At 66.7% G+C, this 56,687-nt stretch carries 55 protein-coding genes and 1 tRNA gene (2 of these 56 cut by a window edge); 29 read left to right on the top strand and 27 right to left on the bottom strand.

Annotated elements, in window-relative coordinates; translation table 11 throughout:
- From AEB_RS04570 to AEB_RS04600, 7 genes are all read left to right on the top strand, one after another.
- Positions 1–1,788 carry the 3' portion of a chemotaxis protein CheA gene (locus AEB_RS04570; protein ID WP_119082129.1) on the top strand. Its footprint begins 297 nt before the window's first position, so only the last 1,788 of its 2,085 coding nucleotides appear in the window; its start codon lies off the left edge, out of view; the stop codon is at positions 1,786–1,788.
- Entirely contained in the window at positions 1,785–2,228 is a 444-nt protein-coding gene (locus AEB_RS04575) for a chemotaxis protein CheW (protein WP_119082130.1), read from the top strand. Before AEB_RS04570 ends, AEB_RS04575 begins: the two co-directional genes overlap by 4 nt.
- A 57-nt stretch (positions 2,229–2,285) precedes the next feature.
- Positions 2,286–2,651, top strand: a complete 366-nt coding sequence (locus tag AEB_RS04580; RefSeq protein ID WP_119082131.1) for a response regulator — start codon at positions 2,286–2,288, stop codon at positions 2,649–2,651.
- Between the two features lie 21 nt (positions 2,652–2,672).
- Positions 2,673–3,764, top strand: coding sequence for a chemotaxis-specific protein-glutamate methyltransferase CheB (gene cheB / locus AEB_RS04585; RefSeq protein ID WP_231958906.1), 1,092 nt, complete (start codon positions 2,673–2,675; stop codon positions 3,762–3,764).
- Positions 3,761–4,681, top strand: coding sequence for a CheR family methyltransferase (locus AEB_RS04590; protein ID WP_172593002.1), 921 nt, complete (start codon positions 3,761–3,763; stop codon positions 4,679–4,681). The genes cheB and AEB_RS04590 overlap by 4 nt, the downstream gene beginning before the upstream one ends.
- Before the next feature lie 95 nt (positions 4,682–4,776).
- Positions 4,777–6,267 carry a putative bifunctional diguanylate cyclase/phosphodiesterase gene (locus AEB_RS04595; protein ID WP_231958907.1) on the top strand — a complete coding sequence of 497 codons (1,491 nt, stop codon included), beginning with the start codon at positions 4,777–4,779 and terminating at the stop codon, positions 6,265–6,267.
- On the top strand, positions 6,251–7,666 hold the full coding sequence (locus AEB_RS04600) for a methyl-accepting chemotaxis protein (RefSeq protein WP_119082134.1): 1,416 nt from the start codon (positions 6,251–6,253) through the stop codon (positions 7,664–7,666). Before AEB_RS04595 ends, AEB_RS04600 begins: the two co-directional genes overlap by 17 nt.
- A 41-nt stretch (positions 7,667–7,707) precedes the next feature.
- On the opposite strand, the gene trxB is transcribed toward AEB_RS04600, so the two are convergent.
- From trxB to AEB_RS04620, 4 genes are all read right to left on the bottom strand, one after another.
- Positions 7,708–8,682, bottom strand: a complete 975-nt coding sequence (trxB, locus tag AEB_RS04605) for a thioredoxin-disulfide reductase (RefSeq protein WP_119082135.1) — start codon at positions 8,680–8,682, stop codon at positions 7,708–7,710.
- 61 nt (positions 8,683–8,743) lie between these two features.
- Entirely contained in the window at positions 8,744–10,345 is a 1,602-nt protein-coding gene (locus tag AEB_RS04610) for a GMC family oxidoreductase (protein ID WP_119082136.1), read from the bottom strand.
- A complete protein-coding gene (locus tag AEB_RS04615; RefSeq protein WP_119082137.1) occupies positions 10,342–10,722 on the bottom strand; it encodes a nuclear transport factor 2 family protein in 381 nt (126 codons plus the stop codon). Before AEB_RS04615 ends, AEB_RS04610 begins: the two co-directional genes overlap by 4 nt.
- Complete coding sequence (locus AEB_RS04620) at positions 10,719–12,344, bottom strand: GMC family oxidoreductase (RefSeq protein ID WP_197714472.1); 1,626 nt, start codon at positions 12,342–12,344, stop codon at positions 10,719–10,721. The genes AEB_RS04615 and AEB_RS04620 overlap by 4 nt, the downstream gene beginning before the upstream one ends.
- A gap of 184 nt (positions 12,345–12,528) precedes the next feature.
- Between AEB_RS04620 and AEB_RS04625 the strand changes: the two genes are divergently transcribed.
- Positions 12,529–13,962 carry an aldehyde dehydrogenase family protein gene (locus tag AEB_RS04625; RefSeq protein ID WP_119084454.1) on the top strand — a complete coding sequence of 478 codons (1,434 nt, stop codon included), beginning with the start codon at positions 12,529–12,531 and terminating at the stop codon, positions 13,960–13,962.
- Between the two features lie 63 nt (positions 13,963–14,025).
- On the opposite strand, the gene AEB_RS04630 is transcribed toward AEB_RS04625, so the two are convergent.
- Together AEB_RS04630 and AEB_RS04635 are read right to left on the bottom strand one after the other, a co-directional pair.
- On the bottom strand, positions 14,026–15,270 hold the full coding sequence (locus tag AEB_RS04630) for a YceI family protein (RefSeq protein WP_231958908.1): 1,245 nt from the start codon (positions 15,268–15,270) through the stop codon (positions 14,026–14,028).
- A gap of 125 nt (positions 15,271–15,395) precedes the next feature.
- A complete protein-coding gene (locus AEB_RS04635; RefSeq protein ID WP_119082140.1) occupies positions 15,396–16,253 on the bottom strand; it encodes a pirin family protein in 858 nt (285 codons plus the stop codon).
- A gap of 138 nt (positions 16,254–16,391) precedes the next feature.
- Between AEB_RS04635 and AEB_RS04640 the strand changes: the two genes are divergently transcribed.
- From AEB_RS04640 to AEB_RS04680, 9 genes are all read left to right on the top strand, one after another.
- Entirely contained in the window at positions 16,392–17,669 is a 1,278-nt protein-coding gene (locus AEB_RS04640; RefSeq protein ID WP_442858051.1) for a mechanosensitive ion channel family protein, read from the top strand.
- A gap of 106 nt (positions 17,670–17,775) precedes the next feature.
- Positions 17,776–20,274, top strand: coding sequence for a TonB-dependent receptor (locus AEB_RS04645; protein WP_119082141.1), 2,499 nt, complete (start codon positions 17,776–17,778; stop codon positions 20,272–20,274).
- A 48-nt stretch (positions 20,275–20,322) separates the two neighbouring features.
- A complete protein-coding gene (locus tag AEB_RS04650; RefSeq protein WP_119082142.1) occupies positions 20,323–21,438 on the top strand; it encodes an FAD-dependent oxidoreductase in 1,116 nt (371 codons plus the stop codon).
- 49 nt (positions 21,439–21,487) lie between these two features.
- Positions 21,488–22,390, top strand: a complete 903-nt coding sequence (locus AEB_RS04655) for a VOC family protein (protein WP_119084456.1) — start codon at positions 21,488–21,490, stop codon at positions 22,388–22,390.
- A 3-nt stretch (positions 22,391–22,393) separates the two neighbouring features.
- Positions 22,394–23,548 (top strand): alpha/beta hydrolase family protein, encoded by a 1,155-nt coding sequence (locus AEB_RS04660; protein WP_119082143.1) that lies wholly within the window; start codon positions 22,394–22,396, stop codon positions 23,546–23,548.
- Positions 23,545–24,237, top strand: coding sequence for a glutathione S-transferase family protein (locus tag AEB_RS04665; RefSeq protein ID WP_119082144.1), 693 nt, complete (start codon positions 23,545–23,547; stop codon positions 24,235–24,237). Before AEB_RS04660 ends, AEB_RS04665 begins: the two co-directional genes overlap by 4 nt.
- Positions 24,234–24,797, top strand: coding sequence for a cupin domain-containing protein (locus tag AEB_RS04670; RefSeq protein WP_119082145.1), 564 nt, complete (start codon positions 24,234–24,236; stop codon positions 24,795–24,797). The genes AEB_RS04665 and AEB_RS04670 overlap by 4 nt, the downstream gene beginning before the upstream one ends.
- On the top strand, positions 24,797–25,792 hold the full coding sequence (locus tag AEB_RS04675; protein ID WP_119082146.1) for a fumarylacetoacetate hydrolase family protein: 996 nt from the start codon (positions 24,797–24,799) through the stop codon (positions 25,790–25,792). The genes AEB_RS04670 and AEB_RS04675 overlap by 1 nt, the downstream gene beginning before the upstream one ends.
- Positions 25,793–25,823: 31 nt before the next feature.
- Positions 25,824–26,153 carry a hypothetical protein gene (locus tag AEB_RS04680; protein WP_145985264.1) on the top strand — a complete coding sequence of 110 codons (330 nt, stop codon included), beginning with the start codon at positions 25,824–25,826 and terminating at the stop codon, positions 26,151–26,153.
- Between the two features lie 116 nt (positions 26,154–26,269).
- Here AEB_RS04680 and AEB_RS04685 read toward each other — a convergent pair whose 3' ends face one another.
- The 4 genes from AEB_RS04685 to AEB_RS04700 form a co-directional block, all read right to left on the bottom strand.
- Positions 26,270–26,839: a DedA family protein gene (locus tag AEB_RS04685; protein WP_119084457.1), complete on the bottom strand. Its 570-nt coding sequence runs from the start codon at positions 26,837–26,839 to the stop codon at positions 26,270–26,272.
- Between the two features lie 58 nt (positions 26,840–26,897).
- Complete coding sequence (locus AEB_RS04690; protein WP_231958909.1) at positions 26,898–27,842, bottom strand: mechanosensitive ion channel family protein; 945 nt, start codon at positions 27,840–27,842, stop codon at positions 26,898–26,900.
- Positions 27,843–28,110: 268 nt separating this feature from the next.
- A tRNA-Leu gene (locus tag AEB_RS04695) sits at positions 28,111–28,197 on the bottom strand.
- Between the two features lie 122 nt (positions 28,198–28,319).
- Entirely contained in the window at positions 28,320–29,126 is an 807-nt protein-coding gene (locus AEB_RS04700) for a zinc-ribbon domain-containing protein (protein ID WP_119082148.1), read from the bottom strand.
- 147 nt (positions 29,127–29,273) lie between these two features.
- Between AEB_RS04700 and ftsE the strand changes: the two genes are divergently transcribed.
- From ftsE to AEB_RS04720, 4 genes are read left to right on the top strand one after another with little or no spacing between them, the layout of a single operon-like run.
- On the top strand, positions 29,274–30,008 hold the full coding sequence (gene ftsE, locus AEB_RS04705) for a cell division ATP-binding protein FtsE (protein ID WP_119082149.1): 735 nt from the start codon (positions 29,274–29,276) through the stop codon (positions 30,006–30,008).
- Positions 30,005–30,928 (top strand): cell division protein FtsX, encoded by a 924-nt coding sequence (locus AEB_RS04710; protein ID WP_231958910.1) that lies wholly within the window; start codon positions 30,005–30,007, stop codon positions 30,926–30,928. Before ftsE ends, AEB_RS04710 begins: the two co-directional genes overlap by 4 nt.
- Entirely contained in the window at positions 30,925–31,455 is a 531-nt protein-coding gene (locus tag AEB_RS04715) for a YdcF family protein (protein WP_119082150.1), read from the top strand. The genes AEB_RS04710 and AEB_RS04715 overlap by 4 nt, the downstream gene beginning before the upstream one ends.
- Before the next feature lie 3 nt (positions 31,456–31,458).
- Positions 31,459–32,154: a lysophospholipid acyltransferase family protein gene (locus AEB_RS04720; protein ID WP_119082151.1), complete on the top strand. Its 696-nt coding sequence runs from the start codon at positions 31,459–31,461 to the stop codon at positions 32,152–32,154.
- On the opposite strand, the gene AEB_RS04725 is transcribed toward AEB_RS04720, so the two are convergent.
- Positions 32,151–33,062, bottom strand: coding sequence for a prephenate/arogenate dehydrogenase family protein (locus AEB_RS04725; protein ID WP_119082152.1), 912 nt, complete (start codon positions 33,060–33,062; stop codon positions 32,151–32,153). The two genes, AEB_RS04720 and AEB_RS04725, sit on opposite strands and share 4 nt — an antisense overlap.
- Positions 33,063–33,067: 5 nt before the next feature.
- On the bottom strand, positions 33,068–34,195 hold the full coding sequence (hisC, locus tag AEB_RS04730; RefSeq protein WP_119082153.1) for a histidinol-phosphate transaminase: 1,128 nt from the start codon (positions 34,193–34,195) through the stop codon (positions 33,068–33,070).
- 56 nt (positions 34,196–34,251) lie between these two features.
- Between hisC and metX the strand changes: the two genes are divergently transcribed.
- Both metX and metW read left to right on the top strand, forming a co-directional pair.
- Entirely contained in the window at positions 34,252–35,355 is a 1,104-nt protein-coding gene (gene metX / locus AEB_RS04735; RefSeq protein WP_119082154.1) for a homoserine O-acetyltransferase MetX, read from the top strand.
- The gene (gene metW, locus AEB_RS04740) at positions 35,352–35,945 is read left to right on the top strand and encodes a methionine biosynthesis protein MetW (protein ID WP_119082155.1); all 594 of its coding nucleotides are present in this window, start codon (positions 35,352–35,354) and stop codon (positions 35,943–35,945) included. The genes metX and metW overlap by 4 nt, the downstream gene beginning before the upstream one ends.
- Before the next feature lie 296 nt (positions 35,946–36,241).
- Here metW and AEB_RS04745 read toward each other — a convergent pair whose 3' ends face one another.
- Positions 36,242–36,994 (bottom strand): EAL domain-containing protein, encoded by a 753-nt coding sequence (locus AEB_RS04745; RefSeq protein WP_172593173.1) that lies wholly within the window; start codon positions 36,992–36,994, stop codon positions 36,242–36,244.
- Between the two features lie 150 nt (positions 36,995–37,144).
- On the opposite strand from AEB_RS04745, the gene AEB_RS04750 reads away from it, so the two are divergent.
- Positions 37,145–37,456: a YdeI/OmpD-associated family protein gene (locus AEB_RS04750; protein ID WP_119082156.1), complete on the top strand. Its 312-nt coding sequence runs from the start codon at positions 37,145–37,147 to the stop codon at positions 37,454–37,456.
- 24 nt (positions 37,457–37,480) lie between these two features.
- Here the strand turns inward: AEB_RS04750 and fdhD are convergent, their stop codons facing one another.
- The 12 genes from fdhD to AEB_RS04810 all read right to left on the bottom strand — a co-directional run bounded on the left by fdhD (position 37,481) and on the right by AEB_RS04810 (position 48,934).
- Positions 37,481–38,416, bottom strand: a complete 936-nt coding sequence (gene fdhD, locus AEB_RS04755; RefSeq protein WP_119082157.1) for a formate dehydrogenase accessory sulfurtransferase FdhD — start codon at positions 38,414–38,416, stop codon at positions 37,481–37,483.
- Positions 38,417–38,418: 2 nt separating this feature from the next.
- Positions 38,419–38,694, bottom strand: coding sequence for a formate dehydrogenase subunit delta (locus AEB_RS04760; protein WP_172593003.1), 276 nt, complete (start codon positions 38,692–38,694; stop codon positions 38,419–38,421).
- Positions 38,694–41,546, bottom strand: a complete 2,853-nt coding sequence (gene fdhF, locus AEB_RS04765) for a formate dehydrogenase subunit alpha (protein ID WP_119082158.1) — start codon at positions 41,544–41,546, stop codon at positions 38,694–38,696. Before fdhF ends, AEB_RS04760 begins: the two co-directional genes overlap by 1 nt.
- The gene (mobA, locus tag AEB_RS04770) at positions 41,536–42,066 is read right to left on the bottom strand and encodes a molybdenum cofactor guanylyltransferase (protein WP_119082159.1); all 531 of its coding nucleotides are present in this window, start codon (positions 42,064–42,066) and stop codon (positions 41,536–41,538) included. The genes fdhF and mobA overlap by 11 nt, the downstream gene beginning before the upstream one ends.
- A gap of 115 nt (positions 42,067–42,181) precedes the next feature.
- Positions 42,182–43,732, bottom strand: coding sequence for an NADH-ubiquinone oxidoreductase-F iron-sulfur binding region domain-containing protein (locus AEB_RS04775; protein WP_119082160.1), 1,551 nt, complete (start codon positions 43,730–43,732; stop codon positions 42,182–42,184).
- Complete coding sequence (locus AEB_RS04780; protein ID WP_119082161.1) at positions 43,729–44,160, bottom strand: NAD(P)H-dependent oxidoreductase subunit E; 432 nt, start codon at positions 44,158–44,160, stop codon at positions 43,729–43,731. The genes AEB_RS04775 and AEB_RS04780 overlap by 4 nt, the downstream gene beginning before the upstream one ends.
- Entirely contained in the window at positions 44,157–44,990 is an 834-nt protein-coding gene (gene fghA / locus AEB_RS04785) for an S-formylglutathione hydrolase (protein WP_119082162.1), read from the bottom strand. Before fghA ends, AEB_RS04780 begins: the two co-directional genes overlap by 4 nt.
- 19 nt (positions 44,991–45,009) lie before the next feature.
- The gene (locus AEB_RS04790; RefSeq protein ID WP_119082163.1) at positions 45,010–45,387 is read right to left on the bottom strand and encodes a VOC family protein; all 378 of its coding nucleotides are present in this window, start codon (positions 45,385–45,387) and stop codon (positions 45,010–45,012) included.
- 127 nt (positions 45,388–45,514) lie between these two features.
- A complete protein-coding gene (locus tag AEB_RS04795) occupies positions 45,515–45,904 on the bottom strand; it encodes a VOC family protein (RefSeq protein WP_119082164.1) in 390 nt (129 codons plus the stop codon).
- Positions 45,905–45,953: 49 nt separating this feature from the next.
- Positions 45,954–47,066, bottom strand: a complete 1,113-nt coding sequence (locus AEB_RS04800; RefSeq protein WP_119082165.1) for an S-(hydroxymethyl)glutathione dehydrogenase/class III alcohol dehydrogenase — start codon at positions 47,064–47,066, stop codon at positions 45,954–45,956.
- A gap of 26 nt (positions 47,067–47,092) precedes the next feature.
- Positions 47,093–48,466: an MFS transporter gene (locus AEB_RS04805; RefSeq protein WP_172593004.1), complete on the bottom strand. Its 1,374-nt coding sequence runs from the start codon at positions 48,464–48,466 to the stop codon at positions 47,093–47,095.
- Positions 48,467–48,496: 30 nt separating this feature from the next.
- On the bottom strand, positions 48,497–48,934 hold the full coding sequence (locus AEB_RS04810; RefSeq protein WP_231958911.1) for a MarR family winged helix-turn-helix transcriptional regulator: 438 nt from the start codon (positions 48,932–48,934) through the stop codon (positions 48,497–48,499).
- Between the two features lie 95 nt (positions 48,935–49,029).
- Between AEB_RS04810 and AEB_RS04815 the strand changes: the two genes are divergently transcribed.
- The 3 genes from AEB_RS04815 to AEB_RS04825 all read left to right on the top strand — a co-directional run bounded on the left by AEB_RS04815 (position 49,030) and on the right by AEB_RS04825 (position 52,429).
- Positions 49,030–50,511 (top strand): carotenoid oxygenase family protein, encoded by a 1,482-nt coding sequence (locus AEB_RS04815; RefSeq protein ID WP_119082166.1) that lies wholly within the window; start codon positions 49,030–49,032, stop codon positions 50,509–50,511.
- Positions 50,512–50,580: 69 nt separating this feature from the next.
- Positions 50,581–51,606: a hypothetical protein gene (locus AEB_RS04820; RefSeq protein WP_119082167.1), complete on the top strand. Its 1,026-nt coding sequence runs from the start codon at positions 50,581–50,583 to the stop codon at positions 51,604–51,606.
- A gap of 40 nt (positions 51,607–51,646) precedes the next feature.
- A complete protein-coding gene (locus AEB_RS04825; RefSeq protein WP_119082168.1) occupies positions 51,647–52,429 on the top strand; it encodes an HAD-IIA family hydrolase in 783 nt (260 codons plus the stop codon).
- 34 nt (positions 52,430–52,463) lie between these two features.
- On the opposite strand, the gene AEB_RS04830 is transcribed toward AEB_RS04825, so the two are convergent.
- Positions 52,464–54,122, bottom strand: coding sequence for a GMC family oxidoreductase (locus AEB_RS04830; protein ID WP_119082169.1), 1,659 nt, complete (start codon positions 54,120–54,122; stop codon positions 52,464–52,466).
- 111 nt (positions 54,123–54,233) lie between these two features.
- Here AEB_RS04830 and AEB_RS04835 point away from each other — a divergent pair, with 111 nt between their 5' ends.
- Entirely contained in the window at positions 54,234–54,695 is a 462-nt protein-coding gene (locus AEB_RS04835) for a DUF3237 domain-containing protein (RefSeq protein ID WP_231958912.1), read from the top strand.
- Positions 54,696–54,858: 163 nt separating this feature from the next.
- Entirely contained in the window at positions 54,859–56,133 is a 1,275-nt protein-coding gene (locus tag AEB_RS04840) for an HD-GYP domain-containing protein (RefSeq protein ID WP_119082171.1), read from the top strand.
- A gap of 14 nt (positions 56,134–56,147) precedes the next feature.
- Here the strand turns inward: AEB_RS04840 and mdlC are convergent, their stop codons facing one another.
- Positions 56,148–56,687 carry the end of a benzoylformate decarboxylase gene (gene mdlC, locus AEB_RS04845; protein ID WP_119082172.1) on the bottom strand. It continues 999 nt past the right edge of the window, so 540 of the gene's 1,539 nt are visible here — the last part of the coding sequence; its start codon lies off the right edge, out of view; its stop codon occupies positions 56,148–56,150.

Consider the following 56,687-nt stretch of genomic DNA (forward strand, 5'->3'; position numbering starts at 1 on the left):
GAGATCGAGGCGCAGGGCCACCTCCCCGAAGGTGATGATGCCGATCTGATCGCGCTGCTGCGCGCGCCGGCGGAGGATGCCCCGGTGGAATTCCGCCGCCCGGCCGCCCCGCGGGCCGACGGCACGGCAGACCAGCGCACCGTGCGCCTGCCGGTCGATCTGATCGACCAGGTGATGAGCGGCGTTTCCGAAATGGTGCTGGTACGCAACGAACTGGCGCGGCGGATGCAGGCCCTCGGCGGGGAGAGCGGGCTGGACGCGCCCTTCGCCCGCCTCTCCAGCCTGCTCAACGAAGTGCGCGATGCGATCACCCGCACACGGATGCGGCGGATCGACGGGCTGTTCGCCACTTTCCCGCGGCTGGTGCGCGATCTCTCGGCCGATCTCGGCAAACAGGTGCTGGTGGATATCGAAAGCGGCGAGGTGGAGCTGGACCGCGAGATGATCGAGCTGATCCGCGATCCGCTGGTCCACCTCATCCGCAATGCGGTGGATCACGGGATCGAACCGCCCCAGGGCCGCCGCGCCGCCGGCAAGCACGAATGCGGCATCATCAGCATTTCCGCCCGGCAGACGGGCAATACGATCCGCATCGGCATCATGGATGACGGGCGCGGGATCGATGTGGATCGCCTTGCCGAAAAGGCGCTGGCCGCCGGCCTGCGCAGCGAGGCGGAGCTTGCGGCGATGGACCATGCCGAACGGGTGGAGCTGATCTTCGAACCCGGCCTGTCCACCGCCGATGCGGTAAGCGCGATTTCCGGCCGCGGCGTGGGCATGGATGTGGTCCGCGCCAATCTGGAGAAGTTCGGCGGCACGCTGGAAATCGAATCCACGCCGGGGGAAGGCAGCCGCTTCCTGATCAAGGTGCCGCTCACCCTCTCCATCCTGCCCAGCCTGACCGTGCGTGCCGGGGGGCAGACCTTCGCCCTCCCGCGATCCTGCGTGGAAGAGATCGTCAGCCCGATCGCCGGGGAGCTGGCCTTCTCGCAAGTGGGGGAGCGGCGCTATCTCGCCCATCGCGATCGGCAGCTGGCCTGCGTGAGCCTGGCCGATGCGCTGGGGATAGACGGCGGCGCCGCCGCGCCGGGCCAGTTCTACGCCATCGTGCGGCTGGGCTGGGGCGATCTCTATGCCCTCGCGGTGGATGCGGTGGTCGATCATCAGGAACTGGTGATCAAGCCGCTGGCCCCGGAGATCATGCAATCGGGCCTGTTCGTCGGCTGCACCCAGCTGGACGATGGCTCCCCGGTGCTGGTGCTCGATGCTTCGGCCATCGGCCATGGCGCGGGTATCCCGCGTGACCTCAGGCGGCCGAGTGCCGCCGACCGCGCCGTATCGGCGGAGGCCGAGGCACAGGGCGTGCAGGTGATGCTGCTGCGCGATCTGCGCGGCATGCGGCAGGCGATTCCGATCGATGCCGTGGCCAAGGTGGAGCGCGTGCCGCTCTCCGCGGTACGGCTCATGGGCGCAGGTTCCACCGTGACGCTGGGGCGTGCGATCGTGCCGCTGGCCGGCGTGCCGGAGGACGCGGGGGCGCTGCCCGATCCGCTGGTGGTCCTGCACCTCGATCACGGCACGGAGCGGTTCGCCTATGCCGTGCGCGAAGTGGCGGATGTCACCTGGTTGCCTGCGGCATCGCAGCGTCCGGCAGGGGCCGGCGTCTCCGGACTGGCGCTGATCGAGGGCCAACAGACCGAAATGCTCGATTGCTCAGCGCTGTTCATCGGCCTCCGCGCCGGAGCTGGTGAGCGCTCGCGCGTTCTCGACCAGGTGGGGGCGGCATGAACGACATGCTGCTGGTGATCGCGCTCGGCGGGCGGCAGGCGGTGCTTGCGGCCGATGCCGTGGATGCGGTGATCGAGGTTGAGCGCCGCGTGCCCGTGCCCGGCGCGCCGCCGCATGTCGCCGGGCTCGCCGCGCTGCGCAGCCGGCCGCTGACGCTGGTCGACTGCCGCGCGGCCATGGGCCTCGCCCCCGCCGATGCTGATGAAGCCGCGGCGGCGCGCGCGGTGGTGATCGAGCAGGGCGGCCATCTCTATGGCCTGCTGGTGGATCAGGCCGACGCGATCGTCGCCGCCACGGCGGCGCCAGGTGCGCTGGGGGCCGATCCTGGCGCCGGCTGGCGCCGCGCCTGCCGCGCCATGGTGCCCACGGAAGCCGGCCTGCTGCCGCTGCTGGACATTGCCACGCTGATCGCCGGGCCGGGGGAGACGGTTGATGCTTAAGCTAATGATTAGGTTTGCGATCTATGCCGAGGGGAAAAGCAGAATGAGGTCGCATCCATGAAGCATTGCCTGATCGTCGATGATTCCCGCGTCATCCGCCGGGTTTCGCGGCACATTGTCGAAAGTTTCGGCTTTGCCGTGTCCGAAGCGGAGAATGGCGAGGAGGCGCTGGTCGCCTGCGACGCGGCGATGCCCGACGTGATCCTGCTCGACTGGAACATGCCGGTGATGGACGGGATATCCTTCATTGCCGAACTGCGCCGGCGCGAGGGCGGGGGCGTGCCCAAGGTGCTGTTCTGCACCACCGAGAACGACGTGGCGCATATCCGCCAGGCCATCGAGGCCGGGGCGGACGAATATGTGATGAAGCCGTTCGACCACGATACGCTGCAGATGAAGCTGCAGATCATCGGCGCGGCCTGAGCAGCAGCAGCAGCCTTCGCGATGACCGACATGAGTTCCGCGCTCGGCTTTCATCCCGGTGACCAGCGTGGGCCGCGGGCGCTGCGGGTGCTGGTGGTGGACGATTCGCCGGTGGTGCGCAGCGTGCTGCGCTCCATCATCGTCGCCGAACCCGATCTGGTGCTGGCCGCCACCGCCGGTAGCGCGGAAGAGGCGCTCGACCTGCTCGACACCACATCGGTGGACGTGATCCTGCTCGATCTCGAGATGCCGGGCCGGGGCGGGCTGGGCGCGATCCCGCAGATCGTCGCCAAGGGTGCCCCGGCGCGCGTCTTCGTGCTGTCCTCGCTCACCGTTCGCGGGGCGGAGCAGACGCTGGCGGCGCTGTCGCTCGGCGCGGCGGACACGCTCGCCAAGCCGCGCCCGGGCGAATACGGGCCCTCCTATCGGGAAATGCTCGCCCGCCGCATCCGGGCGCTGGGGCGGGTCGCGCGGCGCCGGCGCAACGAGGCTGCCCTGGCCGAGCGGCCCCCGCTGCGCAGCTGCTGCGCCCACCGGCCGGAGCTGCTGGCCATGGGCGCTTCCACCGGCGGCATCCATGCGCTGGTGCAGCTGCTGGGGGCGCTGCCGGCGCGCGTGTCCGTGCCGATCCTGGTGACGCAGCACCTGCCGTCCTCCTTCTCCGAAGCCTTCGCCCGCCAGCTCCACGCCGCCTCCGGGCGGGAGACGCTGGTCGCCGCCGACCGCATGCCGGTGCGCCCGGGGCGCATCCTGGTGGCGCCGGGGCATGCCCATCTGGCGCTCGCCACCGGTGCCGACGGAGGGCTGCTGGTGCGGCTCGACAATACGCCGGCGGCCAATGGCTGCTGCCCCTCGGTGGATGTGATGTTCGCCAGCTGCGCCCGGCAATTCGGCGCGCGCACCATGGGTGTGGTGTTGTCCGGCATGGGGCGCGACGGGGCGGAGGGCGCGGACGCGCTGGTCGCCAGCGGCGGCACCGTGCTGGCGCAGGATGCCGCCAGCTCCGCCGTGTGGGGCATGCCCGGCGCGATCGCCGCCGCGGGCCTTGCCTCCGCCCTGCTTTCGCCGGAGCAGATCGCCTATCGCATCGCCAGCTGCACGGCGCAGGCGTGACCGGCGCCCTCGCCAGCGCGGCGCCCTTGCCGCTGCCCGGCGGATGCTCGCCCGATCCGCGCGAGGTGGCCCTCGGCATCGTCGCCGGCCTGCTGGAGGCGCGCACCGGCCAGCGGTTGACGGCTGAACGGAGCTGGCGCGTGGGCGGCGCGCTTTCCGGCGTTCTGCGCCGGCACGGCCTGGTCTCGATCGAGGAACTGGGAGAGCGCCTCGCCCGCCCCGACGAGGCGGCGCTGGCGCGGCAGGTGGTGGACGCGCTGCTCAACAACGAAACCTCCTTCTTCCGCGATCGCCTGCTGTTCGACCAGATCGACAGCTGCGTGCTGCCCGATCTCGCCGCCCGGCGCGCGCGCGGCCGCCGTCTCACGGTGTGGTCGGCGGGGTGCTCCACCGGGCAGGAAGCCTATTCGCTTGCCATCCTGCTCGCTTCCGCGCCGGAGCGGTGGCGTGGCTGGAAGATCGACATCCTCGCCACCGATGTGTCCGCCAGCATGGTCGCCGCCGCGCGCGAGGGGCTCTATTCGCAGTTCCAGATCCAGCGCGGGCTGGGCGTGGCCCAGATGATGCGCTGGTTCGAAGAGGATCCGGGCGGCTGGCGCGCGCGCCCCGAACTGCGCCGCATGGTCCGCTTTGCCGAGCACAATGTGCTGAACGAAGCGCCGCCGCCGGGCCGATTCGACCTGATCCTGTGCCGCAATGTCCTGATCTATTTCGATCACCCGACTCGCGCTGCGGTGCTGGACCGGCTGGCCGCCGCGATGACCGATGATGCCTGGCTGATGCTGGGCAATGGCGAGACGGCGGACGCCAGCGAAAAGCTCTGCCCTATGCGGAATTGCTGGGGTTTCCGCCGCGCCGGTGCGGCCGTGGACATCGCGCTTCAAGGCTTCCGCCGCTCAGCGCCGTCAAAGGCGTAGGAACGGTTCACCCAAACTTAAGTAGTAGGGCCTATTGGAAAACTCCTCGCAGGGAAAGGGGGTCCCGAGTGTCGCTAATGGAGCGCCAGCCAAAGGTGCCATCCGCATTTCTGGTTACCGCGCCCATCGCGGTGCTCACGCTGATTTCCGCTGTCGTGCTCGGCCTGCTGATCCGCCGGCTGGGTGATTCCCATGGCACCTTCGCGATCCTGCTGTGGGGCGGGCTAGCCTACGCCGCCGCCGCCGCCTTCGCCATCCGCCACGGTCTGGCCAACATCGCCCGGCTGGAAACGCTCGGCCTTACCGACAGCCTCGCCGGCTTGCCGAATCGCCGGGCGCTGCATCTCGATTACGCCCGCGGCAGCCCCTCGCAGCCGCGCGCCCTGGCGCTGGTCGATCTCGACGGCTTCAAGACGATCAATGACCAGTATGGTCACTTCGTCGGCGACCGGCTGATCAAGGAATGCGCCGCCCTGCTGAGGGACCTCTGCGGCAAGGATGCCCGGGCCTATCGCCTGGGGGGCGATGAATTCGCCATCCTCGTCACCGGCCCGATCGCGGGCAATATCCTGGAGGGCATTTGCCGCTCCATGCTCACCCGGCTCGAACGGCCGATCCAGATCGACAAGCGATCGGTGGTGATCGGCGCCAGCGTGGGCCTGTCGCGCAGCACGGAGAACGACGCCTTTTCCTCGTCAGAGCTGCTCCGCCGTTCCGACGTGGCAATGTATGCCTCCAAGGAAGCGGGGAAGAACCGCTGCACCTGGTTCACCAAGGATTTCGACCGCGACCGCGATCTGGCGCAGAAGGTCGAGGAAGACCTGCGCGAAACGCTGCGGCGCAACGAATTGCGCATCGTCTACCAGCCGCTGGTCGATGCGCAGAGCTGCGACATCGTGGCGGTGGAAGCGCTGCTGCGCTGGCACCGGGATGACGGATCCGAAATCAGCCCCACCAGCTTTATCGCCGTGGCGGAAGAAACCGGCCTGATCTATCCGATCGGCCTGTGGGTGCTGCGCAAGGCCTGCGCCGACGCACTGGGCTGGGGCGAGATCAAGCTGTCGATCAATGTTTCGCCGGCGCAGCTGCGCAATCCCGAATTCCCCATCGACCTGGGCCAGATCCTGGAAGAGACGGGCTTCCCGGCCTCCCGGCTGGAGCTGGAGATCACCGAAACCTATCTGGTCAACGATCCGGTGGTCGCCAGCCGCAATCTCGATGTCATCCGCCATTTCGGCGTCAGCATCGCGCTGGACGATTTCGGATCGGGCTATGCCTCGATCGGCTTCCTGCGCAGCTTCCGCTTCGAAAAGCTCAAGATCGACCGTTCGCTGATCGTGGATGCGGCAAAGGACGGCGGATCGCTGGCCATGCTGGCATCCAGCATCGCCACCGCCCGGGCAATGAACATGGCGGTGACGGCCGAAGGCGTGGAAACCGCCGCCCAGGCCGAACTCGTGCGCGCCGCCGGCTGCGACCAGATCCAGGGCTGGTATTTCTACCGCGCAATGGAGGCGGCGGAGATGGGCAAGTGCTTCCGGAAGAGCCGCGACAATATGGAAAGAGCGCATGGATCTGTCGCCTGAAACCGCCCGCCCCGATACGATGGAGCAATATGCCGCCGAGCTGCGGCACGACCGCCGTGAACTGGCGGCCGAACGCGCGGCTGTAACGCCGCATGGGCTGGCCGGCCGCGTCGCCGCCTCCATCGGCTGGAAGCTGACGGTGCTGTTCGGCGCCGTGGCCAGCGGCGCGTTGCTGATGTTCTGCGTTGCGAGCTTCACCCTGCTGACAGGCACGGCGGAGGGCAATGCGCTGGCCATCTCCGTCATGGTGATCGCCGGCGTGATGCAGATCCTCGCCCTGCTCGCCATCCGCTTCGTGCGCAGCGAGCTGGTGGTGCCGATCGAGCAGGTCTGCGCCGCCATGCGCCAGCTGGCCGGCGGGGACCGGAAGGTGGACGTGCCCCATGCCGATCGGCGCGACGAGGTGGGCGAAATGGCCCGCTGCCTGTTGGTGGTGCGCAAGGCCGCCAATCATTTCGACCGCATCCGCCGCGAACGCGAACAGGCGAGCGCGGAGGAGCTGCGGCGGCAGGTGGAGCTGGAAAGCGAGCGGGAGGAACTGCGCGCGCGCCAGGCGGAGCTGCTGCGCCGCCTGTCCGATCGGTTTGAAACCACGGTGGGCGAAATCGTCAGCAGCGTGGCGGCCGCTTCCAGCCAGCTGCAGGCGACGGCCAGCTCCATGGCCTCATCCGCGGAGCAATCCTCCATGCAGACGGGCGATGTGTCCGCCCTGCTGGACGAAGCCTCTGCGGGGGTGACGGCGGCGGCGGCGGCGAGCGATGAATTCGCCATGTCGATCGGCGAGATCAGCCGGCAGGCTTCGACCTCGGCCGAGCTGGCGCGAAACGCCTCCCACGCCGCGTCAGAGGCCGATTCGACGATATCCGCCCTGTCGCAATCGGCTAGTGAGGTGGGTGAAATCGTGGAAGTGATCTCCAAGATCGCCCAGCGCACGAACCTGCTGGCGCTCAATGCCTCGATCGAGGCGGCGCGCGGCGGGGAAGCGGGCCGCGGCTTTGCCGTGGTGGCGGCGGAAGTGAAGGATCTCGCCAGCCAGACCGGCAAGGCCACCGAAGCGGTGGCGCGCCAGATCCGCGCGATCCAGGGCACCACCACTGCCAGCGTTGAGGCGCTGCGTGACATCGCCCGCCAGATCGAAGAGCTGGAATCGACCTCCGTTTCGATCGCCGCGGCGGTGGATCAGCAATCCGTGGCGGGGCACGATCTTGCACGCAGCATCGATCTTGCCGCGCAGAATACCGAACATGTCTCCCACAACATTCAGCAATGGCGCGAAGCCTCGCTGGCGACCGGGGAAGCAGCCGCGCTGGTGCTTACCTCCGCCACCGATCTCGAACGGCAGGCGGTGACGTTGAAGACGCATGTGGAGGAATTCGTCGGTCAGGTCCGCGCCGGCTGACCAGAACCACCGGGGGCGCGAGGCCCCCGGCCCTCTCGCGTTCAGGCCTCGGCGGTTTCGGCCACCTTGCTGAACTCCCGCTCCGCCAGGAAGCGTTCGGCATCAAGCGCCGCCATGCAGCCGGTGCCCGCCGCCGTCACGGCCTGGCGATAGGTGTGATCCATCACGTCGCCGCAGGCGAACACGCCGGGCACATCGGTTTTCGGCGTGCCGGGCTTTACCAGCAGATAGCCGCTTTCATCCATCGGCAGCTTGCCGCGGAACAGCTCGGTCGCGGGCGCGTGGCCGATCGCGACGAAGGCGCCTTCGCAGCCGAAGGTGCTGAACTCGCCCGTCTCGGTATCGGCCAGCCGCAGGCCGGTGAGGCCGCCCGCCAGCGGATCGCCCAGGAATTCCTCCACCCGCTTGTTCCACAGCACGCTGATGCGCGGATGGGCGAACAGCCGGTCCTGCAGGATCTTCTCCGCGCGCAGATCTCCGCGGCGGTGGATCAGCGTCACATCCTCGGAATGGTTGGTGAGATAGAGCGCTTCCTCCACGGCGGTGTTGCCGCCGCCGATCACCGCCACCTTCTTGCCGCGATAGAAGAAGCCGTCGCAGGTGGCGCAGGCGGAAACGCCCTTGCCCGATAGCGATTCTTCCCCCGGCACGCCCAGCCATTTGGCCTGTGCGCCGGTGGCGATCACCAGCACGTCGCCCACATATTCGTCGCCGCTGTCGCCCTTCGCGGTGAAGGGCGATCCGCCGGCAATGTCCACCTCGGTGATGGTGTCCCACATCATCCGCGTGCCGACATGCTCTGCCTGGGCCTGCATCTCCTGCATCAGCCAGGGGCCCTGGATCACGTCGCGGAAGCCGGGGTAGTTCTCCACATCGGTGGTGATGGTCAGCTGGCCGCCGGGCTGCAGGCCCTGCACCACGATCGGCTGCATCCCGGCCCGCGCGCCATAGATCGCCGCCGAAAGCCCCGCCGGGCCCGAACCGATGATCAGCATTCTGGTGGTGTGGGTGGTCATTGCTGCAACATGCCCCGTCCGAAGAAATCCTGCCTGCTAGATGGCGTGAACGGGGATTCGATCAAGCCGTGCGGATCATGTCCGCCGCTTTCTCCCCGATCATGATGCAGGCGGCGTTGGTGTTGCCGCCCACGATGCGCGGCATGACCGAAGCATCCGCGATGCGCAATCCCTCGATCCCGCGCACCCGCAGCCGGGCATCGCACACCGCATCCTCGCCCGTGCCCATGGCGCAGCTGCCCACCGGATGCATCGCCGTGTTCACCGCCTGGCGCACCCAGGCATCGATCTCCGCATCGGTGCGGACATCGGGGCCGGGGGCGATTTCGGTGCCCACCACCTCCGCCAGCGGAGAGGTGGCGAAGATCTCGCGGATCATCGGCACGATGCGGCGGAAGAAGGCGCGGTCGTTCTCGGTCGCCAGCACGTTGGACAGGATGCGCGGCTTGGCCCGCGGATCGGCGCTGGCCAGCTTCACCCAGCCGCGCCCCTCCGGCCGCAGCTGCACGCAGGCCATCGCCACCACATCGGGGGCGGGCTTCTTCACGCCGGGGAACCAGGGGCGGGCGAAGATGCTGGTCGGCTGGAACAGGCATTGCGCATCGGGCCGCTCCAGATCGGGCCGGGTCTTGACCCAGCCATTGGCCGTCACCGGCATATTGGCGATCCGCCCCTTGCCGGTGGCGAGCCATTCGAGCATCGACAGGGTTAGTCGGTCGAAGCGCAGCTCGTTCGTCAGCGTCACCTCGCGCTGCGCGCCGGAGATGATGCCGACCGAAGGATGGTCCTGCAGGTTGCGGCCGACGCCCGGCAGATCCTGCACCACGGCGATGCCATGCTCGCGCAATTCGTCGGCCGGGCCGATGCCCGACAGCATCAGCAATTGGGGCGTATTGAAGGCGCCGCCGCACAGCACGATCTCGCGCTCAGCCTCGATCCGCTGCTCGCGACCATCCCCAATAAATTGCAGTGCCGTTGCGCGGCCGTTGCTGATCTCGATTTTCGTGGCCAGCGCGCCGGTGATGACGGTGAGGTTTGGCCGCTTCATCGCGGGATGGAGGAACCGCGCCGCCGTGCTGCCGCGCCGCCCGTTGTGGATCGAGATGTCCGGCGATCCCCAGCCTTCCTGGTCCGGCCCGTGGTGATCGCGCTGCGTCTTGTAGCCGAGCGATTTCGCCGCTTCGATGAAGCGGGGGAACAGCCGCTTGTCCGGCACATGCTTGGTGATGGAGAGCGGGCCCCCCGTGCCGTGATAGTGATCCGCCGGGCCCCAGTGGTTTTCGGACCGCTTGAAGAAGGGCAGCACATCGTCATAGCTCCACCCCTCCAGGCCGAGCTGGCGCCATTCGTCGTAATCGCGCGGATGGCCCCGGGCATAGAGCATCCCGTTGATAAGGCTCGATCCGCCCAGCCCCTTGCCGCGCGGCTGGCGCAGGCGCCGGTTGTCCGCATGCGGCTCCGGCTCGCCTTCGTAGCCCCAGTTGAAGCGCTTGTCGGCCATCACCATCGGGAAGGCGATCGGCATCGTCAGCAGCGGATGCCGCTCGTTCCGGCCGGCCTCCACCAGGGTCACCCGCACATCGGGATCTTCCGACAGGCGTGCTGCCACCACGGCGCCGGCAGACCCGCCGCCTATCACCAGATAATCTGTTGTTTGCGTCATTGGCTGGAGAATCGTCCGGATTTGACCTGGGTGATCTTGCCACCCGCGGTGCGGTACATGTTGATGCTTTCCACCACCCGCACATCGCCCTTCATGGTCGGCCAGACCTCGAAATCTGGCCAGTCCTTGAAGGTGGTGAAGGTGGTGCGGGAATGGAGCGCCGCGCCATCGGGCGCGACGATGAGATCGAGCACCTCCAGCTCTTCCGAAATGTGATCGAACACGCGGGTGTAGAAGGCGACGATCCCCTGCGCTCCGACGATCCGCTTGCGGTCGCCCAGGCAGAACTCCACGTCATCCGCGTAATAGCTCGAAAAACCGGCAAAATCCCGCGCGTTGAAGGCGGCGAGATAGCGGCGAAAATCCTCTTCGGTCATACCTTCTCCTCCTCCCGGACGTTCTCCGCGGCCGGCAGGCTGCGGTCGCGGATGATGTCGCTCGCCTTCTCGGCGATCATGATGGTGGGGCCGTTGGTGTTCCCGCCGGGCACATCGGGCATGATCGAGGCATCCACCACGCGTAGCCCTTCCAGCCCGTGGACCCGCAATTCGGGATCGCACACGGCGCCGGGGCCGATGCCCATGGCGCAGGTGCCCACCGGATGCTGCGTGGTGCCCGCCGTGGCGCGGACATGCGCATCGATCGCCTCGTCGCTCTGCACCTCTGCGCCGGGCAGCACCTCATGGTCGATCAGCCCTGCCTGCGGCTCCGTGCCATAGATCTTGCGCGCCATGCGCAGGCCGGCACGGGCCGTGGCGAGATCGGCCTCATTGTCGAACAGGTTCAGCTGGATCGCCGGCAAATCGTGCGGATCGGCCGATTTCAGCTTCACGAAGCCGCGCGATTGCGGGTGGAGCAGGATCACATCGGCGGAAAAGGCGTGCGGCGGGCTCTTCACGAAGCCGGGGAACCACAGATGCGCGGTCAGCTTCACGGGATTGGAGAACAGCTGGATATCCGGCTGCTCCAGCCGCGGATCGCTGCGCAGCATGGGATTGGCGCTGTTGAGCTGCCGCGCGAAGGGCCCGCTGCCGAACAGATACCACTGCGCCACCGCCCGCACAGCGCGATCGAGCCGCAGCTGATTGACGAAGGTCACCTTGCCCTTCGCGGCGAATTCCAGGGGCACGCGCGGATGTTCGCCCAGATTGCGCCCAACGCCGGGCAGATCGTGCACCACCTTGATGCCCTGCGCAGCGATCTGCTCCGCCGGGCCCACGCCCGAGAGCAGCAGCAATTGCGGCGAGTTGTAGGCCCCGCCGGACAGGATCACCTCGCGCCGTGCGCGGGCCACGCGCACCTCGCCGCCGCGTTCGAATTCCACGCCGATGGCGCGTCGCCCTTCGAACACCACGCGCCGGGTCAGCGCCTCGGTTGCCACGGTCAGGTTCGGCCGTTGCATGGCGGGCTTGAGATAGGTTTCGTAGGTGGAGGCGCGGCGGCCCTTCTCGTCGATGGTCAGTTCCACCAGGCTCGCGCCCTCTTCGGCGCCGCTGTGGATGTCCTCCGTCACCGGATAGCCGGCATTGGCCACCGCCTGCATCAGCTCGTCATGCAGCAGGTACTGGGTGTTGTTCTTCGTCACCGGCAGCGGGCCATCATGCCCGTAATGCGCATTGTCCGCGCGCCAGCTCCGCTCCATCCGCTTGAAATAGAGCAGGACTTCCGAATGGCTCCAGCCCCGGCAGCCCATCTGCGCCCAGCGGTCGTAATCCCGGCTGTGGCCGCGCATATAGACCATGCCGTTGATCGAACTCGATCCGCCCAGCAGCTTGCCGCGCGGCAGGAACAGCCGCCGCCCGTTCAGATGCGGCTCGGGCTCCGTCATCATCCGCCAGGTCAGCTCGGGCTTCAGCATCGCCTTCATCATGCCCAGCGGCATGCGCACCAGGAACTTGTCCGCCCCGCCGCCCGCTTCGAGCAGCAGCACGCGCGTGGCGGGATCCTCGGTCAGCCGCGCGGCGAGAACCGAGCCGGCCGATCCGGCGCCAACGATCACGTAATCGAAATCGCTTTCCAGGGTCCCTCTCCTCGCGGACGATCTAGTAAGTGTCGCTTACAATCTCTATGCGCTGCCGCAGCGAAGACGACAAGACTCGGGAGTGTGCCTCGTGAACATCCAGACCCCTATCGAAAGCCGCGTGCAGGCCTTCCGTGACCGCTGGCAGGGTAAGACCGGCAAGATGCTGATCGGCGGCGAATGGCGTGAGGCCGCGAGCGGCGAGACCTTCTCCACCGAGGATCCCGCGACGGGTGAAAAGCTGGCCGATGTCGCCAGCGCCGGGCAGGAAGAGGTGGATGCCGCGGTGGCCGCCGCCCGCGCCGCCTTCGAAGGCCCGTGGCGCAAGGTGAAGCCCGACGAGCGGGCGCGGCTGATCAACCGGCTGGCCGACCTGATCGAGGAAAATGGCGACGAGTTGGCGCTGACCGAGACGCTGGATGTGGGCCGGCCGATCCAGTTCAGCCGCATGGCCGATGTCGGCGGTGCGATCAGCCAGCTGCGCTATCAGGCGGGCTGGGCGACCAAGCTGCAGGGCGAAACCAACGAGATCTCCGCCCCCGGCGAGTGGCTGAGCTATGTGCTGCGCGAGCCGGTGGGCGTGTGTGCCCAGATCGTGCCGTGGAACTTCCCGCTCGCCATGGCCTGCGGCAAGATCGGCCCGGCGCTGGCGGCGGGCTGCACCGTGGTGCTGAAGCCGGCGGAGCAGACGCCGCTCTCCACCATCCGTCTCGGTGAGCTGGCGCTGGAAGCCGGCTTCCCCGAAGGCGTGATCAACATCGTCACCGGCTATGGCCGCACCGCGGGCGCGATGCTGGCCGGCCATATGGACGTGGACAAGGTGGCCTTCACCGGCTCCACCCAGACGGGGCGGGCGATCATCGAAGCGGCCAAGAGCAATTTCAAGCGCGTGAGCTTGGAACTGGGCGGCAAGTCGCCCACCTTCATCTTCGCCGATGCCGATCTGAAGAAGGCAATCCCCGCTGCGGCCATGGGCATCTTCTTCAACGCCGGCCAGGTCTGCGCTGCCGGCTCGCGCCTGTTCGTGCAGGAAGAGGTGGCCGATCAGGTGCTGGAAGGCATCGCCGGCATGGCCAGGATGCTGCGCGTGGGCCACACGCTCGATCCCGAGACAGTGATCGGCCCGCTGGTCAGCGAAGTGCAGCTGGACCGCGTGACCGGCTATATCGAGAGCGGGCGTCAGGAAGGCGCCAGGGTGATGGTCGGCGGCGGCCGTAAGGAAGGCGCCGGCTGGTTCGTGGAGCCGACGGTGCTGGTGGATACCGAAGCCAGCATGAAGGTGCGGGCGGAGGAGATCTTCGGCCCCGTGCTGTGCGCCACCCGCTTCTCCGCGGAGGACGATGCCGATCGCCTTGCCGCCTTCGGCAACGAAACGCAGTTCGGCCTCGCCGCCAGCATCTGGACGCGCGACATCGGCATGGCCCACCGGCTGGCCCGCCGCCTCAAGGCCGGCACGATCCGCATCAACGGCTCGGGCGGGGTCGATCCGGCGCTGCCGCTTGGCGGCTTCAAGGCCAGCGGCTGGGGCCGCGAGAACGGCAAGGCCGGCGTCGACGCCTATACGGAACTGAAGGCGATTTCGGTCGCGCTCGACTGAGCAGTGGGGGCCGGTCCCGGCCGGCCCCGCCTGCCATTCTGCGGTGCGCCGAAGCGCAGCGCGCTATTGCGGTTTGCCGCTCGCGTCGAAGGCGAAGTTCACCGAAACATTGGGCGCCAGATCGCCGCCCGTGGCGCCCGTGCCGATATTGAAGGGCGCGCGGGCGATGGTGGCATTGCCCTCCACATGCCGCTTTATGCCGGTACCGGTCAGGCGGAACGTGATCGCTTGCGGCCGGGTCACGCCCTTGAGCCGCAGCGTGCCCTTGGCGCTGTAGCTGTTTGCCCCGGTCTTGCGGGCGGAACTGGCGCGGAACACGGCCTGGCTCGCCTTGTCGGCGTCGAAATATTCCTCGCCCTTCAGCATGCCGTCCTGCGTGGCATCGCCGACGGACGCGCTGGAGAGATCGATGTCGATGCGGATGTCGGCCTTCTCCGGGTTCTCCGGATCGAAGGCGATCTTGCCGCCCCAGCGCGCGAAGGAGCCGGTGATCGCTTCTCCGCCATTGCTGACCGAGAAACCCAGCCGACCGCCGGAAGCGATGGTCCAGACCGGCGGCGGGCCGGCGGGGGCGGTAGCGGCGTCGCTCGGTTCAGCCGCGGCGACTTCTTCGGTGGCCTCCGGCGTCGGTTCGGCCGTGGGGGTGGCGGTCTCTTCCAGGTCGGCGGGCGCCGCGGAGGGGGGGAGTGCACCTACCAGCGGCTCGGACACTTCGGCTGATGTGTCCTCGTTCTGCTCCTGCGCATTGTTGCCGGCAACATAGGTGCCGGTGGCGAAGAACAGAGCCACCACCGCGATGCCCAGCAGCGCGCCCGTCAGGCGGGTGGGGGCCATGCGCACCAGCAGCGCCCGGCGCAGCAGCACTTCATGGCGAATTGCGCCCACAACATGGAGCACGAACAGGGCGATGCCGACCCAGGCGAGGATCTCATGCGTTTCCTCCGCCGCCTCGCTGATCCCGCCCGGTAGCGGCAGGTGCGGCAGCGGCACCACGCCGTAAAGCACCGTCGGCACGCTGAGGCGGGAGGTTGAAACCACGGCCCAGCCGGTCAGCGGCGCCAGCAACATGAAGGCGTAGAAGCCGATATGGACGGCATTCGCGAGTCTATGGGTAAGGCCCTGCTCCACCGCCGGCGGCCGACTGTGCGTGGCGCGCCAGCCAAGCCGGATCAGCGTCAGCAGCAGGATCGTGATGCCCACGGACTTGTGCAGCTGGAACAGCGCGAAGCCTTCCGGCCCGCGCGGCATGGAAAAGCCCAGCGCCAGCTCGAAAGCCAGCGCGAATGCAATGAGCCAGTGAAGGATCATTGCGCCTTTGCTGTATCTCACCATTTCCCCAACCTCTCATGCGTCCGTGGCAGGATTTAGCACGCCCGATCGCCGTGAACAGCAATGGCCGTTCGATTGACATTGTCAACTTCAAGAGGGGGGCATCAGAACCGGCCGGATTGGAAATCCGCGAACGCCTGCTGGATCTCCTGCGGCGTGTTCATCACGAAGGGGCCGTAGCGTGCAACCGGCTCGTTTAGCGGGCGCGCCGCGATCAGCAGCAGGCGCGCGCCTTCCGCGCCCGCGACCACGCGCACCAGATCGCCTTCATCCAGCACCGCAAGGTCAGGATCGTGGACCGCGGTGCCGGCCACCTCCACCTGTCCCTGATACACCGCCAGGATCGCGTTGCGGTCGGCGGGAAGGGGTTCCTCGAATGTCGCGCCCGGCGCCAGCGTGATGTCGAGCAGCAGCGGATCGGTGGCCGCGCTGCGCGCCGGGCCTTCCAGGCCCGAAGACAGCGTACCGGCCAGCACGCGCACCGTCCCGCCGGTGAAATCCACATGCGGAATGCCTGCGGCGGAGAATTCCTGATAGGATGGCTCCACCATCTTCGAGGCTGCCGGCAGGTTGATCCACAGCTGGAAGCCCCACAGCCGCCCATCCTCCATCACCGGCATTTCCGAATGAAGAATGCCCCGCCCCGCCGTCATCCACTGGATGCCGCCCGCCTCGATCACGCCGGAATGGCCCTTGTTGTCGCCATGCTTCATCGCCCCGTCGATCATGATCGTCACGGTTTCGAAGCCGCGGTGCGGGTGCTCGGGGAAGCCGGCGATGTAATCGTCGCGCGCGTCGGAGCGGATCTGGTCCAGCATCAGGAAGGGGTCGAGCTGCGGCAGGTCGCGATTGCCCAGCATCCGCGTCAGCCGCACGCCGGCCCCGTCGGATGCCGCTTCCCCGCGCGAGACGAGCTTCACGCCGCGCACGCGGCTCCGGGTGGTGGTGGGATTGCTGGTCATCTGGTGTCCTCCGTGGCTCTGGCGCCCATATAGGCAGCCGGAACGTCATTTCGCGTAGGGACACGGATGTAACCGCCCCGCTACCGGGGGAGCGTGGGTTGCCCCGCCGGGCAAAGTTTGACATCGGCCCGCAGCGTTATGTTCAAACGCGATGCGATAGAGGCGAAGGCCGCCCCGGCAATGGATTTCATGGGCGGCTTTCTGGCCGGGCAGCCTGAGTGGGTGCAGGCGCTGGCCGGTCTCGCGATCCTCGCCCTGGCGGCCGCTGCGGCCAATTTCATCATCAAGAAGGTGATCCTGCGCGCTGCAGCGCCCTTCCTTGACCAGCGCAGCGACACGGTGGACCGGGCGGCGGCGCGCCTCGCCAATGTGGTGCCGGCGCTGATCGTCTCCTCCGGCATCGGGCTGGTGCCGTATCTGCCGGCGGCCGTCATAACCGTGGTGGAAAATGTCGCCTCCGCGCTGATCGTGGTGAGCATCGCCTTCGCGATTGCCGGCGGCCTCGATTATGTGGACGAGCGCTATCGCCGCCGCCCAGAATCGCGCAGCCGCCCGATCAAGGGCTACATCCAGCTGCTCAAGATCCTGCTTTTCGTCGGCATGGCGATCCTCGTCATTGCCGCGCTGATGGAACAATCGCCGCTGCTGCTGCTGTCCGGCCTCGGCGCCATGGCGGCGGTGGTCATGCTGGTGTTCAAGGACACGATCCTTTCGCTGGTGGCCTCCGTCCAGCTTACGTCCAACGACATGCTGCGCGTGGGCGACTGGATCGAGATGCCGGATCTGGGCGCGGATGGCGACGTGATCGATATCGCCCTGCACACGGTGAAGGTGCAGAACTGGGACAAGACGATCACCACCATCCCCACGCACCGGCTGATCTCCGACAGTTTCAAGAACTGGCGCGGGATGGCGGAATCGGGCGGGCGGCGGATCAAGCGCGCACTGCTGGTGGACCAGAACTCGATCCGCTTCCTCAGCGCGGATGAGGTGCGCCGCTTCCGCCGCTTCAGCCTGCTGGACGCCTATGTCGCCCGCAAGGACGAGGAGCTGGCGCGCTGGAATGCAGAGCATGCCGGCGCTGCGCAGGATCCGGTAAACGCGCGCAAGCTCACCAATATCGGCACCTTCCGCGCCTATGTGGTGGGCTATCTCCATGCGCATCCACGCATCGCCCAGGACATGACGCTGATGGTGCGCCAGCTGCCGCCGACCTCCGCCGGCCTGCCGCTGGAGATCTATTGCTTCACCAACACCACGGCGTGGAGCGATTATGAAGGTATCCAGTCGGACATCTTCGACCATCTGATGTCGATCCTGCCAGAGTTCGGCCTCCACCTGTTCCAGCAACCAAGCGGGCTCGATGTGCAGCGCCTGCTGACAGAGCAGGGCGCGGACTCTGCCATCCATCATTGATGCTTATGGATAAGCACAAATATTAAAAATTCGACTGATTGAAGGGGCAATGCGATGACCCTCGGCAACAGCCTGTCACGAGAACAGGTGTGCTGGGGAGTGTCTCATGCCGAAATCGCTGTTCGCCACCACGGCCCTCTCGCTGATATTGCTGAGCGGGGCTGCGCATGCGCAGTCCACGCCCGCAGAGCCCGAGGACGGATCTACGGCGACGGACAAGCCCTCCGGCCTATCCGTCATCACCGTCACCGCGCAGCGGCGTGAGGAGAGCCTGCAGGACGCCGCCATCCCCATCAACGCGGCGACAGGTGAGGAGCTCGCCCGCGCCGGCGTGGTGGACGCGACGCAGCTAAACAAGATCGCCCCCGCGCTCTACGTGCCCGAGGCGGGCGGCGCCAATGTCGGCTATTTCGTGCGCGGCGTCGGCAATTTCGCCAACAATGGCTACACCAATCCCGCCGTCGCCTTCAATCTGGACGGGGTCTATATCGGTCGTCCGTCGTCCACGGTGGCCTCCTTCCTCGACGTTGATCGGGTGGAGGTGCTGAAGGGGCCGCAGGGCACGCTCTATGGCCGCAACGCTACGGGCGGGGCCGTCAACGTGATACCCAACACTCCGCGCATCGGCGTGCTCGAAGGCAACGCCAGCGTGCAATATGGCAATTACGATGCGCTGCAGCTCACCGGCGCGCTCAACCTGCCGGTGGGGGAGAGGGTCGCCGCGCGCTTCTCCGGCGCCTATTCACGGCATGATGGCTATTATTCGGATGGCACGGCCTCGGCGAAGGATCTCGCCCTGCGCGGCCAGATCCGCTTCGCCATTTCGCCGGATGCGGACATTCGCCTGTCGGCCGACTACTCGACCCAGAAGGGGACCGGGCCCGGCCTCAATATAGACGGGGTCTATCGCTTCACGCCTTTCTCCCCCGGCGCCACCGTGCCCAACTGGCAGTTCATCCCCGCGCCCGCCAATGTGCGCGAGCCGTTCACTGGTCTCTTCGCGCCGCAGACCCAGGCCTTCATCGAAGGGAACGCCACTGCGGCGCCTCTCTATGCCCCCATCAACGGCTATGCCTATCCCTTCCGGGACGACGAATATTGGGGCGTCAATGCGGAGCTGAAGCTGGCGCTGGGCGCGGCCGATCTGGTGGTTATCCCGGCCTATCGTCGATCGGAGCTCGACAATCAGTTCAACGGGCCGCCGTTCAAGGGCGCGCTGAACCGGGACAAGGCGGAGCAATACAGCCTCGAAGCGCGGCTTTCAGGCGACAGCGGTCCGCTGGAATGGCTGCTCGGCGCCTATTATTTCGACGAAAACGTTGATGGCGTGAATTCCTACAACCAGTTCGCCACCGTCTCCTTCCAGGATTTCTCGTCTAGCACGGAATCCTTCGCGGCTTTCGCCCGCGGCAGCTTCAGCGTGACGGAGGATTTCCGCATCGTCGGCGGCATCCGCTACACGGATGAGAGCCGCTCAATCGATGCCCTGTCGATCGCCACCACCGGCATCTGCTTGATCGAGCCGCCGTTCGGCCCGCCAAGCTGCCCGCAGGTGCCCACGGTGCCGCTGGGCCTGACGCTGCGGGATTCGCTGGCCCAGCTGGATTCGGCGCTGTTTCCCGCCGGCTCGCCACTCGATGCACCCGTGCCATACGGCGCTTTCCCCTATGGCCCCTTCGGCATGATGGGCCCGCAGGCGCTGCTGGTGAACACCCCCACCACGATCGATCGGTCCGCCGGGGATGATGAGATCACCTGGCGCGCGGCGCTGGAATATGACGCCACGCCCGACAATCTGCTCTATGCCAGCTTCGAGACGGGCTTCCGCGCCGGCGGCTTCAACCTGACCTTCGGGCAGGAGGAGTACGAGCCCGAATATATCGACGCCTACACCCTCGGCACGAAGAACCGCTTCTTCGACAACCGGCTGCAGTTCAATCTGGAGCTGTTCTACTGGAAGTATCGGGCGCAGCAGCTGGCGGCGCTCGGCGTCGACGCGCGGGGCAACAATTCCTTCTTTACCCGCAATGTCGGCAAATCCTCCATCAAGGGGGCCGAGGCGGAGTTCGAGTTCCTGGCGACCGACACCACGCTCATCCGCGGCGGCGTGCAATATCTCGACGCGACCTATGACAGCTTCGTCTATGATCAGGTCGATCTTTCCGACCCAGGCGATCCGCCCAATTTCCTGACGCCGGTCACCGGCTGCGCCTATGCGCAGAACCTCGCGCCCACGCGGTCCTTCACCATCGATTGCTCCGGCAAGCCCGCGCTCAATGCGCCCGACTGGACCGTCAATCTCAGTCTGCAACAGACCTTCGAACTGCGCGATGCACAGCTGATCGCCACGCTCGGCGGGCGCTATCGCAGCGATCGGGTGATCGGCTTCAACTATCTTCCCGGAGGGAATAGCGGCGAGGATGTGACGATCGACGCCAGCGTATCGCTGGTGCCCGATGACCGGGGCTTCACCGCCACGCTCTTCGTGCGCAATCTCACCAACGAGACGATGCGCTCGCTTTACCAGCTCGGCGCGGCCAATGTTGCATCGGCCACGCTGGAGCCGCCGCGCACCTATGGCCTGCGGGTTGGCTATGAGTTTTGACATGAGCGATGCACGCGTCGCGCAAGCAGGATCGGATTCGGTCGGATCATGAAGAATTTGAACATCCTCATCATCGGCGGGGGCATCGGCGGTCTCACGGCAGCGATCGCGCTGCGCGGCGCGGGGCATGCCGTGACGGTGATCGAGAAGGATCCCGACTGGTCCGTCTATGGCGTGGGCATCATCCAGCAGGGCAATGTGATCCGCGCGATGGACCAGCTGGGGCTGCTGGAAGACTATGTCTCGGCCGGCGTGCCTTTTGACAAAGTGGCGGTGCACATCCCGGACGGAACGCTGGTGGCCGAAGTCCCGTCGCCCCGGCTGGCGGAAGGCTATCCGGCCAATCTCGGCATCAGCCGCCCGGCGTTGCACAAGGTGCTGGGGGATGCCGCCATCGGGCGCGGGGCCGAGGTACGACTGGGGATCAAGGCGCCGCGCATCGAGGATCGCGGCGATGCGGTCGAGGTGGGCTTCTCCGACGGGTCGCAGGGCCGGTATGACATCGTGATCGGGGCGGACGGGGTCTATTCCGAAACGCGGCAGGCGATCCTGCCCGATGCGCCGGCGCCGGAGTTCACGGGCCAGGCGGTGTGGCGTTACAACTTCCCGCGCCCCGACGATCTCGACGCACTGCATGTCTATAACGGCCCGATCGGCATCGGGCTGGTGCCGATCAGCCGCGAGCTGATGTATATGTATGTGACCACGCCCGAGCCGGGCAATCCCTTCTATCCGCGCGATGGCCTTGCCGCGGCGATGCGGGGCAAGCTGGCCCATGCGGCCCCGTCGATCCGTGCGATGGCCGACCAGATCACCGACGATGCAGGCGTGGTCTATCGCCCGCTGGAGGCGGTGATGCTGGATGGCCCATGGCACAGCGGCCGGGTCGTACTGCTGGGCGACGCGGTGCATGCCACCACCCCGCATCTGGGGCAGGGCGCGGGCATGGCGGTGGAGGATGGGATCGTCCTGACCGAAGAGCTGGGCCGCCACGACACGCCCGAAGCAGCCTTCGCCGCCTATCGCGAACGGCGCCTCGATCGCTGCCGCTATATTGTCGAGCGGTCGCTCGCCATCTGCCACGGCCAGCTCGGCAAGGGGCCGCCGGTCGACAATGCCCGCGCCACGGCCGAGATGTTCGAGCGCGTGGCGCAGCCGATCTGAGGCGGCGGGACCAGACATGAATGCACGCGAGACAGGAGGCGATCTTCGCATGAGCAGAGTCACCGAAATCCGCTACGTCGGATACGGCGTCAGGGACTTCGACACCGAACGCAAATTCTATGCCGAGGACTGGGGCCTGGTGGAGGTCGCCGCGGAAGAGGGCGCTGCCTGGTTCAAGACGCACGGGCATGACGAGCACCACGTGGTGCGTCTGCACAAGTCGGCGGTCGATTGCGTCGAAGTGATCGCCCTCGCGGCGGACAGCCGCGCGGACGTGGACGATCTGCACCGGAAGGTGGCCGAAGCGGGCTGCCGCGTGGTGCACGAACCTCGCGCCCTCACCGGCCCGGGCGGCGGCTACGGCTTCCGCTTCTTCAGCCCCGATGGCCTGCCCTTCGAAATCTCCGCCGATGTGCAGCGGCTGGAAAAGCGGGCGATGGAACGCTGGGAAGGCATGCCGGTGCAGATCAGCCATATCGTGCTGCATTCGCCCGATCATCACGCGGCGGTGCGGTTCTTCTGCGATGTGCTGGGCTTCCGCGTGTCCGACTGGCTCGGCGATTTCATGTGCTTCCTGCGCTGCAACTCGGCGCATCATCGCATCGCCCTGCTGCCGGGGCCGCCCTGCCTGAACCATGTCGCCTATGACATGCTGACGGTGGACGATATGTTCCGCGGCGCCAGCCGGCTGCGCAAACGCGGGACGGACATTCTCTGGGGGCCCGGCCGGCACACGGCGGGCGACAACACCTTCAGCTATTTCTGCACGCCCGGTGGCTTTCCGGTCGAATACACCAGCGGCATGGAAGAGGTCGATTTCGAGACCCACGAAGGCAAGGTCCACGAACCCGCCCCCGGCGTGATGGACCAGTGGGGCATCGGCGTGGGCGGCCCGCAGACCATGCCCAAGCCCGCGCCCGACCCCTGCCTATTCCAGTCCGCCGAGTTCTGACCCATGGCCCTGTTCGAATATTTCCCGAATTACATCTGGAACCTCTCGGTCGCGATTGCGATGGAAAGCGGCGGCCGCATCGGCGAGATCGTCGACATGTGCGAGCCGATCCGCGAGGCGGCGAAGACGGGCGACGCGGCCACAGCCGACTTCATGCGCCAATGGGCGAAGAAGGGTGATGCGCTGCTGGAACTGGCGGAAGAGGATGCGGCGAAGGGCCGCGCCTTCTCCGCTTCCGACAAGCTGGAGCGCGCCTCGCTCTATCTCTTCGTGGCGGAGCGGATGCAGGCGCATGGCAGCCCGGGCCGTGAGGAAACCTATGCGCGCGCGCGCGCAGCCTTCGATCGCTCCACGGCGCTGGGCCGGCTGAACCGGGAACGGGTGGAGATCCCGCTCCCGCAGGGCACCATGCCGGCGCTGCTCACCCGCGCACCGGGCCCGGGGCCGAAGCCCTGCGTCGTCTATTGCAACGGGCTCGATAGCTGCAAGGAGCTGCTTTACTGGACGCGTCTGCCCGAAGAGCTGGCGCGGCGCGGCGTTTCCACGCTGTCGGTCGATCAGCCCGGCTCGGGCGAGGCGTTGCGGCTGCAGGGGCTGCCGGTCGATCCGCGCTCGGAAAGCTGGGCGTCCGCGGCGGTGGACTGGCTGGAGGCACAGGACGAGATCGACGCGGCCCGTCTCGGTATGGTCGGCATCTCGCTGGGCGGACATTTCGCGCCGCGCGCCGTGGCCTATGAACCCCGCTTCGCCTCAGGCGCGGTCTGGGGCGCCAATCACAACTGGCGCGAAGTGCAGGACAAGCGGATCGCCCGCGAAGGCGAAAATCCGGTGCCGCATTACTGGCAGCATGTCTTCTGGGCCTTCGGCGCGCAAGACATGGAGGACTTCCTCGACAAGTCGAAGGAGATGAACCTCAATGGCCATATGGACCGGATCACGGTGCCATTCCTCGTCACCCATGGCGCCAAGGATCGGCAGATCAGCGTGGATTATGCCGACCAGCTGTTCGACCAGCTGGTGAATGCGCCCCGGCGGGAGAAGTTCATCTTCACCGAGCGGGAAGGGGGCGTGGAGCATGTGGGCGCGGACAACATGTCCTTCGGGCGCGACCTGATCGCGGACTGGTTCGCGGATACGCTGGGCGGCCAGCTCGGATGATGCGCCTCTGGTTCGCCCCCAACACCTGCGCGCGGGTGACGCTGACCGCACTGGAGGAGACCGGCGCGCCCTATGAGCCGCGCCTGGTGGCGTTCATGGCGGGGGAGCATCGCACGCCGCAGTTCCTGGCGGTGAATCCGTCCGGAAAGGTGCCTGCGCTGGAGACGGAAGAAGGCGTGCTGGTGCAGAACGGGGCTATCCTCCTCTGGCTGGCGGAGACCTATCCCGACGCTGGCCTGCTGCCGCCCGCCTCCACGGCTGCGGAGCGGGCGCGGATTGCGGCCGAGATCTTCCGCTGCTCGAGCGATCTGCACCCGCTGGTGACGCGCTTTGTCATGCCGCAGATGGTTGCCGGGGAAGCGGATGCGGCGCGCGTTCGCGCCAAGGCTGCGGAGGCGCTGGCTTTCCAGCTCGGCGCGGTCGCGGCGCGCCTGTCGCAGGGGGCCTGGTATTTCGGCGAGCGCTGGTCCGCGCTCGATGCCTATCTGGCATGGATCTGGTTTCGCATTAGCGGGTCGGGCTTTTCCGCCGAAGGTCTCTCCACCATCGAGGAGCACTACCGGCGGGCCATGGACCGTCCGAGCGCCCGCGCCGCGCTGGCCCGCGAAGCCGAAGCGGAGCATGAGCTGGCCGATCGCGGCCTGCTGTTCCGTGCCCCCTTCACCGCGCGCGAGGAGAGTGAGACATGAGCGTGAAACCCGTCCGCAGGATCGTCACCGGGCATGATGCGCAGGGCCGTTCCATCTTCCTCGCCGATGGCGCGCCCGAACGGGTGCAGCGGATCGGCGGCGAGACCGGACCGATGTTCCACGAGCTGTGGAACACGCGCGAAACCCCGGCACTGATCGACGCAGAGTCTGGCGAACCGTCCGAAGAGGGTATCCGTCTGGCGCCTCCGCCCCAAGGCACGCGCATCCGTATCCTCGACATCCCGCCTGACGACCCGAGTCTGGATGAGCTCTCTCCGGAGGAAGCGCGCGCGCATTTCGCCGAAGTTGGCGCGGCGGAGGCCTCGTCCCACGGCGAGGGTTCGGGCCACGCCCGCATGCATCGCACCGAAACGATCGACTATGGCATCGTGCTGGAGGGCGAGCTCGTGCTGATCCTCGATGAAGGGGAGACGCTGTGCCGGCCGGGCGACGTGATCATCCAGCGCGGCACCAATCACGGCTGGGCCAATCGCTCCAGCAGCAATTGCCGGATCGCCTTCATCCTGATCGACGGCAGCTTTGCCGAGGATCTGCGCTGATGCGCCTCGCGACCCGCAACAACGGCACGCCCGATGGCGAACTGCTTGTCGTCTCTTCAGACGGTCTGCGCTGTCTGTCTGCAGCGCCGCAATGGACGGACCTGCTTTCGGCCATTGCCCAGTGGGACGCGGCCGAGCCGCATCTCCTGGCGCTTGCCGACCGGCTCGAGCAAGGAGGGGGAGAGGCTTTCGATCCGGCTTCCCTGCGTGCGCCCTTGCCGCGTAGCTGGCAATGGCTCGACGGATCGGCATTCGCCACCCATGCAGAGCTCATGCAGGTGGCTTTCGGGACCGATCCGATCAGCCATGAGCGGCCGCTGATGTATCAGGGGCTGTCCGATCGCTTCCTTGGACCCCGCGAGGACGCAGCTTTCCTGCGTGAAGAGGACGGCATTGATTTCGAGGGCGAATTCGGCGTCGTGGTCGATGCCGTGCCGATCGGGACCAGCGCGGCCGAGGCGATGGCGCATATCCGCCTAGTGGTGCAGATCAACGATTGGTCTCTCCGGGCCCATGCCGTGCCGGAGATGAACACCGGCTTCGGCTTCATCCTCGCCAAGCCCGCCTGTTCCATGGCCCCCTTCGCGGTTCGTCCGGACGATCTCGATGACGGCTGGCGCGAGGGCCGCGTTTGCCTCGATCTCGAGATCGACTGGAATGGCGAGCGCTTCGGCAGCGCCAATGGGCGAGAGATGGCTTTCGGCTTTCACGAGCTTGTCGCCCATGCCGCTACCACGCGCGATCTTGTAGCCGGCACGATCATCGGTTCCGGCACGGTGGCCAACCGCGATCACGCCCAGGTCGGCTCGAGCTGCATTTCCGAACGGCGCGCGATCGAGATCATCGCCGGGGGCAAGCCGGCCACCGGCTTCATGCACTTCGGCGACCGCCTGCGCATGGAAGCGGTGGATGCACGCGGGGCCCGGCCCTTCGGCGCGATCGAGCAGGCAGTGGTGCGCCGGGAGCCGGCAGGCTCGGCACAGCGCCCGCGGTAACAGAATTCATGAAGAAGCGAGGAGACAGAGGATGCGTATGATCTTGAAAGCAGCATGGGCGTTGGCGGCAACCGGCGCTCTGATGATCCCTCATGTGCCGGCTGCGGCGCAGGAAGCGGCCCAAAAGGAGGGGCAGGCCTATTCGGTTACGGAGACGCAGGTGGGCACCCTGCTCGATGATCCGGCAGCGGCGGCGATCCTCAAGCGGCTGATCCCCACCGTATTCGCAAATGAGATGTTCCAGTCCATGGGCCGCCCGCAGACGCTCAAGGCGATCCAGCAATACGAGCCGGTGGAACTCAGCGACGAGAAGCTCGCCGAGATCCAGGCCGAATTCGACAAGCTCGCCGCCGGGAAATAGCGGCCGGCGCTGCGTCCGGCGAAGGGGGCGCCGGGCCAGTGCGGCCACAATTCAGACGGCTTCTGCAGAGCCTCGAACGTGGCCCCCTCCGACCCGGTGACGATACGTATGCTCGTCTAGGGTTTGAGCCGTGAACGATGTTGCACCATCAGGTTGCGGACGACGTAACCGCCGATGGCGATCGCCGCGAGAGGAGCGAGCAGTGTCTCGACGGAGCGCACCCGGCCGAACATTGCTTCGATCCCTTGCCCGAAGAGGTAGCCCAGCGAGACGAAGCACGTGCCCCATAGAAGCGCCGCGGCGGCATTGATTGCCATGAACCGGGATGCGCGAAGCTTCGTGGTGCCGATTGCCAGAGGGCTGATGGTGCGCAGGCCGTAAAGGAAACGGAACGCAAACACGAAGCCCACCGGATGCCGTTCGAAAACCGCTAATGCCCTAAGGAAAGCCGGCCTTGCACTCATCTTGCGGACGTAGGCGGCATTGCGAAAGTGGCGTCCTATCGTGAAGAAGGTCTGATCCGCCAAAAAAGAGCCTAGCGATGCCGCGAGAACGGCCGGCAGGAATGGGAAGAGCCCGCGATGGACCATTAACCCACCAAGAACCGTGACCGTCTCCCCTTCAAAGCCTGCACCGAGGCCGAGTGCCCAGAGGCCATACCGGGCGAGGAGTTCTTCCAGCTGCATCAGGACCACCCGTCCGGCGTCAGGTATTTAATCGCCCTGAACCTTTGCTGTTGAGAGGCTAACGTGGGGATGGCGGAGCTCTCTCGGTAACCGGCCCGCTCAGTACGACGTTCTGATACGCGTAGGGTATCTCGATCCCGGCCTCATCGAAGCGTTTCTTGATCCCTTCGAGCAGATCGTATTCGACCGATTTGGAGATCGCCGCGTCCGGGCACCAGGCGCGAAGGGAGAGATCTACACTCGATCCGCCCAGATTGATCACCGGGCATCCAACAACTTCCTGCACCCCGTCATGCGCCTGCGCCAGTTCCAGTATGATTGCGCGAGCCTTGTCGATGTCCGACGTGTAACCGATCGAAATGGTCAGCGATAACATGACCCTGAGATCGACCGAGGACAGGTTGATCATAATCTGGTTCGCGATCGTGCCGTTGGATAGGACAATCCGCCGATTGTCGAAGGTGCGCAACACGGTGTAGCCGAGCGACAGATCCTCTACGACCCCCGTCTCCACCCCGACCGGGGTCGTCAGCTGCAAGCGGTCGCCGCGACGAAACGGCTTGTAGATTACCAGACTGATGCCGGAGACCAGATTGCCCAGCGTGGACTGCGCAGCAAACCCGATCACGACCGAAACGATGCTGACCCCCGCGAGCAGCGATGTGGTCAACTTGTTTAGCGAAGGGACCGCATGGCAGAATAACAGCGCAAGGACGATCCACATGATGAAGGTCGTCAGATGCTGGATGAAGCCGATCGTCATCCGGTCGATCCGTTCGTTCGGATCGTGATCGATCAAGGCAACCAGTGTTCGGCGGAGCAGCCAGCTCAGCATGAAGCCGAAAAGCAGGAAAATCATGCCCAGCGCGAGCGCGCCCCAGAAATGGCTCGGGTCGAAATATCCGGTTAGATCGCGCAGCACCCGCGACGCACCCCATCCCTCAGGCGCGGCGGCCACTGTCTCTGCCGGGGCATTCTTGGCCGTTACCGATAGCGAAGTCATGTCACGAACCAATATTCCGCAGGGGATACCGGCAACAAGGGTGTTTCTTTCCGTCCCTCAAGTTTGGGGCCTGTGTCCGCAACTGGGCATGTGGCAGATCGCCGAGTTCAGCGAGCGAGGTTCCGCTGCCGGGCGCACAACTGGCCGTCGTGCTCATTCTTCTCGCTTTTGGAAGCGAATCTTGAAGGCCGACGACGGGGTCAGGTGAAGCAGAGAAGGGGCTGATTTCAGCACTTCCGCTTTTTGTGAGATGCCTTGGGAAGGCTGATGGTGCGGTCGAGAAGACTCGAACTTCCACGGGCTTTCGCCCACAACGACCTCAACGTTGCGCGTCTACCAGTTCCGCCACGACCGCACATCGAAAGGGTCGCTCGGCGCGGCCCCGCTCAGGTAGGAGCGCGCCCTTAGCAAAGGGGGGGTGGCCCTGCAAGCGGCTCGCCGCAACTATTTGCGAGGCGCCCTACGGAGCGGCTCTGCCTATTCCGGTTTCCAGCCGATCTCGGCCGATTTGGCGCGCCGGGGCACGTCGGTCACTGCCTCGTTCACGCTGACGCTTTCGCCGGGCGCGAGGCTGCGCTTGGGCGGCATCACTTCCCAGCTGTAGACGATGCGATCCTGTTCGTCGCGCAGCACGATCAGGATCGGCGGCACATCATGCGCGGAGCTGCCGATGTTGGTGATCGTGCCGCTGGCGCCGAAGAACTCCGTACCATTGGGCAATTGCCGCCGCTCCTGCTTCTCGGCGGGGAAATCGAGCTGCAGGTCGGGCTGCGCCGCGCCGAAGATCGGCCGGCTCACCGGCACCCAGTCGGGCACGCCCCAGTAGGATACTGCCACCGTCAGCCCGCCCGCCAGCAGGGCGAACGCCACCGCCGCCCAAGTCCACAGGCGCAGCACGTTGCGCCGCCGCCGGAAGGGCGGGGCGGCATCGAACTGCGGCCCGGCATCGCCATAGGCCGCCGGCTGCATCGGCGGTGGAGGCACCGCTACCTCTTCCGCGACGCGCGGGGCCGGGGGAGCGGGCGGGGTCGTCTGCGACTTCGCCAGTTCCGGCTCTGGCGCCGGCCGGGCAACGAAGCGGGGCCGTTCCTGCTGCGCCACCGGGGGCGGCGCCGGCGGCGCGGCGGGCGCGGATGCCTCCTCGGCCTGCGGCCGCTGCATGCTTGGCCCTTCCTGGAACCAGCTGTGGCGGCACTTGGCGCAGCGCACCGTCCGCCCCTCCGGTCCGACGGCGCTGTCCGGCACGGCATAGCGTGTCGCGCAAGCAGGGCAGGATATAATCATCGCGCGTGAGCCTAAGCCCCGGCGCAAGGTCCAACAAGGTTTGTGGCCAAGATGTTGCGCGCGAAGAAGGTATTTTTCCACATCGAACGCACCCGCCCCGCGCAAACCCATGTTCCTTGCGCGTCGAGCCCGCTAGGGAGAGGCGCAATGAGCGGGAATGAAGGCAGTATCGTTCAATTCGACAATGTCGGCCTGCGCTACGGGACGGAGCGCGAGGTGCTGAGCGATGTCTCATTCACGCTCTATCCCGGCAGCTTCTACTTCCTCACCGGCGCCAGCGGCGCGGGGAAGACGTCGCTGCTGCGGCTGCTCTATCTCGCCCAGCGGCCATCGCGCGGCATCATCCGCATGTTCGGCACCGATCTCATCACCCAGCCGCGCAGGCACCTGCCGGCCTTCCGGCGGCGGATCGGCGTGGTGTTCCAGGACTTCCGCCTGGTCCCGCACCTGTCGGCCTTCGATAACATCGCACTGCCGCTGCGTGTTTCGGGCATGACGGAAGCGGAACTGCAGCGCCCGGTGGGCGACATGCTGGAATGGGTCGGGCTCGACCAGCGCGCCGGGGCGCGTCCGGCCACGCTTTCCGGCGGGGAGCAGCAGCGCGTCGCCATCGCCCGCGCGGTGATTGCCCGGCCGGAGATACTCGTGGCGGACGAGCCAACGGGCAATGTCGATCCGGACATGGCGGTGAAGCTGCTGCGCCTGTTCGAAGCGCTCAATCGCCTCGGCACGACGGTGGTGGTCGCCACGCATGACGTCCACCTGCTGAAGAAGGTGCCGGATTCGCTGATCATGCGATTGGACAAGGGCCGCCTGGCGGACCCCACGGGCGCGCTGCGCTATCCGCCGCGGCGCGATCCGCGCGGAGGATCGGCGGCGTGAAGGGCCGGTTTCCCCTGCGTCAGGCACTGCGGCGATCCGGGCGGGACGGATCGGGTCTGCTGCCGCAGACGCGGCTTGGCGGTCCCATGCCCTGGGTCATTGCGATCATGATCGCGCTGACGGTGATCGCAGCGGGCGGCGGGCTGGCGCTGCGCAATGTGGCGGCCAACGCCCGCAGTGAAATCGCCGGCGGGGTGACCGTGCAGGTGGTAGAAGCCGCCCCGGCGGAGCGTGACCGGCAGGCTGGCATCGCCCTGGCGCTGCTCGCCAGCCGCGAGGACGTGGCGGAAGTCCGCCGAGTTCCCGACAGCGAGCTGGAGGCGCTGCTGGAACCCTGGCTGGGCACGGATGCCGGGCTGGGCGAAAGCGAGATTCCGATACCGGCGCTCATCGACGTGCGGCTGCGCGGACCCGTCACGCCCGCGCGCCTGGCGGTGTTGCGCGATGTGCTTACCGCTTCCGTTCCGGCGGCCCGGGTGGATGCGCAGTCCGGGTGGCTGGTGCCGGTGTTCGATGCGGTCGCGACGCTGCAATGGCTCGCCCTTGGGCTCGTCCTGCTGCTGGCGCTGACCAGCGCGGCGGCGGTGTGGCTGGCGGCGCGCAGCGCGCTGGGTGCCAATCGCGAAACGATCGAGATCATCCACCTGCTCGGCGGCACCGACGGGCAGATCGCCGGCATTTTCCAGCGATCGATCGGCCTGGACGCGGCGCTGGGGGGGATCGCCGGGCTGGTTCTCGGTCTCGCAGCGCTGCTCGTCCTTGGGCAGCAATTCGCGCAGCTCGAATCCGGAATGGTGGCAGGCGGCGGCTTCGGACCGGTCGACTGGGCCCTGTTGGCGGCCGTGCCACTGGCGGGTATCGTGCTTGCCATGCTGACCGCGCGCATCACCGTGCTTCTGGCGCTGAGGCGCATGTTGTGATCCGCCGCGCATTCAGCCTTCTGGTCGTGCTGTGGATGCTCGGCTTCCTGTGGTTCGCCATCGCGCTGCCGCAGCCGGCCGGTCCGGAGAAAACCGATGCCATCGTGGTGCCCACGGGAAGCGGTGGCCGCATTCCGCGCGGCCTCTCGCTGCTCAACGCGGGGGAGGCGGGCAAAATGCTCGTTACCGGCGTGGATCACGACGTGAAGCCGCGCGAATTCGCGGCGGAGTATGACGTCAGCTCGCGGTTGATGGAATGCTGCGTCACACTGGGGTTCGTGGCGCTGGACACGCGCGGCAATGCGCGGGAAACAGCCGATTGGGTGGCGCAGGAGAAGGTGCATTCGATCCGCCTCGTGACAGCGGACTGGCACATGCGCCGCGCTGCGCTGGAGCTGCAAAGCACTCTGCCGGCGGATGTCACCGTGCTGCGCGATGCGGTGCCTTCCAGCCCGAGCCTGGCCACGCTGTTCCTGGAATATCACAAGCTGCTGGCGAGCTGGCTGGCGCAGGCCTGGCCGGGCTGACTGATGGCCGCGCTGCGCAGCCTCGCCTTCTACGTCGCCTTTTATGGTGGGACCGTGCCCTTCCTCGTCGCGGCGCTGTTTACGATTCTCTTCGCTCCGGCGGGGATCAGGCAGGTCGCGGCGGGCTGGTCCCGCCACCACCGCCGGTGCCTGCGGCTGTGCCTGAACATCCAGGTGCGCGAGACAGGACAGCGCGCGACCGGCCCGGCGATCTATGCCTTCAAGCACGAGAGCTTCTTCGAAGCGATCGACCTGCCGATCTCGCTCGACAACCCGGTCGTGTTTGCGAAGGAGGAACTGTTTTCGATCCCTGGATGGGGCCGGGCGGCGCGGGCCTATGGCGTGATCCCGCTGTCCCGAAAGGATGGCGCCAAGGCGCTGCGCCGCATGCTGTCCGATGCGCGGCGCTACACCGCCACCGGGCGCCCGCTGGTGATCTTCCCCGAAGGCACGCGGGTGCCGCATGGCACAGTCGCTCCGCTCAAGTCCGGCTTTGCCGGGCTCTACAAGCTGCTGGGCGTGCCGGTGGTGCCGGTGGCGGTGGACAGCGGGCCGCTCTATCACCGCCGGTGGAAGCGGCCGGGCGTCATCACGATCCATTTCGGCGAACCGATCCCGCCCGGCCTCCCGCGGGATGAGATCGAGCAGCGCGTGCGTGAGGGAATAAACGCGCTGAATGGCACGGGCGAGCCGGCCTAGCGGTGATCCTTGCGGCCGAAGTCGGGCCGCGAATCGTCCTGCCCGATGGCGACGATCGACCGGCGGATCTCGCGCGTGCGGGTGAACCAGTCGAACATCGTTTCCCCGTCGCTGGCGCGGATCGCCTCCCGCATGAGGGCAAGATCGGTGAGGAAGCGATCGAGCATCTCCAGCACCGCGTCGCGATTATGCAGGAACACGTCGCGCCACATGGTCGGATCAGAAGCGGCGATGCGGGTGAAGTCGCGGAAGCCGCCGGCGGAATATTTGATCACCTCGCTGCGGGTGACCTCTTCCAGATCCGATGCCGTGCCCACGATGGTGTAGGCAATAAGATGCGGGATGTGGCTGGTGACGGCCAGCACCCGGTCGTGATGTTCCGGGTCCATCGTATCCACCGTGGCCCCCAGCGCCTGCCAGAAGGCGACCAGTGCGGCGAGTTTGCCCGCATCCGCGCCTTCCGGCGGGGTGACGATGCACCAACGCTGGTGGAACAGCGTGGCGAAGCCCGCGTCCGGCCCGCTGTCCTCCGTGCCGGCGACGGGATGCGCTGGGATCACGTCATGACCGGGCAGGGCTTCGGCCAGCGCGCGCGAGATCGTGCGCTTGGATGAGCCGACGTCGCTCACCAATGCGTCGGGCGACAGCACCGGGGCGATGAGGCTGGCGACCGAGCCCATGGCGCCCACCGGCACGCACAGGATGACGAGGTCTGCCCCCGTCACCGCCTCTTCCGCGGTCTCGCAGATGCGGTCCGCCAACTCGCGCTCCGTGGCCCGTTGCCGCACGGCGGGATCGATGTCGTAGCCGGTGCTGGTGATGCCGGGCAGATGCGCGCGTATGGCGAGGCCGATCGAGCCGCCCAGCAGGCCCAGTCCGATGATCGCGACCTTGCGAAAGCTGACCATCTCAGTCACCGGGCCGCCTCCGCCATTTCGCCAAGCGCCGCGGCGATCTCGGCCATCTGCTCGGCGGTGCCGATGGTGATGCGCAGCGCCTGCGGCAGGCCCTGCCCGGGCAGGTGCCGCACCGCATAGCCGCGCTGCGCCAGGCCATCGAGCGCGGTGGAGGCGCTCAGCGCGCCTTCGAACAGCACCAGCACGAAGTTCGCCTCGCTCGGCACGGCGCGCAGGCCGTGATTGCCCAGCGCCTCTATCCGGGCGGCGAAGCGGGCGCGCTCGGCGTTGTTGTGGGCGCGGGTCCGCTCGACGAAGTCCTGATCCGCCACGGCGGCGAGGGCGACGGCCTGCGCGCCATTGCCGATGTTGAAGGGCCCGCGGATGCGGTTGAGCGCGGCGATGATCGCCGGCGCACCGGTGCCCCAGCCCACCCGTTCCCCGGCGAGGCCATAGGCCTTGGAGAAGGTGCGGGTGGCGAGCACATTGGCATGGGCCTGGGCCAGGGCGATGCCGCCGTCATCCGCTTCCGGCGGGACGTATTCGGCATAGGCCTGATCGATCACCAGCAGCACCTGCGAGGGCAGGCCGGCATGCAGGCGGGCGAGTTCGGCGCGGGTGAGGAAGGTGCCGGTGGGGTTGTTCGGATTGGCGATGAACACCACCCGCGTCCGCTCCGTCACTGCGGCGAGCAGCGCGTCGACATCGGTGCCGTAATCCCGGTCGGGCGCTTCCACCGGCTGCGCCCCGCAGCGCCGCGCCGCGATCTCATAGAGCGAGAAGCCGTAGCGGACATAGAGCACGTCGTCCCCCGGCCCGGCGAAGGCGCTGGCGGCGATGGTCAGCAACTCGCCCGAACCGGTGCCGCAGATGATGCGGGCCGGGTCGATCCCGTGCAGCGCACCGAGTGCTTCGCGCAGGGCGGTGCTGTCCGGATCCGGATAGAGCGCCGGCGGTACGGCTTCCGCGCGTGCGGCAAGGGCGAGGGGGCTGGTGCCGAGCGGATTTTCGTTGGCGGAGAGCTTTACCAGCCGGCGCCCGTCCGCTGCCTTGCTCTTGCCCGGAACATAGGCATGGATCGCTTCGATCCAGGGCTTCATCTGCGGGGCTGCGGGGGCGGCGATGTCGGTCACGGGCGGGCGCATAGCCCCTTGCGGCGGCAATTGACAGCCCGCTTGGCGTCCCCCAATTGCCGCTTTCCATGGCCGCCGCATCCGCCCTCACCAGCAGCAGCATCGAACTTGCCGCCCCGCTGAAGCTCGACAGCGGGCAGCAGCTGGAGAATGTGCGGGTCGCTTACCAGACCTATGGCGAGCTCGATGCGGATGCCGGCAACGCCATCCTCGTCTGCCACGCGCTGACCGGGGACCAGCATCTGGCCAATCCGCACCCGATCACCGGCAAGCCCGGCTGGTGGGAACGGATCGTAGGCCCCGGCCGCCCCCTCGATACCGATCGCTTCCATATCATCTGCTCCAATGTGATCGGCGGCTGCATGGGATCGACCGGCCCCGCCAGCGATGCGCCCGACGGGCAGCCCTGGGGGATGCGTTTCCCGGTCATCACCATTCGCGACATGGTGCGCGCGCAGATGGCCATGCTGGATGCCATGGGGATCGACCGGCTGCATGCGGTGGTGGGCGGATCCATGGGCGGGATGCAGGCGCTGAGCCTGGCCGCCAATTTCCCCGACCGTGCGGCGCGGGTGCTGGCAATCGCCACCACGGCCCGCCATTCGGCGCAGAACATCGCCTATCACGAGGTGGGGCGGCAGGCGATCATGGCCGACCCGGACTGGCAGGGCGGCGCCTATCCCGGCAGCGGCCGCGCGCCGGACAAGGGCCTGGCCGTGGCCCGCATGGCCGCGCATATCACCTATCTTTCCGAAGCCGGGCTGACGGAAAAGTTCGGCCGCCGGCTGCAGGATCGGGAGGCGAAGAGCTTCGGCTTCGATGCCGATTTCCAGGTGGAAAGCTATCTGCGCTACCAGGGGCTGAGCTTCACCGACCGGTTCGACGCCAATTCCTATCTCTACATCACCCGGGCGACCGATTATTTCGACCTGGCGGAAGAGCATGGCGGGCGGCTGGCGGATGCCTTCGCCGGAACGAAGGCTCGCTTCTGCGTGGTCAGCTTCGATACGGACTGGCTGTACCCCACCGCCGAATCGCGCGCCATCGTGCATGCGCTGAACGCCGCGGCGGCACCGGTCAGCTTCGTGGAGCTGTCCGCCCCCTATGGGCATGACAGCTTCCTGCTGGACGTTCCGGCGCTGGACCGCGTGATCAAGGGCTTCCTGGCATGAGCGGCACGCTGCGCCCCGATCTTGCGGTGATCGCCCGCCACATTCCTGCCGGGGCGCGCATGCTGGATGTCGGCTGCGGCAATGGCGAACTGATGGCCGAGCTGGCGCATGGCAAGGGCGTGGATGCGCGCGGGATCGAGATCGACCCGGAAGAGGTGGAGCGGGCGGTCGCCCGCGGCCTTTCGGTGATGCAGGGCGATGCCAATCGCGAACTGGGCGCCTATCCCGATGACGCCTTCGATTACACCGTGCTGAGCCAGACGCTGCAGACCGCCGAACGGCCCGATTTGATGCTGGACGAATTGCTGCGCATCGGCCGCAAGGCCTTCGTCAGCTTTCCCAATTTCGCCCATTGGCGGATGCGCTGGGCCTTGCTGTGGAACGGGCGGATGCCGGTGACGCGGCACCTGCCGGTGACCTGGTACGAAACGCAGAACATCCACCATGTGACGGTGACGGATTTCCGCGAATTGCTGCGCGAGAAGGGCGTGGCCATAGAGCGCAGCTGGTTCTTCAGCAGCGAGCGCGAGATCAACCCGCTGGGCGCCAATTGGCGGGCCGAATATGCGGTATATCTGCTGAGCCGCTGATCCGGAAATTCGCCTTGTATTTCAAGGCGTGGAACACGGTGGAACAGGGTTCATCGCAAAAATTCCCATGCCCCCGAATGGCGGGCCTGCTGGACAAGACGGACAGGAGAAAGAGCGCCCCGATCCTGCGATGGATGGGGTGCTGTAGGGAAGGGTTCCACTGCTTGGTTTGCGTGGTGGCACACTGGATTCCCGCCTGCGCGGGAATGACGAAAGAGGGGGACGGTTGGTGATCTTCCCCCGACCCTGACCACCACCATCGTCATTCCCGCGCAGGCGGGAATCCAGCGCCGGCCTCAGATCGCGTCGGTGTTCAGCTCCGGCAGCATGCCCAGCGCGGGGCGGGCGTACCAATAGCCCTGGTGGTAGCGCACGCCCAGGCGGCGCAGCGTGGCGGCCTCTGCGGCGGTTTCGATGCCTTCGGCAATCAGCAGCGTATCGAGTTCGCGGCACATGCCGACCATGGCAGTGACGATCGCCTGCCGCCGGCGGTCGCCATCGATGCCGCGCACCAGCTGCATGTCCAGCTTGATCTCGTCAGGCACGAAATGGGCGAACATGCCAAGGCCCGAATGGCCCGCGCCGAAATCGTCGATCGCCGTGGCGAAACCGATCTGCTTGTAGGTTTCGACGATGGAGGCGACGTGGTCGGGCGAGCCCATCTCCTCGTTCTCGGTGAATTCGAAGATCAGCCGGTCCAGCGGCATGCCGGTGGCCTGCGCGGTGCGCAGGGTCAGCTGGATGCAGGCCATCGGGGAATAGACGGCATTGGGCAGGAAATTGATCGACAGGCGCGCGTCGCTGCCCATGATCCCGGCGGCCATGGCGGTTTCGATCGCCTTCACGCGGCAGGCCTGATCGAAGGCATAGCGATTGGTATCGGTGACGCGCGAGAGGATGCTGGCCGCGCCCGCACCATCCATGCCGCGAATCAGCGCCTCATAGGCGAAGGGCTGGCCCCGATCCGTGTCCACGATTGGCTGGAACGCCATGGCGAAGGGGGTTTCGAATTCCGCCCCATCGCGGCAGCCGGTGCAGATTTTGCGCATTGCCATGCGCCCTGATTACAGTCAGCGACTTAAATAGTTGTGAAGATGAAATAATTTTCGGGCCAGAGCGGAACTCTCGCCTGGAGGCGGCATCGCTGGACATCGATGCCAGCGCCGGCCAAGCTTCCGGATGGTCATCGGGAGAGATTTGTGAGCAGCACATTTGCCCAAGGCACCGTCCATGAGGCCGCCGGCGATCTGCAGTCTGCCGTCGAGGCGGATCCGGAGGTGCTGGCGCTGTGGCAGGCGCTTACGCCGCTGGGGCGCAATGAATTCATCTGCTGGGTGGAGGATGCGAAGAAGGCGGCCACGCGCGAGCGACGCATCCGGCGCACCTGCGAGGAGTTGTTGGAAGGCAAGAAGCGGCCGTGCTGCTGGCCGGGCTGTATCCATCGCACGGACAAGGAACCCGGCCGTTGGCAGCAGGCTGTGCTGATCGAGAAGATGGGCAAGCGTCGGTGACCTGGCCGGCGTATGCCGGTGCTGTCAGGCTGCCAGCGTGCCTTCGTTGACGCATAGCACGCTGTCGTCGCGGGCGAGGCTCCACAGGGTGAGGCCGGCGGCGGCGGCGCGGCTTACCGCCAGGCTGGTGGGCAGTGAGATGGTGACGAGCGCGGTCGCTCCGGCGCGCACGGCCTTCTCCACGATTTCATAGGAACAGCGCGCGGTGGAGAGGATGAAGCCTTGCGCCGCACCCTGCCGGGCTCCCGCCAGCGCGCCCACCAGCTTGTCCAGCGCATTGTGGCGGCCGACATCCTCGCGCGCATGCAGGATCGCGCCATCCATCGTGCAGAAGGCCGCGGCATGGGCGGCGCCCGTGGCGCGGCCGAGCGGCTGGTGATCGCGCAGGGCGGAGAGGGCGGTGAAGATCGCCTGCGGCTGCAGCGGCGCGTGGGGCGGCACCGGGGGCAGGGGGCGGGCCACCGCCTCCAGATTCTCGATACCGCACAGGCCGCAGCTCGATTCCGCCACGCGGGCGCGCACGCGATCGGTCAGCTGCTCCACGCCGAGGCCGCTCAGCATGGCGCGCACGATCCAGCCATTCTCCACCTCGGCCACGCCGATGTCGGCCAGATCGGCGGGGCTCTTCGCCAGGCCTTCGGTGAGCGCGAAGCCGAGCGCGAAATCTTCCAGATCGCGCGGGCTCGCCATCATCACGGCATAGGAGAGGCCGTTGAACTCCAACGCCACGGGCGCTTCGGGCACCCATTGGCGGCTGATCGGCCGGCGTTCGCCATCCTTGCGGATTTCCACGGGGTAAGGGCGGCTTTCCGCGTCGAGCGAGCCGCCCCCAACTTCTGGCGAGCCAACCCCCGCTCGTGGTGAGCCTGTCGAACCACGCGCACCACCGGCACCCGCATCGCCCGACTCATCCGCCGTGGCCGAAGCCGCGGCAGCATCCGGGCGCGCGGGTTGAGCCATGCTCAGCCCGCGTCGGAGTGGCCGAGTTCGTCCACCGCGTTGAACTCGGTCGCGCGGGTCTGCGGCGGCGGATTGGCACCCGCCGCCAGCTTCTCGATCGCCGCCCGGGCGATGGGCGAAAGCACCGAGTGATCATCGGCGAAGATCTGGGCCTTCATGCGCGGATCCCAGAACTTGTTGATGTGGTCGGCCGTCGCCAGCACGGCATTGTCATGCCCGATGGCGGCGAAGTTCAAGCCGATCTGGTCCGCCATGCGGCGGAGCTTGGCGATGCTCATTACTCGGCAGGCTCCATTTCCTCACCCGCGATGCGGCGGGCGCGGGCGGTCAGGTCGGCATATTCCTCCTGCCACTCGCTCGGGCCGTTGGACGGCGTCACCTGCACCGCGGTCACCTTGTATTCGGGGCAGTTGGTGGCCCAGTCCGAATTGTCGGTGGTGACGACATTGGCCTGCGTCATCGGGTGGTGGAAGGTCGTGTAGACCACGCCCGGCGCCACGCGATCGGTCACCTTCACGCGCAGCGTGGTTTCGCCCGCACGGCTGGCGAGCCGTGCGAAATCGCCATCGCGCAGGCCGCGGTTCTCGGCATCGGTCGGGTGCATCTCCAGCACGTCTTCCTCGTGCCACACCACATTGCCGGTGCGCCGCGTCTGCGCGCCGACATTGTACTGGCTGAGGATTCGGCCGGTGGTCAGCAGCAGCGGATAGCGCGGCCCCGTCTTCTCGTCCGTCGGCACATATTCAGTGACCACGAACTTGCCCTTGCCGCGCACGAAGCCGCCGACATGCATGATCGGCGATCCCTTGGGCGCCTTCTCGTTCACCGGCCACTGCAGCGGTTCGCCGCTGGACACACGCTCCCACGTCACGCCCGCGAAGGTGGGGGTGAGGCGCGCGATCTCCGCCAGGATTTCGCCCGCGTGGGTGTAGTTCCAGTCGCAGCCGATGGCATTGGCCAGCATCTGCGTGACCTGCCAGTCCTCATAGCCATTGGCCGGTTCCATCACCTTGCGCACCGGCTGGATGCGCCGTTCCGCATTGGTGAAGGTGCCTTCCTTCTCGAGGAAGGTGGAACCCGGCAGGAAGACATGCGCGTAATTCGCCGTCTCGTTGAGGAAGAGATCGTGCACGATCACGCAGTCCATAGCGGCGAGGCCGGCGGCAACGTGATGCGTATCGGGATCGGACTGCAGAATGTCCTCCCCCTGGATGTAGATCGCCTTGAACGTGCCATCCACCGCGGCATCGAGCATGTTGGGGATGCGCAGGCCCGGTTCGGGATCCAGCCGCACGCCCCAGTCCTTCTCGAACAGCTCGCGCGTCTCGTCCTGCGAGATGTGGCGATAGCCCGAAAGTTCGTGCGGGAAGCTGCCCATGTCGCAGGCGCCCTGCACATTGTTCTGCCCACGCAGCGGGTTCACGCCCACGCCGCTGCGGCCGATGTTGCCGGTGCACATGGCGAGGTTGGCGATCGCCATCACGGTGGAGGAACCCTGCGAATGCTCCGTCACGCCGAGGCCGTAATAGATCGCGCCATTGCCGCCCGTGGCATATAGCCGCGCGGCCTGCCGCAGCGTTTCCGCCGGCACGCGGGTGACGGATTCGAGGAATTCGGGGCTGTGCCGCTCGTCCGAAACGAAGCGGGCCCAGTCCTGATACTCGTCCCAGTCGCAGCGTTCGCGGATGAAGTCCTCGTTCGCCAGCCCTTCGGTGACGATCACATGCGCGATGCTGGTCAGCACGGCCACATTGGTGCCGGGCTGCAGCGGCAGGTGATGTGCCGCCTGGATATGGGGCGATTTCACCAGGTCGATGCGGCGCGGATCGAGCACGATCATCTTCGCGCCCTGGCGCAGGCGCTGCTTGATGCGGCTGCCGAACACCGGATGGGCATCGGTGGGATTGGCGCCGATCAGCATGATGACGTCGGCGTCCATCACGCTATCGAAATCCTGCGTGCCGGCACTGGTGCCGAAGGTGGTCGACAGGCCGTAGCCCGTCGGCGAGTGGCACACGCGGGCGCAGGTATCGACATTGTTGGCGCCGAAGCCGGCGCGTACCAGCTTCTGCACCAGGAAGGTTTCTTCATTGGTGCAGCGGCTGGAAGTGATGCCGCCCAGCGCGCGGGCGCCGTGCTGGCGCTTGATCGTGCGCAGCCGCTCGGCCGTGAAATCCAGCGCCTCGTCCCAGCTCACTTCGCGCCACGGCTGGTCGATGCTCTCGCGGATCATCGGCGTGGTGACGCGATCCTTGTGATTGGCATAGCCCCAGGCGAAGCGGCCCTTCACGCAGCTGTGGCCGTGATTGGCCTTGCCGTCCTTCCACGGCACCATGCGCACGAGCTGTTCGCCGCGCATTTCGGCGCGGAAGGTGCAGCCCACGCCGCAATAGGCGCAGGTGGTGACGACGGCACGCTCCGGCTTGCCGATTGCCTTCACGCTCTTTTCCTGCAGCGTGGCGGTGGGGCAGGCCTGCACGCAGGCGCCGCAGCTGACGCATTCGCTGGACAGGAAATTGTCCGGCGTCTGCCCCGCGCTCACCATGGAGGCGAAGCCGCGCCCGTCGATCGTCAGCGCGAAGGTGCCCTGCACCTCGTCACAGGCGCGCACGCAGCGGCTGCAAACGATGCACTTGCTGGGATCGAAGTCGAAATAGGGGTTGGAGGTATCGGTCGCCGCGCCGAGATGGTTGGCGCCTTCATAGCCATAGCGCACATCGCGCAGGCCCACGGCGGCGGCCTGATCCTGCAGCTCGCAATCATTGTTGGCGGAGCAGGTGAGGCAATCGAGCGGGTGATCGGAGATGTAGAGTTCCATCACGCCCTTGCGCAGCTTTTCCAGCCGCGGCGTCTGCGTGTGGACATTCATTCCGGGGGCCACCGGGGTGGTGCAGCTGGCCGGCGTGCCGCGCGCGCCGTCGATTTCCACCAGGCACAGGCGGCAGGAGCCGAAGGCCTTCATGTTGTCCGTCGCGCACAGCTTGGGGATGCTGCCGCCGATCTCCGCGGCGGCGCGCATCACGCTGGTGCCGCGCGGCACGGTGACCTGGCGTCCGTCGATGGTGAGGCTCACCATCTCATCGGACTTGACCTCGGGCGTCCCGAAATCCTTCTGGCGTTCAAATCCCATCGTTTCGCTCCATCGCGGCAAGATCCGCTGGCGTGTTTATATTCGCAGGTGCGGCCACGCCCTGCACGCTCCGCGCTCCGGCGGATGTGGCGAAGGCTAGCATCGAGTGGCGTCCTTCACTCTGGAGGATCGCCTCGGCAATCGATGCGGCGTCTGCCTTCCAATGGCCTATAACCGGTTGAGTTGCAAGATAAGCAGGGGCCGGAGACAGCAGTTCGGGCAGATTTTCGGGCAGGCCGAGTGAATCGACCCCGCAGGTGAGCACCGTCTCGTAGCCTTCGTCCAGCGCGTGGTGCAGGCCCGCCGCGAGTCCCGCCAGCGGGCCCATGCCCGGGCGCGGCCAGTCGGGGATGCACGGGGCGGGGCCGGCGGCGCGGCCGGCGATCACCACATATTCGCACCAGCCCGAAAGCGCATCCACCGCGCGCACCAGCAGGCTGCGGCCCTGATACTCGGCCAGCGCCTTGTCGCTGCCGAAGCGGGAGGACAGGCCCCCCGCGAGAACGACGCCGAGGATCATGCGGGAAGGGCCTCGGCTGTCGGCGCGTGTGCTTCGACAGGCTCAGCACGAGCGGATTGTGCCACGTACCCCGGCCCGCTCATCCTGAGCTTGTCGAAGGATGCGCGCGCCACGCTCACGCCACGGACTCGTCGCGCGCGGCCTTGGCATCGCGGATGAAATCCTCCGGCCAGTTCCTGAGCGCGCTCATCACCGGATAGGGGGTGAAGCCGCCCAGCGCGCAGAGCGAGCCGAACTTCATCGTCTCGCACAGATCGGTCAGCAGGCCGATCTCCTGCTCGGGCAGGCGGCCCGCATCCTTGGGCGCATTGTGCATCACCGGCGAAAGCTCGATCGTGTCGCGCTTGCGCCCGCCGTGGCGGATGCGGTCGATGATCTCCGCCCCGCGCACCGCGCCGATGCGGCAGGGCGTGCACTTGCCGCAGCTTTCCGCGGCGCAGAATTCCATGGCGAAGCGGGCCATGGCGCCCATGTCGGCCGTATCGTCGAACACGGTGATGCCGGCATGGCCGATCAGCGCATCGGCCGCGGCATAGGCTTCGTAATCGAAGGGGATGTCGAACTGGTCGGGGTGGATATAGGCGCCCAGCGGGCCGCCCACCTGCACCGCCTTCACCGGCCGGCCGCTCTGCGTGCCGCCGCCCACGTCATACACCAGCTCGCGCAGGGTGATGCCGAAGGCCACTTCATAGAGGCCGCCCTGCTTCACATTGCCGGCGATCTGGATCGGCATGGTGCCCTTGGACCGGTCCACGCCCAGCCGGGCGTATTCCTCCGCCCCGCCGGCGGCCATGATGTGCGGAATGGCGGCCAGGGTCAGCACGTTGTTGACCACCGTGGGATAGCCCATGAAGCCCTGCAGCGCGGGCAGCGGCGGCTTGGCCCGCACTTCGCCGCGCCGCCCTTCCAGGCTGTTGAGCAGCGAGGTTTCTTCCCCGCAGACATAGGCGCCGGCGCCCATGCGCACTTCCATATGCAGCGGCGCGATGATCGGCGCTGCGCGGCGGATCGCCTCTTCCAGCTTGGCGATGGCGTGCGGATATTCGCTGCGGGTGTAGATATAGGCGGTCTGCGCCCCCACCGCATAGGCGGCGATCGCCACCCCTTCGATGAGCTGGAAGGGATCGCCTTCCATCAGCATGCGATCGGCGAAAGTGCCCGAATCGCCCTCGTCCGCGTTGCAGACGACATATTTGCGCGGCGCCTGCGCCTCGGCCACGGTGCGCCACTTGATCCCGGCGGGGAAGCCGGCGCCACCACGGCCGCGCAGGCCGGATTCGGTGACTTCGGCGATCACGTCCAGCGGAGCCATGCCGCGGGCGCGCTTCCAGCCTTCCCAACCGCCGGTCGCCTCGTAATCGTCGATGCTGGTCGGCCGCGTGCGGCCCGCGCGGGCGAAGGTCAGTCGCTGCTGCGATGCGATGAAGGGGTGATCGGCCACGGTGCCGATGCGGAGATCGTCCGCCCCGCCGTCCACGATCTCGGCCACGCGGTCGGGCGTCACCGGGCCCCAGCCCACGCCGTCGATCTCCACCAGCGGTTCCAGCCAGTGCATGCCCCAGCTGGACACGCGCTCCACCTCGCAGCCCTTCTGTACGAAGGCCTGCGCAACGGCATCGGCCCCACAGGCGAGCGCCAGCGAATCGTCGGAAATGCGCACAATCATCGGGCGTTCTCGATCACTTTGGTGAGCCCTTCGGCAGTCAGGCGGGCGTGCATGTCGTTGCCGAGGCGCGCGGCCGGCCCGACACTGCACAGGCCCAGGCAATAGACGGTGCTCAGCTTCACGCGGTCGCCCGCGGCGGCTTCGGCCGCCGGAATCAGCGCTTCCACGCCGCGCGCCTTGCAGGCCTCCGCCCGGCAGATCTGCACTTCGGGGCGCGGATCGGCCTGCTGGTGGAAATCGTGATAGAAGCTCACCACACCGTGAATATCGGCGCGCGACAGGTTGAGGCCCGCGGCGATCAGCATTTCCGCTTCGGCATCCACGCAGCCGAATTCCGCCTGCACATCATGCAGGATGGGCAGCAGCGGCCCTTCCTTGGCGCTGTGCTCGACGATGATCTCGCCGATCTTCTGTTCCTTGCCGCTCAACCTTTCAGCCTTTCCGCATGCCAGGCGACGTGATCGCCCATGAAGCTCGATATGAAGTAATAGGAATGGTCATAGCCTTCCTGCATCCGGATGGTGGCGGGTATCTCCGCCTTGCGGCAGGCCGCATCCAGCAGGTGGGTCTTCAACTGTTCGTCCAGGAAATTGTCCGCCCGGCCCTGATCCACCAGCAGATCGGGCAGGCGCGCGCCATCTTCGATCAGTGCGCAGGCATCGTATTCGCGCCATGCGGCGCGATCGGCGCCGAGATAGCCCGTCAGCGCCTTCTCACCCCAGGGGCACTGCATCGGGCTGACGATCGGGGCGAAGGCACTGGTCGACCGGAAGCGGCCCGGATTGCGCAGCGATATGGTCAGCGCGCCATGCCCGCCCATGGAGTGTCCGAAGATGCCCTGCCGTCCCATGTCCACCGGGAAGGCGTCCGCAATCAGCGCCGGCAATTCCTTCTCGATGTAGGAGCGCATCTGGAAATTGGCCGCCCACGGTGCCTGCGTGGCGTCCACATAGAAGCCGGCGCCCTTGCCGAAATCATAGGCCTCGTCATCCGGCACGTCGTCGCCACGCGGGCTGGTGTCGGGCGCCACCAGGATGATGCCGTGTTCGGCACAGGCCCGGCGGTATTCGCCCTTTTCCATCACATTGGCGTGGGTGCAGGTGAGACCGGAGAGATAGAACAGCACCGGCAGCTTCGCCCCGGCCGCATGTTCCGGCACGAAGACCGCGAAGGTCATCTCCGTGCCGGTGGCGGCGGAGTGGTGGCGATACACGCCCTGCGTGCCGCCGAAGCTCCGATTTTCGCTGAGAGTCTCCATCATCACCTGCCGCGAACGATCAATGGCGCATGTGATAGGCGCAGATCTTGTTCCCATCGGGATCGCGCAGATAGGCGCCGTGCGAATTGTTGGGCGCCGCCTCGCGCGGGCCGGGGCCGCCTTCGTCCGTGCCGCCATTCGCCAGACCGACATCGTGCCATTTGTCCACCGTGGCATCGTCCGCCGCGGCGAAGCCGATCGTGCCGCCATTGGCGAAGCAGGCCGATTCGCCGTTAAGCGGCGGGGCGACGATGAAGGTGCCGCCGGGGCCGGCATAGATCAGGCGGCCTGCTTCCGGCGGGGCCACGTTGGAATAGCCCAGCACGCCCATGGTCGCGTCATAGAACTTGCGCGAACGCTCGATGTCGTTGCTGCCGAGGAAGACGTGGGTGAACATGGGTTAGCCTCTCCAGAATTATCGCGGCTCGCCGACCGCGCCAATCATATAGACGAAATCTTCGCGTTTGCGAAGGATTGCTGTGCATCCTGCGGCTTCCGGCGTGAATTTTCCAGAAGCCGCCGTGTTATTCCGGCTCGTCGTAAACGGCGCAGAGCTTGTTGCCGGTGGGATCCCGCAGATAGGCGACCCACACGGCTCGGCCCGTGGCGGGCGAGACGCGGTGCTCCGGATCGCCTTCGCAGCGCGCGCCGCCATGGGCCAGGCCGGCTTCATGCCATGCCATCAGTGCCTCACGCGAAGGCGCGAAGAAACCGAGCGTGCCGCCGTTCGCATGTGTCGCCTTCTGGCCGTCGATCGGCTTGCCGATGATGAACAGGCCTGCGCCCTGCCGATAGATGAACCGGCCCTTCGCATCCGCCTCGCCAGGGCCGATGCCGATTGCCGCAAAGGTCGCATCATAGAAGCGGCGCGCCTGCTCAGGGTCATCCGCACCGAGGGCGACGTGCCGAAACATGTTTGCAATTCCTTGTATCGGCCCCGGCTGAGCCGGGGCCGTATGCGGATCAATAGACGACGACGCTGCGGATGCTTTCGCCCGAATGCATGAGGTCGAAGCCCTTGTTGATCTCTTCCAGCGACAGGACATGGGTGATCATCGGGTCGATCTGGATCTTCCCGTTCATGTACCAGTCCACGATCTTCGGCACGTCGGTGCGTCCCTTGGCGCCACCGAAGGCGGTGCCGCGCCAGTTGCGGCCGGTTACCAGCTGGAACGGGCGGGTGCTGATTTCCTTGCCGGCTTCGGCCACGCCGATGATGATGCTGGTGCCCCAGCCGCGATGGCAGGCTTCCAGCGCGGTGCGCATCACTTCGGTGTTGCCGGTGCAGTCGAAAGTGTAGTCCGCGCCGCCGTCGGTCAGCTCCAGGATCTTGGCGATCGTCTCATCGCGGCTCATCCCCTTGGTGTTGAGGAAGTGGGTCATGCCGAACTTGCGGCCCCACTCCTCGCGATCGGGGTTGATGTCCACGCCGATGATCTTGTCCGCGCCGGCCAGCTTCGCGCCCTGCAGCACGTTGAGCCCGATGCCGCCCAGGCCGAACACCACCACATTGTCGCCCACCTGCACCTTGGCGGTGTTCACCACCGCGCCCACGCCGGTGGTGACGCCGCAGCCGATGTAGCAGCTGGTCTGGAACGGTGCGTCCTCGCGGATCTTCGCCACGGCGATTTCCGGCAGGACGGTGAAGTTCGAGAAGGTGGAACAGCCCATGTAGTGGAAGATCGGCTGGCCCTTGTAGCTGAAGCGGGTGGTGCCGTCGGGCATCAGGCCCTTGCCCTGCGTGGCGCGGATCGCGGTGCAGAGGTTGGTCTTGCCCGACAGGCAGCTTTTGCACTTGCGGCATTCGGGCGTGTAGAGCGGGATGACGTGATCGCCCACCGCCACGGAGGTGACGCCGGGGCCCACCTCGCGCACGATTCCCGCGCCTTCATGGCCCAGGATGCTGGGGAAGATCCCCTCGCTGTCCAGGCCGTCGAGCGTATAGGCATCGGTGTGGCAGATGCCGGTGGCCATGATTTCCACCAGCACCTCGCCTTCCTTCGGCCCTTCCAGATCGACTTCCACGATCTCGAGCGGTTTCTTGGCTTCGAAGGCTACGGCGGCGCGGGTCTTCATCGGTCTGTCTCTCCTGGCAGAATGCGTCAGTCTATGGGCTGGCCGGCGGGCAGATCCATGAGGCCCGCCTGCGCATCCGCATCGCTCAGCGGCACCAGCCACACCATCACAGCGCCCAGCAGGGCACCCAGGCACATGATGAGCGACACCGTCAGCAGATTGTGGTTGCCCAGCGTGGTGAACAGGAAGCCGGCGATGATCGGCGAGCCGGCAGCACCGGCGCGGCCGATGCCCAGCACGAAGCCGGTGCCGGTCGCCCTTGCATAGGCCGGGAAGCCGCGCGCGAAGGCGGCATAATATCCGACGATGGCAGCGTTGAGGAAGAACATGGTCAGGAAGGCGGCGAAGCGCCAGGCGCCCAGATCGCCATGGCCCATGCCGAACCATGCCACGGCCACCACGCCCAGCACGCAGGCGGCGATGGTCGGCCGCTTGATGTCGAACTTCTTCAGGAAGATGCCGAAGATGCCCCCGCCGATCGCGCCGCCGATATTGGCATAGGTCAGCGTGCTCGCCGCGTCGGGCTGCGAGAAGCCCGTGTCGGCCACGATCTGCACGGCGAACTTCAGGATGTAGTAGAAGGTCAGCGTGTGGAACATGTAGCCGAAGGCCAGCATCAGCGTGACCGGGCGCAGGCGCGGATTGGCTAGGATGTCCGTCACCTTGGGCTTGTTGGCTTCGTCCGGTGCGGGGGGCAGGCTGGTGATCGCCGGCTTGCGGAACGCCGCCAGCGAGCGGTTGATCTTCTCCAGCGCCCCCTCGGGGCGGCGGGCCGCGAAATAGGCCGGGGTTTCGGGCACCAGCAGCATCACCAGCGGGATCATCACCGCCGTCACCGCCGCGCCGAACAGGAACACGGCGCGCCAGTCATAATCCACCAGCAGCCAGCCCTGCGCGGCAAAGCCGCCGATCACGCCGCCGATGGGATAGCCGATGACATAAAGCGCCATGGCCAGGCTGCGGCTTGCCGTGCTGGATGTTTCCGCGGTCACCGCATTGGTCGCCGCGAGCATGCCGCCGATGCCGAGGCCGGTGAGCAGGCGCCAGATGGTGAGCGGGGTGACGCCGGTGGCGGAATGGGCAAGATACATGCCCACCGCCATGATCGCGAGGCACAGCAGCATGGTAGGCTTGCGTCCGTAGCGGTCGGCCGCGCCGCCGAGCAGCAGCGAGCCGAAGCCCATGCCGATCAGTTCGGCCGAGAGGACGATGCCCAGTTCGGATCGGGGAATGCCCCATTCCTGGGTGATGCCCGGCGCGGCGAAGGCGCTGGACAGCACGTCGAACCCGTCGAGCGCATTGAGGAAGATCATCAGCACCACGACGATCCATTGGCGCGCGCCCATTGGCGTATCATTGATGACGGAAATCGGGTTCGTGCCCGCGGCCGGTCCTGCCATGTTGACTGTGTCCTCTCCCTTGGTGCGGCCTCAATCGTGGATTCGCGCCAGCATTTCCACCAGTTTTTCCGTTTCGGCCGGGGTAAACCGCGCCTTGAGCCACGCTTCGTGCTCCGCGATGCAGTGCTTGGCCTCCGCCAGCGCCGCTTTCCCGGCCTCCGTGACGTACAGCGCCTGCTTGCGTCCGTCGCTCGCCGAGCGTTCCCGCCGCAGGTAATCCCGTTCCTGCAGGCGGTTGACGATGGACATGGTGGTCGCCCGGTCCATCCGCAGCTGCGTGCCGACGTCGATCTGCGAAATGCCGGGGGTTTCCGCCACCAGCCACAGGCTGGAAACCTGCTTCTGCGTCAGGTCGAGATTGGCGAACGTCTCGGTGAAGTGACGATACACGGCGCCATGCGCCAGGCGGATGTGGAAGCCGAGGATGTCCTCCAGCCCGTTGAGCGCGCCGTCTTTGCTTTCGATCAATGTCGGCGCGCCGGCCACTCTGCTAATCCCCACTGCTCTATCGTCTTGTATAATCGTTAGTGAAGCATACAATCGGGTGCAAGGAGAGGAACCCCATGGCACAATTCCCGGACACGCCAAATTTTACCGGCTTCAACACGCCCTCGCGCGTCGAGGCCGATATCAAGGACCTGCAGCACACGGGCACGATTCCGCCCGAGCTGGACGGGGCGTTCTTCCGGGTGCAGCCCGATCCGCAGTTCCCGCCGATGCTGGGCGACGACATCGCCTTCAACGGCGATGGCATGATCAGCCGCTTCCATTTCCATGACGGCCAGTGCGATTTCCGCCAGCGCTGGGCGCAGACCGACAAGTGGAAGGCGGAACGCGCCGCCGGCCGCGGCCTCTATGGCAAGTATCGCAATCCGCTGACCGACGATCCTTCGGTGAAGGGCTCGATCCGCTCCACCGCCAACACCAACGCCTGGATATTCGCCGGCAAGCTGTGGGCGATGAAGGAAGACAGTCCGGCGCTGCTGATGGACCCGGTGACGATGGAGACCGAGGGGTTCGAGAAGTTCGGCGGCAAGATGACCGGCCAGACCTTCACCGCGCATCCCAAGATCGACCCCCACACCGGCAACATGGTGGCGATCGGCTATGCCGCCAGCGGCCTGTGCAGCGAGGATGTGACCTATTACGAGGTGAATCCGGAGGGCGAGCTGGTCCGCGAAGTGTGGTTCAAGGTGCCCTATTACTGCATGATGCATGATTTCGGCGTCACCGAAGATTACCTCGTGCTGCACATCGTGCCCTCCATCGGCTCGTGGGAGCGGCTGGAGAAGGGCCTGCCGCACTTCGGCTTCGACACCACAATGCCGGTCTATCTGGGTGTCATCCCCCGCCGCGACGATGTGCGGGACGAGGATATCCGCTGGTTCAAGCGCGACAATTGCTTCGCCAGCCATGTGCTGAACGCCTGGCAGGAAGGCACGAAGATCCACTTCGTGGTGCCGGAAGCGAAGAACAACATGTTCCCCTTCTTCCCCGACGTGCACGGTGCGCCGTTCAACGGCGTGGAAGCGATGAGCAAGCTGACCGACTGGGTGGTGGACCTTGCCAGCAATGGCGAGGACTTCGCCGAGATCAACCGGCTGACCGACACGGCCAGCGAGTTCCCGCGGATCGACGATCGCTATACTGGCCTCAAGAACCGCTATGGCTGGGGGCTGGAAATGGACATGAGCCGCCCGAACGAGCTGCGAGGCGGCAGCGCCGGCGGATTCCTGATGAACTGCCTGTTCCTGAAGGACCTGGAAACGGGCGCCGAACAGCATTGGTGGTGCGGCCCCGTCAGCAGCTTGCAGGAACCCTGCTTCATCCCGCGCAGCAAGGATGCGCCCGAAGGCGATGGCTGGATCGTGATGGTCTGCAACCGGCTGGAAGATCACCGCAGCGACCTGCTGCTGTTCGACGCGCTGGATATCGAGAAGGGTCCGATCGCCACGATCCAGGTGCCCATCCGCCTGCGCTTCGGCCTGCACGGCAATTTCGCCCGCAGCGAGGATATCGGCCTGAAAGTTCCCGAGCCGGCCTGATAGCCGGCTAAGTTCGGGCGGCGCCCGGCAGAGCTTGCGGAGGCGAGCGGTCCCCGGCCATGGTGGCCCGTGGGATTCGCTCGCCTTCTCCTTGCCTGCTGTGTGCTGCTGTGCGGTGCGCCCGCTGTCGCGGGAGAGGCAGCGGCCTATCATCCGCCACGCACCGCCTGGGGCGATCCCGATCTTCGCGGCACCTGGCCGATCCAGAACATCAATGATGCCCGAATTCCGCTGGAGCGCTCGGCGGAGATGGGGGAACGGGCCCGGCTGACGGAGAAGGAATTCGCCGAGCGGGTGGCGCGGGCGGAAAAGTCCGACGGCGAATACGCCAATGACATTCATAATTCCGGCACGCAGGGCCTCGCGGATTGGCTGCGCCATTCGCGCACCGGCCATCAGACTTCGCTGCTCGTCAGCCCGCCGGACGGGCGGCTGCCGCCGCTGACGCCGGAGGCCCAGGCGCTGTTCGCGGCCGGCCGGTCGAGCTGGAAGGAGGGGCAGGCCTTCGACTGGGTCAGCGACATGGACGCGTTCGATCGCTGCATCACGCGCGGCTTCCCCGCGATGATGCTGCCCAAGCCCTACAACAACGGCCTGCGCATCTTCCAATCACCCGGCTACGTGGTGCTGCAGCTGGAGATGTTCGGCACGCGTATCGTTCGGCTGGGGGAGGGCGCCCGCTGGCCCGATCCGGTGCGCGGCTGGTATGGCGACAGCCGCGGCCGCTGGGAAGGCGACACGCTGGTGATCGAGACGACCAACATCGTCACTGGCGACGGCGCGAGCCGTGACGTGGCGCATCGGGCGGCCTCTCCCCTGCCGAACCGCAATTTCAGCACGCTGCCGATGGGGCCACAGGCGCGCACCACCGAGCGCCTGACCATGACCGGTCCGGATACGATCGCCTACGAGGTCACCTTCAGCGATCCGGCCGTGTTCACCCGGTCGTGGACGGCGGCCTTCGAATGGACCCGCGACAGTTCCTATCAGATCTACGAATACGCCTGCCACGAGCGGAATGACCATGTGCGCACGCTAATCGAAACCTCGCGCGCGGCACGGCGTAGCCAGCCTGCTGAGCGCGCTGCCCAATAGCGGCATTGCCAACGCCGCGCGGCGCAGGCACGAAAGCGCCATGACGAATGATCGACTGGTTCCGGATTGTTGGCTGTCCGACATGGATGGCGTGCTGGTGCGCGAAGGGGAGGCCGTGCCCGGCGCAGCCGAATTCGTGGCCCGGCTGGTGGAGAAGCGCCGCCGCTTCCTGCTGCTGACCAACAATTCCATCTGGACCCCGCGCGATCTTGCCGCCCGGCTGGAGCGATCGGGCCTGCATGTGCCGGAGGAATCGATCTGGACCAGCGCACTCGCCACGGCCGATTTCCTCAGCCAGCAGACGCCGGGCGGCACGGCCTTCGTGATCGGGGAAGCGGGGCTGACCACCGCGCTGCACGATGTGGGATACACGCTCACCGATGTGCGGCCGGATTATGTGGTGGTGGGCGAGTTGCGCAGCTATTCCTTCGAAGCGATCACCAAGGCGATCCGCCTGATCGGCAAGGGATCGCGTTTCATCGCCACCAATCCGGATGTCAGCGGCCCTTCGCCCGACGGGCCGATACCGGCGACCGGCGCGGTGGCCGCGATGATCACCGCCGCAACGGGGGCGAAACCCTATTTCGTGGGCAAGCCCAATCCGATGATGTTCCGTTCGGCCATGAACCGCATTCAGGGGCATGCCCAATCCGCGGTGATGATCGGCGATCGCATGGATACCGACATCGTGGCGGGCATGGAGGCGGGGCTGGAAACGATCTTGGTGCTCACCGGCTCGACCAAGGAAGCGGACATCGCCCGCTTCCCCTATCGCCCAAGCCGCGTGCTCGGCTCCATCGCTGAGGTCGTGGACCTGGTGTAGCGACGGCGCCGAGCCGGGTGGGGTGGGGCGGCGCTCAGGCCGCCACCGCCTCCTTCGCGTCCGCCAGCACCAGGTCGGCGCCTTTTTCCGCGACCATGATCGTGGGGGCATTGGTGTTGCCGCTGGGGATCTTCGGGAAGACCGAAGCGTCGATCACCCGCAGCCCCTCGACGCCGCGCAGCCGCAGCTGCGGATCCAGCGGGAAGCGTTCGTCCCCCATCGCGACCGTGCCCACCGCGTGATACAGCGTGCCGCCGGCGACCTTGGCATATTCCAGCATCTGGTCGTCCGTTTCGCCGAAGGGATCGCCGGGAACCTTCAGATAGCGCGCCAGCGCCGGCTGCTGCCAGATCTTGCGGACGAGCTTGAGCTGATCGACCACGCTCTGCCGGTCGATCGGATCGGACAGATAGTTCGGCACGATCCGCGGCGTTTCCATGCCATCGCGTGACTTGGCGTGAATGGATCCGCGCGATTCCGGCCGCAGCTGGCAGGGGTTGGAGGCCATGCCCGGTTCCTTGTCCAGCCGCAGACCCTGATATTCGTTGAGATAGGCCAGATCCATGCTGGCCGCCATCACGTGGATCTGGATATCGGGGAAGTCCAGCTCCTCCCGGCTCTTGGCGAAGACGCAGCCGTGACCGACCGCGTAGGACAGCAGGCCCTTGCGGCTGACGCCGTATTTGGCGATCTGGCCGAGCAGCTTCACGCCGCGGCTGAGGTGATTGATCGAGTGGGCCTCTTCCTTGAGATAGGCCTGGCAGCCGATCATGAAGTGATCCTGCAGGTTCTCGCCCACCATGGGCGATTCATGCACCACTTCGACGCCCAGTTCCTTCAGCAGGTCGCCCCGGCCCACGCCTGAAATCTCAAGCAGCTTGGGGCTTTCCACCGCGCCTGCCGCCAGGATCACTTCGCGCCGCACCATCACCTTGCGCGTCTCGCCGCCCTGGCGAAATTCCACGCCCACGGCCTTCTTGCCTTCGAACAGGAGGCGGGTGGTCATCGCGCGGGTTTCCACCAGCAGGTTTTCCCGCCCCATGGCCGGGTGGAGGTAGGCAACGGCGGCGGAATGGCGGCGGCCGTTCTTGGCGGTCATCTGGAAGAAACTGACGCCTTCCTGGTTCCCGTCGTTCAGATCTTCCTTGTAGGGAATGCCCGCTTCCACGCAGGCTTCCACCAGCGCCGCGCTGACCGGATGCTGTTCGGGAAAGTCCGAGACATTGAGCGGACCGCCCACGCCGTGGAATTCGTTCTCCCCCCGCTCCTGATTCTGGCTCTTGCGGAAATAGGGGAGCACATCGTCCCAGCTCCAGCCGCGGGCGCCCATCTGGGCCCAGCCGTCATAATCCGCCGATTGCCCGCGGACATACAGCAGGCCGTTGATGGAGCTCGACCCGCCCAGCACCTTGCCCTTGGGCCATTTGTGCTTGCGGTTGCCCGACCCCTCGTCGACCTCCGTCTCGTAAAGCCAGTTGACCTTCGGGTCGTTCAGCGTCTTGCCGAAGCCGATGGGGGTGTGGATCATCACGTTGGACATGAACTGGCTGGGTTCGCGCAGCGGCCGATCGTCCCCGCCTGCTTCCAGCAGCACCACCTTGAATTCGCCGCTGGCCGTCAGCCGGTTTGCCAGCACGCAGCCCGCGCTGCCCGCGCCCACGATGACATAGTCCGCATACAGATCCGCTGCCACTTCTTGCTCCTCTCGTCAGTTCCGCGCACGTCAGGCGCGCGCTTGCTTGCCCAATGCGCCGGGACCATTACCCTGTCCACTTGCATGAAAGCATGGCTGGAGGACGGGACATTGATCAAGCCCAATCTTGAGTTTGTTTACGAGGCGGGCGGCGATCTCGAACCGCCGCGGGAAATCGGCAAGGTGGTGGATGGCACACGGCGCATCATCCCGATCCTGGCCGGGGGATATGTGAAGGGGCCGAAGATCAGCGGCCGGCTGATGGGCAATTCGGCGGACTGGCAGCTCACCCGGCACGACGGGGTGACGGTGGCCGACGCCATCTATGCCATTGAAACCGATGACGGCGCGCTGATCCAGATCCGCAACAAGGGCCTGCGCCATGGCCCGCCGGAGGTGATGGACCGGCTGCGGCGCGGGGAAGAGGTGGACCCGGCCGAATATTATTTCCGCACCGTGCCCGAATTCATCGCGCCCGAAGGGCCGTACGACTGGCTCAACAAGTCGATCTTCGTCTGCTCCGGCGCGCGCTATGCCAGCGGCATCCGCTTGTGGGTGTGGCGCGTCACCTGAGCCGGGGGCATCTGCCGCGATAAACCCTTAATTATCGACTCGCGTCGTATGGCGGTGGAATCGGGGGGATCGCCCGGCTGGTCTCGAGCCGGCCGGCGTTAGCCCCGTGCTGGCTTTGGGGGCGCAGCATCTCGCGCGTGCCTCCGCTGGGAACGGGGGGTAGATGGAACGGCGGATCAGTCCCGAAGAGGCACGCCTCGGCATGTATATCTGCGGCTTCGGCGGATCGTGGTTCGATCACCCGTTCTGGCGCGTGCGCTTCGTGCTGCGCAAGGACAGCGATCTGGAGCGGCTGCAGCAGTCCGGCGTGCCCTATGTGGTGATCGACGATGCGCTGGGGATAGGCCCCGTGGAGCCGGAGCCCGAGGCTGCGCCCTCACCCGCCGCGGCCCGTCCGCCCAGGAAAATGGCAGCGCCGCGCCGCCTTGCCGAACCCGCGCCTCGCCCGGCTCCTGCCGGGGACTATGGCGCCGCGCAACAGGCGGCCGAACGGCGACAGGCGATTGCCCTCGTTTCCCGCTCCAAGAAGGTGATGCGCTATGTCTTCGAAGGCGCGCGGCTGGGCCGGGCGGTGAAGGTGGCGGAGGTGCTGGATGTGGTGGACGACATCACCCGCTCGGTCGAGCGCGCCCCGCGCACGCTGCTTGACGTGATCCGCCTCAAGAACCGGGACGAATATACCTATTTCCACTCGGTGGCGGTGTGCACGCTGATGGTCAATTTCGCCCGCCACCTGGGGCTGGGGGAAGAGGAAACACGCGAGCTGGGGCTGGCGGGCCTACTGCATGACATCGGCAAGATGAGCATTCCCGACGAGGTGCTGAACAAGCCCGACCGCCTGACGGACGAGGAATTCGCCGTGGTGCGGGCGCATCCGGAGCGCGGGTACAAAATGCTGAGCGAGACGCCGGAGGTAAGCGCCGCGGCGCTCGACGTGTGCCGCCACCATCACGAGAAGATGGATGGGCGCGGCTACCCCTATGGCCTCGCGGCGGAGGATATTTCGCGGGCGGCCCGCATGGGGGCAATCTGCGACGTCTATGATGCGCTGACCTCCGACCGGATCTACAAGGCTGCCTGGCATCCGTCGGAGGCGCTGGCGGCGATGTGGGGGTGGGAGGACCAGTTCGACCGCGCACTGCTGTTCGCCTTCATGCAGAGCCTCGCCGTGTTCCCCGAAGGCATGCTGGTGCGGATGCGCAGCAACCGGCTGGCGATCGTGCTGAAGAGCAAGCGACGCAACGCCCGCACCCGCGTACTATGCTTCTACAACACGTGCGAAGGCAGCTTCATCCCCGCCGAGGAAACGGTGCTTGGCCCCGGCCTCGCCAGCGACAGCATCGTCGCCCCCGCCACGCCCGAGGAATGGGGCCTGCGCGACTGGGAAGCGATGGCCGCGCGGCTGCTGGGTAGCGACGCCGTGCCGCTGGTGGCCTGAGCCCGCCTCCGCGATCAGGAAATCCGCACGTCGAGCAGGCTCGGCCCGCTTTGTGCCAGGCTCCAGGAGATGGCGGCGTCGAGATCGTCCACCGTATCCACCCGCCGCGCCGGCACGCCCTGCGCTTCGGCAAGCTGCACGAAGTCCAGCCCGCTGAGATCGCAGCCCGGCACATGGTTCATCCCGAACTCGCCCGCGAAGCCTGTCAATGCGGCATAGGCGGCGTTGTTGAGGATCACGAAGCTGACATTCGCCGCCTCCGCGCGGGCTGAGAACAGTCCCTGGATGGTGTACATCGCCGCCCCGTCGCCCAGCACGGCGATCACCTTGTCCTCCTGGCCCAGCGCCACGCCCACGGCTGCCGGCAGCGAATAGCCCAGGCCGCCGCTGGCGCAGGTGTAGAACCCCCCTTCGCGCGTGATCGGCAGCGTATCGTGCACGGGCCCGCGGGCCGTGGGTGCCTCTTCCACGATCACCGCCTCTGCCGGGCGCAGCGCGGCAAGGCGGGACAGCACATGCGCGGCGGTCATCCCCGGCTCCGGCGTGCGCAGCTG

It is taken from the genome of Altererythrobacter sp. B11, assembly GCF_003569745.1.
In the GTDB taxonomy this organism is placed as follows: domain Bacteria; phylum Pseudomonadota; class Alphaproteobacteria; order Sphingomonadales; family Sphingomonadaceae; genus Croceibacterium_C.

Excerpts from the sequence above, each read along its gene's own strand:
- AEB_RS04815 (WP_119082166.1), top strand. The coding sequence starts at position 49,030 with ATGGCACAATTCCCGGACACGCCAAATTTTACCGGCTTCAACACGCCC.
- AEB_RS04600 (WP_119082134.1), top strand. The coding sequence starts at position 6,251 with ATGGATCTGTCGCCTGAAACCGCCCGCCCCGATACGATGGAGCAATAT.
- hisC (WP_119082153.1), bottom strand. The coding sequence starts at position 34,195 with ATGCGCCCGCCCGTGACCGACATCGCCGCCCCCGCAGCCCCGCAGATG.
- AEB_RS04625 (WP_119084454.1), top strand. The coding sequence starts at position 12,529 with ATGCTGATCGGCGGCGAATGGCGTGAGGCCGCGAGCGGCGAGACCTTC.
- AEB_RS04790 (WP_119082163.1), bottom strand. The coding sequence starts at position 45,387 with ATGTTCACCCACGTCTTCCTCGGCAGCAACGACATCGAGCGTTCGCGC.
- AEB_RS04675 (WP_119082146.1), top strand. The coding sequence starts at position 24,797 with ATGCGCCTCGCGACCCGCAACAACGGCACGCCCGATGGCGAACTGCTT.
- AEB_RS04775 (WP_119082160.1), bottom strand. The coding sequence starts at position 43,732 with ATGATTGTGCGCATTTCCGACGATTCGCTGGCGCTCGCCTGTGGGGCC.
- AEB_RS04670 (WP_119082145.1), top strand. The coding sequence starts at position 24,234 with ATGAGCGTGAAACCCGTCCGCAGGATCGTCACCGGGCATGATGCGCAG.
- metW (WP_119082155.1), top strand. The coding sequence starts at position 35,352 with ATGAGCGGCACGCTGCGCCCCGATCTTGCGGTGATCGCCCGCCACATT.
- ftsE (WP_119082149.1), top strand. The coding sequence starts at position 29,274 with ATGAGCGGGAATGAAGGCAGTATCGTTCAATTCGACAATGTCGGCCTG.
- AEB_RS04645 (WP_119082141.1), top strand. The coding sequence starts at position 17,776 with ATGCCGAAATCGCTGTTCGCCACCACGGCCCTCTCGCTGATATTGCTG.
- AEB_RS04615 (WP_119082137.1), bottom strand. The coding sequence starts at position 10,722 with ATGACCGAAGAGGATTTTCGCCGCTATCTCGCCGCCTTCAACGCGCGG.
- AEB_RS04660 (WP_119082143.1), top strand. The coding sequence starts at position 22,394 with ATGGCCCTGTTCGAATATTTCCCGAATTACATCTGGAACCTCTCGGTC.
- mobA (WP_119082159.1), bottom strand. The coding sequence starts at position 42,066 with ATGATCCTCGGCGTCGTTCTCGCGGGGGGCCTGTCCTCCCGCTTCGGC.
- fdhD (WP_119082157.1), bottom strand. The coding sequence starts at position 38,416 with ATGGCTCAACCCGCGCGCCCGGATGCTGCCGCGGCTTCGGCCACGGCG.
- AEB_RS04655 (WP_119084456.1), top strand. The coding sequence starts at position 21,488 with ATGAGCAGAGTCACCGAAATCCGCTACGTCGGATACGGCGTCAGGGAC.
- fdhF (WP_119082158.1), bottom strand. The coding sequence starts at position 41,546 with ATGGGATTTGAACGCCAGAAGGATTTCGGGACGCCCGAGGTCAAGTCC.
- AEB_RS04650 (WP_119082142.1), top strand. The coding sequence starts at position 20,323 with ATGAAGAATTTGAACATCCTCATCATCGGCGGGGGCATCGGCGGTCTC.
- AEB_RS04640 (WP_442858051.1), top strand. The coding sequence starts at position 16,392 with ATGTTCAAACGCGATGCGATAGAGGCGAAGGCCGCCCCGGCAATGGAT.
- AEB_RS04800 (WP_119082165.1), bottom strand. The coding sequence starts at position 47,066 with ATGAAGACCCGCGCCGCCGTAGCCTTCGAAGCCAAGAAACCGCTCGAG.
- AEB_RS04665 (WP_119082144.1), top strand. The coding sequence starts at position 23,545 with ATGATGCGCCTCTGGTTCGCCCCCAACACCTGCGCGCGGGTGACGCTG.
- AEB_RS04825 (WP_119082168.1), top strand. The coding sequence starts at position 51,647 with ATGACGAATGATCGACTGGTTCCGGATTGTTGGCTGTCCGACATGGAT.
- trxB (WP_119082135.1), bottom strand. The coding sequence starts at position 8,682 with ATGACCACCCACACCACCAGAATGCTGATCATCGGTTCGGGCCCGGCG.
- AEB_RS04690 (WP_231958909.1), bottom strand. The coding sequence starts at position 27,842 with ATGACTTCGCTATCGGTAACGGCCAAGAATGCCCCGGCAGAGACAGTG.
- AEB_RS04630 (WP_231958908.1), bottom strand. The coding sequence starts at position 15,270 with ATGATCCTTCACTGGCTCATTGCATTCGCGCTGGCTTTCGAGCTGGCG.
- AEB_RS04725 (WP_119082152.1), bottom strand. The coding sequence starts at position 33,062 with ATGGTCAGCTTTCGCAAGGTCGCGATCATCGGACTGGGCCTGCTGGGC.
- AEB_RS04635 (WP_119082140.1), bottom strand. The coding sequence starts at position 16,253 with ATGACCAGCAATCCCACCACCACCCGGAGCCGCGTGCGCGGCGTGAAG.
- AEB_RS04720 (WP_119082151.1), top strand. The coding sequence starts at position 31,459 with ATGGCCGCGCTGCGCAGCCTCGCCTTCTACGTCGCCTTTTATGGTGGG.
- AEB_RS04575 (WP_119082130.1), top strand. The coding sequence starts at position 1,785 with ATGAACGACATGCTGCTGGTGATCGCGCTCGGCGGGCGGCAGGCGGTG.
- AEB_RS04805 (WP_172593004.1), bottom strand. The coding sequence starts at position 48,466 with ATGGCAGGACCGGCCGCGGGCACGAACCCGATTTCCGTCATCAATGAT.
- cheB (WP_231958906.1), top strand. The coding sequence starts at position 2,673 with ATGACCGACATGAGTTCCGCGCTCGGCTTTCATCCCGGTGACCAGCGT.
- AEB_RS04745 (WP_172593173.1), bottom strand. The coding sequence starts at position 36,994 with ATGCGCAAAATCTGCACCGGCTGCCGCGATGGGGCGGAATTCGAAACC.
- fghA (WP_119082162.1), bottom strand. The coding sequence starts at position 44,990 with ATGGAGACTCTCAGCGAAAATCGGAGCTTCGGCGGCACGCAGGGCGTG.
- AEB_RS04795 (WP_119082164.1), bottom strand. The coding sequence starts at position 45,904 with ATGTTTCGGCACGTCGCCCTCGGTGCGGATGACCCTGAGCAGGCGCGC.
- AEB_RS04580 (WP_119082131.1), top strand. The coding sequence starts at position 2,286 with ATGAAGCATTGCCTGATCGTCGATGATTCCCGCGTCATCCGCCGGGTT.
- AEB_RS04680 (WP_145985264.1), top strand. The coding sequence starts at position 25,824 with ATGCGTATGATCTTGAAAGCAGCATGGGCGTTGGCGGCAACCGGCGCT.
- AEB_RS04700 (WP_119082148.1), bottom strand. The coding sequence starts at position 29,126 with ATGATTATATCCTGCCCTGCTTGCGCGACACGCTATGCCGTGCCGGAC.
- AEB_RS04760 (WP_172593003.1), bottom strand. The coding sequence starts at position 38,694 with ATGAGCATCGCCAAGCTCCGCCGCATGGCGGACCAGATCGGCTTGAAC.
- metX (WP_119082154.1), top strand. The coding sequence starts at position 34,252 with ATGGCCGCCGCATCCGCCCTCACCAGCAGCAGCATCGAACTTGCCGCC.
- AEB_RS04610 (WP_119082136.1), bottom strand. The coding sequence starts at position 10,345 with ATGACGCAAACAACAGATTATCTGGTGATAGGCGGCGGGTCTGCCGGC.
- AEB_RS04685 (WP_119084457.1), bottom strand. The coding sequence starts at position 26,839 with ATGCAGCTGGAAGAACTCCTCGCCCGGTATGGCCTCTGGGCACTCGGC.
- AEB_RS04840 (WP_119082171.1), top strand. The coding sequence starts at position 54,859 with ATGGAACGGCGGATCAGTCCCGAAGAGGCACGCCTCGGCATGTATATC.